This window comes from Pedobacter quisquiliarum (genome assembly GCF_014642175.1).
GTDB lineage: Bacteria > Bacteroidota > Bacteroidia > Sphingobacteriales > Sphingobacteriaceae > Pedobacter > Pedobacter quisquiliarum.
Genome location: NZ_BMIL01000002.1, coordinates 1 through 57,671 on the forward strand (window position 1 = coordinate 1; position 57,671 = coordinate 57,671).

The window sequence follows — 57,671 nt, forward strand, 5'->3', positions numbered from 1 at the left end:
CTTCTTTGAAATACAAAAATACTTTTTTGTCTTAAATGTTTGGAATTTAAAACAGTACCTTTTTTATGTAATTGGGTTATGGGGATGATTATTTACTAAAATATTTTAAACTTTATTTGCTTAACTAAGTTGTTAGTTATATATTGTACTAAGAATTTAGTTATACAGTAAATCAGATGCCTTAATTTGGTTTACAAACACCCAGCTCAGGCGGTTCACCGGACACATACAAATAAGCTATATAATGGAAATTAAAGATTTAACAAAAGCGGAAGAGCAGATCATGCAGATTCTATGGCAGATAGAAAAAGGGTTTGTGAAAGATGTGATGGACCACATTCCTGAACCGAAGCCAGCATATAACACGGTTTCAACGATCATCAGGATTCTAGAAACCAAGGGTTTTATCGGCCATGAGGCCTTCGGCAAAGCACACCAGTACCACCCGCTGATCAGCAAGGAAGACTACAAGCGCCATGCGACAGAAAAACTCTTGGGCAACTATTTCGAGAACTCTGTGGAAAGCATGTTCTCCTTCTTCGTAAAAGAGGAAAAAGTGGATCTGAGTGATGTTGATGAAATCCTTAAAATGATTCAAAAACTTAAAAACAAAGCAAAATGACCTGGGCATATTACCTTCTGCAAGCCAACATCTACCTGGTGGTATTTTACGGCTTCTACAAGCTCCTTCTGGAAAAGGAAACTTACTTCCAATGGAACCGCATTTACCTCCTCGGATCAGGGCTGTTGGCTTTAGGCATCCCGTTTATACGGCTCGATTGGCTTACGCAGCAACCGGTTAGTCAGCAGTTGTCTGTAACCGTTGGCCAGCTTGACATGATGGTGCTGCCGGAACGCAGTGCAGATGCAGGCATGATGGCGATCGGTGACGTGGTGGCCCTGCTATATACCGCAGGACTCCTACTGTTCTTCCTCCGCTTCTGCATGCTGCTCTGGCGGCTGACAAGCAGGTTGTACGGAGGCGCAAATAGTGCCGTGCAGCATGGTGCAGCATACTCGTTTTTAACCCGTAAAGCTGTTGATGTAAGCCTGGAGGGGCACGAGGTGATCAATCACCATGAGGACATCCATTTAAAGCAATTCCATAGCCTGGATGTGCTGCTGATGGAGCTGGTGGCCATTGTGAACTGGTTCAACCCGGTGGTGTACCTCTATAAGAAGGCGCTGAAAGACAATCACGAGTTTCTCGCGGATGAAGCCGCTGCAAACTATCAGGGCGACAAGGAGAAATACTCCATGCTGCTGCTTAGTGCAGCCTTCAAAGTGAGTCCTCAGCTACTTGCAAACAGCTTCTTCAGTAAACAATCATTAATTAAAAAAAGGATCTATATGCTACACAAGGAAAAATCAAGAAAGACAGCTGTACTGAAGTACGGGCTGTACCTGCCGCTGTTTTCGGGCATGTTACTACTCTCCTCTGCGAGCTTGCGCGAGAATCAGGCGGTTAATGAAGCGGTGGAAAGCATCCCCTTCAGCAACCCTATAGCGGTGGTACAAAGTACGCTACCAAGCTCGGTTGCTGCAAATGAACCGACCACGCCGATCGTAGGAAATGAAGCTGCAACCTTGCTTGCGCAGGACTGGGCACCCTTCTACAAGTTCCTGGCGAGGAACATCAAATATCCGGATGTTGCACGGAAAGCGCAGCTACAGGGCAATACGCAGCTCAAATTCACGATTGAAGGTGGTGATGTGAAAGGGTTAGATGCACTAACCAAACTTGGGGCAGGCTTAGATACAGAAGTCATGAAGGCGATTTTGGGTTACAACGGCTTCAAGGATGTAACTGATGGCAATTACGTGTTGGCGGTTGCTTTCCGGTTAGAAGGTGCAAATACACCCATCAAGAATGAAGGCCTTAAACAGGTGGAGGGCTTTACAAACCTGCAGGAGGTGAACATTGTTGGATTTGCGCATCCGAATGCGTTAGCAACTACTAAATCGGGTGTGATGGACTTCGTTTCAGTTGATACCCCACCAAGCTTTCCAGGTGGATTAAATAAGTTTTACAGTTTCATTGGGGAATCGATCAAATATCCCGAAGAGGCAGTTAAAAATAAGGTACAAGGCAAGGTATTCCTCTCGTTTGTTGTAGAAAAAGATGGTACCCTTTCCGACATACAACTTGCCGGCAGAATGCTGGGTTCCGGCACCGACGAGGAAGCTATGCGGGTGCTAAAGTCTTCACCAAAGTGGAATCCAGGACTAGTTGATGGCAAGCCCGTGGCTGTTAAATACCATATTCCAATTGATTTCTCATTATCAAAAAAAGATGAGCCGGGTACCGCTGCTAAGGATGCCAGTTTACCAGAAACTAAAGGCAAGGTAAGCAATGTGGTCGTGACCGTTAATGGAAAGCAGATGAATGGGGAGTTCAAAACGGCAACTACAACCAACGGCAAAGAGCCTAAATACATTATTGATGGTGTACCGGCAACCAAGCAGGACCTTGAAAAAATCAATTCTAATGACATTGAAAGCGTTCACGTGGAAAAAGCTAAAGACGCTAACAGTGAATCGGGCGGCACGATAAGCATTACCATGAAGAAACCCACGAAATAATTAATGTATCCGGGTGATGTATCTGATCACCAGATAAGTACAAGACAAAAGAAAACCCCGGCCAGAATACTGGTCGGGGTTTTTTATGTTAACCTTGTCTCGATGACTAAATTTACTAAACTTCCTCTTCAGAAACAAATTTAGCATGGTAAAAGTCTCTGTTCATTCTAGCGATGTTTTCCAGAGAGATTCCTTTCGGGCATTCCGCCTCACATGCACCTGTATTGGTACAGTTACCGAAACCTTCAGCATCCATCTGTGCAACCATGCTCTGTGCTCTTCTGTAGCGCTCTGGCTGACCTTGAGGTAACAAGGCAAGCTGAGAGATCTTCGCTGAGGTGAACAACATCGCAGATGCGTTCTTACAAGTTGCTACGCAAGCGCCACAGGCGATACAAGCAGCAGCTTCGAAAGCAGCATCAGATTGAGATTTTGGAATAGGAATCGCATTCGCATCCTGTGCATTTCCAGTGTTTACAGAGATGAAACCACCTGCTGCAATGATTCTGTCGAAAGCAGTACGGTCTACCGCTAAATCTTTGATTACCGGGAAAGCTTTTGCTCTCCATGGCTCTACAACGATGGTATCACCATCTTTGAAAGAACGCATGTGCAACTGGCAGGTTGTTACAAGCTCTTTTGGTCCGTGCGGACGGCCATTGATGTACATGGAACAAGCACCGCAAATACCCTCACGGCAGTCATGATCAAATACAATCGGGTCATCACCTTTGGTAATTAAATCTTCATTCAATACATCGAACATCTCCAGGAAAGACATGTCTGGTGATACATCCGACACTTTGTAGTCTACCAAGTTACCTTGGGCTTTATTATCTGTTTGACGCCATACTTTCAGCGTTAAATTCATATTTTCTGTACTCATGATATCGAGATTTTGTACTTAGCAGTTATTTATAACTTCTTTGAGCAACTTTAATGTTCTCAAACTTCAGTTCTTCCTTATGTAGCTTGAACTGGGTATCTCCGAAATACTCCCATGCTGCTACATATGAAAAATTCTCGTCGTCTCTCAAAGCTTCACCCTCTGGCGTCTGGTACTCTTCTCTGAAGTGACCACCGCAAGACTCATTACGGTTCAATGCATCAATACACATCAATTCACCAAGCTCGATGAAGTCGGCAACACGACCAGCTTTCTCCAGTTCCGGGTTAAATGATCCGGTTGTACCAGGAACGCGTACGTCGCTCCAGAACTCCTTACGCAGTGTACGAATCTCTTCGATCGCGTCTGTAAGGCCTTGTGCATTTCTAGCCATACCACATTTCTCCCACATGATCTTGCCTAATTTCTTATGGAAGTAATCCACAGATTTCGTACCGTTGATCGATAAGAACTTGTCGATCGTTGCTTTGGCAGCATTCTCTGCTTCAACGAAAGCCGGGTGATCTGTAGAAATCGGCTTAGTCGCTAGTTCTTTTGAAAGGTAAGAACCGATGGTGTAAGGAATTACAAAGTAACCATCTGCAAGACCCTGCATTAAGGCAGAAGCACCAAGGCGGTTTGCACCGTGATCAGAGAAGTTAGCCTCTCCCAATGCATATAAACCAGGTACTGTGGTCATCAGGTTGTAGTCAACCCACAGACCACCCATGGTGTAGTGCACTGCAGGATATATACGCATTGGCAATTCATATGGATCTTCTCCGGTGATTTGCTTGTACATATCGAACAGGTTACCATATTTTTCCTTGATAACCTCACGGCCTAAGCGCATGCAGGTTGCTTTATCAGGATTGTGTATGTTGTGCTTGTTTGCCTCGATACGACCGTAACGTTCAGTGTTGGCGGTGAAGTCTAAATATACCGCTAGTTTCGATTTACCTACACCATAACCCGCATCACAACGTTCTTTAGCAGCTCTTGAAGCCACGTCACGTGGTACAAGGTTACCGAAAGCAGGGTAACGGCGCTCTAAGTAATAATCTCTTTCATCTTCAGGGATCTCACTAGGCTTACGGGTATCGTCTTTTTTCTTAGGCACCCAGATACGTCCATCATTACGTAATGACTCAGACATCAGGGTTAATTTAGATTGGTGCTCACCTGAAACCGGGATACAGGTTGGGTGAATTTGGGTATAGCAAGGGTTACCGAAGAATGCACCTTTCTTGTGTGCTTTCCAGGCTGCAGTAACGTTACTACCCATTGCGTTTGTAGAAAGGTAGAATACGTTTCCGTAACCACCACTAGCAATCAATACGGCATGGCCGAAGTGTCTTTCCAGCTCACCGGTGATCAGGTTACGGGCGATGATACCACGAGCCTTTCCATCAATGATTACCACATCAAGCATTTCATGGCGGGTATACATTTCAACCTTACCCATTCCAATCTGACGCTCAAGGGAGCTGTATGCACCTAATAGCAACTGCTGACCGGTTTGTCCGGCAGCATAGAATGTACGCTGAACCTGGGTACCACCAAAAGAACGGTTGTCTAGAAGACCGCCATATTCTCTTGCCAAAGGCACACCCTGTGCAACACACTGGTCAATAATATTTGAACTCACTTCAGCTAAACGGTGAACGTTAGCCTCACGAGCGCGGTAGTCACCGCCTTTTATCGTATCATAGAATAAACGGTAAGTACTGTCACCATCATTCTGGTAGTTTTTTGCAGCATTAATTCCCCCTTGTGCGGCGATAGAGTGCGCGCGGCGAGGCGAATCCTGGAAACAAAAGCATTTAACTTTATAACCCATTTCAGCGAGCGTAGCCGCAGCCGACGCTCCAGCCAATCCAGAACCCACAACGATGATCTCGATGCTTCTTTTATTTGACGGATTTACCAAAGGCATAGAGGAACGAAGTTTCGTCCACTTCTCTGTTAAATCACCCTCTGGTATATTAGCATTCAATTCTGCCATTTTGTTAAGCTTAAACGTTCTAAAATTATTTAATTATACCTGTATAGATTGCCACAGGCATTAATGCGAAAAGCACAGAGATGATGATGGAATACCAAAATCCAAATGCTCTAATGATAGGCGAATACTTCTTGTGATTCCAGCCTAAGGTTTGAAATGCAGATGCAAATCCGTGCAGCAAGTGATATGCAAGTGAAACCATTGCAAGTACATAAAGGATCACGATTCCAAGGTTTTGGAATTTGTCAACCATTACAGCAAAAAGGTCTTCTTTACCTAGAGCATCCTCCGTAGGGATACCGGTAAAACGAGATACAACCCAGAAATCAGACAAGTGCACGATCAGGAAGATCAGGAGTAAAGTTCCCAATAGTCCCATTGAACGAGAATACCATTTACTGTTTGCTGATCCGTTGTAAGCAGCGTATTTTACCGGACGGGCAGCCCTGTTTTCAAACACTAACCTTAATCCCTGGTAAATATGTGCCAGTAAACCAACAAATAAAACGATCTCACCTGCTCTGATAATCCAGTTGTGTGCCATAAACTCCGCACCCTGGTTAAATGTCTGTCCACCATCATTGAAAAAGATCAATGAATTTATGAACACATGCACAATTAAAAATAAGATTAGAAACAGGCCGGTAATACCCATTATTAGTTTTTTTCCAATAGAAGAGGAAAAAGCGTTTCCGAAACTAGCCATTTGATATTGTTTTTGTTTTTTGTTAGGCAAAAGTATTTAATAAAAGAATTAATTCGGTAGCAGGCCTTATAAAACTCCGCTTAAACCTTAATTTAGAAACGTTCTAAGTTTAGCAAAAAAAAATGGGAGACAGTTTTCACTGCCTCCCATCATCGAATTAAAAAAACCTGTTAAAATTTGAAAGTGTAGTTTCCATTTGGTCCTACTGCTGTCACGGTTGTCATTCCGGTTTTCGATGTAGGCAATGCCGCTTTCACATCAGCACTGCTGTTAACCGGTCTGCCATTTACCGTTGTGATGATGATGCCTTCTGGCAGATCCAATGAATCAAACAGTTTACCTGGTGCCACAGAGCTTACAACCACACCACTCTTCACGCCATATTTAGCTTTCAGTGCAGTTGATGCTGGTGCAAATGAAGCACCCAGTTGCTCAATAGAAGTTCCAGTTGCTTTACCAGCAGCAGCTGTTTTCGGCTGTTCCAGGCTTTCATCACCCTTCAGGGTTACGGTTACATCTCTGGTCTTACCATCTCTCAAAATAGTCAGTTCCACTTTATCGCCAGGACTCATACGTCCGATTCTTTCTTGTAGATCCGGTGAATCGAAAATCTCAATACCTTGTACCTTTTTGATGATATCACCTGCTTTAATTCCAGCAGCGGCACCACCACCATTGGCAACAACGTCACTCACATAAAGTCCGCTGATGTCTTTTACACCAAGTTCTTTTGCATAATCTGCATCAAGTTCTCGGAAGGAAACCCCAATATAGCCGCGTTTCACTTTACCGTATTTCTTAAAGTCTTCTAAGATTTTCTTAGCAAGGTTAATTGGAATCGCAAAACCATAACCTTCATTTCGGCCGGATTGCGATGCAATCGCAGCGTTGATACCAATCAGCTCACCACTTGCGTTTACCAAAGCACCACCGCTGTTTCCAGGGTTGATGGCAGCATCCGTTTGAATGTAAGATTCAATGCTTCTGCTTCCGGCACGTTCAGGCAGCTTTCCTGTCCTTCTGTACTCTTCATATTCTTCACGGGTTGGCTGTTGTGCCTGGTCCAGAATACCAATTTTTCGGGCTTTCGCACTAACAATACCTGCGGTCACGGTTGTTTGAAGATCCAATGGGAAACCCACGGCCAACACCCACTCACCTACCTGCACATCATCGGAGTTACCCATTTTAACCACAGGTAAATTCGAACCGTCCACTTTAATTAGAGCAAGGTCAGTATTCGGGTCACGCCCAACAACAGTAGCTTCAACCTTTCTTCTGTCGGAAAGGATCACCTCGATCTTAGATGAATTTTCAACCACGTGGTTGTTGGTTACAATATAACCGTCTGGTGTAAGGATTACCCCAGAACCAGATGCCGCACGAGGTGCACTACGCATGCCACCGCCGCCACCGAAAAACTCCTCCATCATATCAAATGGCGACTCTGCTCTTCGACCAGAACTGGTGAAGGTGGTCCGGATATGGACTACAGCCGGAGAAACCGCTGAAGCCGCTTGTATAAAATCTACAGAACCTGCTGATGATATTTTCAATGGGTTGTTCGCAAACAGCACTTTTTGCCTTTCAGCCAACGTCATTCCCTCCGAATTGCGCTCTAAAAGTTTATAGGCGCCAATTGCTGAAGCACCACCAACAAGCGCAGCGATCAGTATTAATCCTATTTTTTTCATATATGTGTTTTAGTTAATTTTTATTATCTAACCTGACAGTTCAAATTTAATACCATATAAACGATATTTGTGGCATCATAACCTGTTTCGTTATGTTAAAAAATGTTAAAGGAAAATATCCCTATGAGCAATATACCCTTTTTTAAATACCAGGGCGCTGGTAACGACTTCATTTTGATCGACAACAGAGGTCTGGAATATTCAAATCTAACAGAGAAACAGGTAAACTTTCTGTGTAACAGGCGCTTTGGCGTCGGCGCCGATGGTTTGATGCTACTCCAGAACCACACCGCTTATGATTTTGAGATGCACTATTATAATGCCGATGGACGCCTTGGCAGCATGTGCGGAAATGGTGGTCGCTGCATTGTTGCATTCGCAAAGGCGATTGGCATCATCAACAGGGAGACGAACTTTCTGGCAGTTGACGGCGCACATTATGCCAAAATTTCAGAAGCTGGCAATTGGGTAGACCTTCAAATGATTGATGTTCAGGATATCCAGCAAGATGAAGAAGCATTTGTGCTGAATACAGGCTCCCCACATTATGTGCTGGAAGTAAGCAACCTGGAAGCGCTTGATGTTTTCGCAGAAGGAAAACGAATCCGCAACAACAATACCTATAAAGAAAAAGGGATTAATGTGAATTTTATAGAAGATAAGGGCGATCATTTTTTCATCCGCACCTTCGAGCGGGGCGTGGAGGATGAAACTTATGCTTGTGGTACCGGGGTAACAGCTGTAGCACTTGCCAAAGCGAAGCAGGCTAAGACAACGGGGCACTTTTCTAAAGCCATAAAGGTGTTAGGGGGCGATATGCGGGTGGAGTACAACTACGACGGACAGACTTTTACAGAAATTTTTCTTTGTGGGCCAGCCGAGCTCGTGTTCTCGGGATCAATTGAGATTTAGTTTTAGCAGCACCAATGTTTGGGTGTAAGCACTATACACAACGCCTACTCAGACTCCGCCAAATGCGCGGCTAAGCCGATCTTAATCTCACCAAAGCTGTAATCCCGGCCCAAATGCTCCCTTATTGGATTAAGCTGCATGGTCTTCAACTCGCGGATGGCATTGATGATTTTACGCAGCTTCCGCTTGTCCATTAGCCCAGTGGCCGGAATCTCCTGGGTCGCTACAAAATGTGCCAAATGCGCTTCAACCGTGCTCGCAACAAGCTTTCGTTCCTTTGCAATCTCGGCAACCGACAGGCCCTGCTTATGCAGCTGCAAGGTAAGATCCTTCGTATCCACCTTTGGTGCTTTATCTTTTGGCTCCGCCTTTTTCCTGGTAGACTTGCTTTTGGGCTTCGCTTTAACCTCGTTGAAGTCGAGCGTATTGTTCGGCATGTTAAACACCTTCTGCAGCTGAAAAGCACGGTCCGCCTCATTCAAAAGCTTGCTCACATCATCTTTGGTAAACTCCTGCTGCTGCATGGTAGCTTTTAGTAAAGCCGTAGCCTTGCGGATGGACTTAAACTTTTCATAAAACAAAGCTTCCATTTCGAGCAGTTCCGTCAAAAACGCAACCACCTGTTTATCCTGCTTCACCAGTTCCATGCGGTCAAAGATGTTCTTCGACATTTGCTGCAGCTGAGGGTTGAAGTAGTTTTCTGCGGCAATCGCACGTTCCAGCAGCAACGCCATCCCGTCATCCGTACGGTCCTGATACAAACGCAGAATCTGCGACATAAACTTGCTGGCATGCTGCTTCAGGGCGGTAAGCTCTTTCAACAGCGCCTGTGCCCATTTATGATGCTTCTGCTTGGCGGATTTACTCATGTCCTTCGTGTACGAATGCACGTGCTCATACACATAGTTGTCCAGCGGCGAAAGATCAAAACACTTCAGCAGGTAATTCCGCAGGAAATGTTCGCTTTCCGCCTTCACCTGCTCGCCCAAAGCCTCTACCTGTTGTTTCCTGCGTGAAAACAAGTCAACATTAGGGTCCTGACGGATACCCGAACCCGCAAGCAGGGAAGTCAAAATCAAACCATCAAGCGATCGTAACCTGGACAGCGCCACATAGATCTGGCCTGGCGCGAAAGCCCCACCGATATCAATAATCGCCTTATCAAAGGTTAAACCCTGACTCTTATGTATCGTAATCGCCCAGGCTAACTTAATCGGGTACTGGGTAAACTTTCCGATAACCTCTTCCTTGATTTCGTTAGTCACTTTGTCTGTAGTGTACCGGATGTTCTTCCAGGTATACTTCTCCAGCACGATCGTTTCATTTACGCCTTCCGTTTGCACCGTAATGGAGTCTTTCTGCAAGGCCGTAACCGTGGCAATTTTACCATTGAAATACCGCTTTTCAGGGGTTGGATCATTTTTAATGAACATCACCTGGGCACCGACTTTAAGCTCCAGTACATGTTCTGCCGGGTAAGAAGATTCGGTAAATTCATCTTCCACTTCCGACCGGTAAAACCAGCTTTGGGCCTTTAAAGCTTCCAGGCTGCTCCTGTTCATCAGGTCTGCCTTCTGATTGTGGGTGGTCAGCGTGATGTATTTATCATTTAGATCAGGCACAAAGTTCTCCCGGTAATAGGACTTCAACAGTGCCATATCCTTTTCAGTGACTGCATTATTCCGCAGGTTATTCAACAAGCTGATGAACACTTCATCTGCCTGGCGGTAGATCTTCTCCAGCTCAATGTAAACCGGCGGATTTTGCTGCAGCGCCAGCGCATCAAAGAAAAAAGCGCTCTTATAAAACTCTCCCAGCAGGTTCCATTCCGTAGATTTCACCACGGGTGGAAGCTGGTGCAGGTCGCCAATAAAAAGCACTTGTACCCCACCAAAACTCTCATTGCTTTTCCGCACATAGCGGAGCACCATCTCAATGGCATCCAGCAAGTCTGCCCGCAGCATACTCACCTCATCAATGATCAAAAGCTCCAGATCAAGAAAGATCTTCCGCTTGGTGGCATTCATCTGCAGGTGCCGCGTGATGGTTTTAGGGGTGTTGTATTGTTGATTATAGTGACTGTCCCCCGTAGCGGGTTGTTTAGGCAGGTAAGTCCCGAAGGGCAGTTGGAATAGCGAGTGAATCGTTACCCCCGCAGCATTAATGGCCGCAATACCCGTAGGCGCCACAATAACCGCTTTTTTATGCGTTACCTGAATTAAGTTCCGGAGGAAAGTAGTCTTACCCGTTCCCGCCTTTCCTGTTAGAAAAATATGCCTTGAGGTGTAGTTGATAAATTTGGCAGCCAGTTCAGCAGGATTCGAATCAGTCATGCACAAATTTACAAAACTAAATCGTCAACCTGCCGGAATTAAGAAAACGTAAATCAATATTAACCTTTACAGCAGCCTTACTTCTGAATTATTTAGTGGTTTTCGAACGCAGCAAAAAGCAACCATCAAAGCGCCTGGTAGAAGGCTCATTACCATCATTTACAAAAACATAAGTCAAGCGGAACACACCGGCCACCTTACTGGTTTCCAAAGCAATATCCTTAACATTTCCTGGCAGTTTATAGACTACTTCACTATCCTCAAGCAATTTTAACTTACCTGCTTTAAAGTCCGCTGTCACCGTACTAAGGCTTGAAGCAACATCAATAAGCTTAACCTCATCATCAATGCTGATCTTAACTTTCGTATCGCCAACACGAACAATCTTGATCTGGTGGCCAGCCACTTCAAACTGCTCCTCACCCGTATAATCAGGCAATGGCCGATAGTATTCGAAGCCCTTAACATTAATCGTCTCTCCGGCTGAGACTGCAACGTCCCGATCCAGGGCTTTTTTATCAACGTACTTAGGCACATTCAATATAACCATCGCAGTATCTACCTGCTGTAAGCGCACAGCATATTCATTTTCAACCTTACCAATACGCTGCTCATACCGCTCCTGCAAGGGCTTAAGGTCCCGCTCTGTAAAATCCTGCAAGGCCAAAATCCCATGATACGTAACCAGATACTTAATGATCTCTGCTTTCTCCTTTTTTGCAAAGTCAGTTTGCTGCTTCATCATTCGCTCTAGTCGCTTTGTTTGGGAGTATTTTGATACTGAAAAGGCGCTTTGGGGCCCATAGACTGCGAGCAGCGCCAGGATACACAAGCTTATCGGTATCAACCGGATGTTCTGCTTTTTACTAAAAAGGCTATATACCGTGATTATCGTTAGCCATAGTGCAAGTAAGATCAGGACATACCTGGCTTCCGTGATACCGTAAATTGAAACACGCCTCCAAACGGCCAGCAACAGCAAAGCCACCAATGGCACCATCATCACATAAAAAAAGCGCGAGAAGATGCTCATCCAGCCATTCCCTTCACGGTTCCGGATTGGATAGACGAGCAGCAGCGACAATATCCCGGCCACGGCATAACCCAGAATCAGCATCGAGACATAGCCTTTCGGCAGCTGCCAGGCAATGAGAATCTTTGCCTCATAAACCAGCAGAATAAGCAGATAAACACTTAGCAAAGGTATCAGCACATACTGTGTGAAGATTTTCAGCCATTTAGGATATTCCTGAGGCACTTCATCAAGTTCCTTGAAGTCTTTCGGTATTCCGGATAAAAAGAAAATGGTCATGAACCCAACCATCGTTACGGAAACAATGTAACCATAAACATGGCCGGATGATTTTAAATCAAACAGGGCGTCTGTAGATGCAAAAGCGATATATAATCCAATCGTCAGCACGAAAGAAAAAATGCCGGCAGTGACAATCTGCAGGAACAAACGCTCATTATAAACCCAAAAGCCGGTTACGGTTCCCCGTCCGATGAATGGGGCGAAGGACACCAGTAAATGGAAAGCAAATCCCAGCAGGAGAATCCGAAACAGGTCGGCTTCATACAGATTAGGATCTAGCACCGCATACAACAATCCGCAAAAAACCAAGACTATGATCCGCAGTCCCCATTTCTTTGCCTCGGACCATAAATGGGTTTCCGCAAAAAGATCCGCAGTAAGCAACAGCGTCAACGAGAAGTTGCAACATGCCAGGAGTTTATCGAGGTAAGTCAGCGAGGGGTTTTCAATCTTCAGAATACAGACCGCTACCGCAATCAACGTAACCAGAACCTGTAATGGAAAGCGGCGGAATACCGCCATCGTTTCTGCCCAGAGGGAAAGCAGCGAAGGTAATTTCATGCTAAAGATTTGCAATAAATGTACTTCTTCGCCTGTTAATTAACCAATAATTTATAACCCTTACCGTGAACATTCAATATTTCTACATTCGGATCTTCCTTCAAATACTTACGTAGTTTACTTAAAAACACGTCCATACTCCGACCGTTGAAGTAATTGTCATCATGCCAGATGCTTAAAAGCGCTTCTTCGCGGGTCAATACCGAGTTCTTATTCAAACACAGCAACTGCAACAATGCCGCTTCCTTGGTCGACAGTTTCTGCTGCTGACCGTTGAAATAAATCATTTGTGTGGTAAAGTCGAAGGTGTACTTACCAATTTCAAACTGGGTCTGCAATGGGCCGCGCTGTTCCGGCTCTTTTGCAGCAACCCTTTTCAGCAATGCATTTATCCGCAGCAACAACTCTTCAATCCGGAAAGGTTTGGTAATGTAATCATCGCCGCCCAGGTTGTAGGCCGATGCTTTATCCTCCATCATGGCCTTTGCAGTGGCAAAAATGATCGGCACATGCTCATCTATCGCCCGAATCTCCTTGCCCAATGTAAAACCATCCTTTTTAGGCATCATCACATCCAGGATGCACAGGTCGAACTTATGTTTGTTAAACGCCCTAAGTCCTTCATCACCATCCGTGGTCAGTACCACATCAAATTTACCCTTCAGCTGCAGGTATTCCTGCAGTAAAATACCAAGGTTCGGATCGTCTTCTACTAATAAGATTTTTTTCATCGGACAGTTTATATTGGAGTGATATCGCTCAAAGCGATCTGCTAAATTAACAAATACGCAAGCTTGTGCTGGTTTTCCGTTATTTGATCAGCGGCAAAGTAATGATAAACACCGTGCCCTTGTCTTTCTCGCTCTGTACTTTAATTGTACCACTCAGTTGTTTCACAATATCTTGAACGTAGTTCAGGCCAAGACCAAAGCCTTTTACATCATGCAAATTCCCTGTCGGCACGCGGTAAAACTGATCGAAGATCCGCTTGGAATGTTCTTTCGTAATCCCGATGCCCTGGTCAGCCACCTCTATAATCAGGTTCCTTTCCGTATTGCGTGTGCTACAGGTAATCTGTGGCGCATCGGCGCTGTACTTAATCGCATTGTCGATCAGGTTGTACAGCACGTTCGACAAATGCAGTTCATCGCCAATGATGGTCGATTGCGCTGCATCCAGGTTCAGCGTTAAGGTTGCGCCATGTTTCTGAAGTTGCAGGTGCATACTTTCGGTAACCGCTACAATGAGTTCGTTCATGTCTACTGCATCTCTTTGCAGCTGCAGCTCGTTTTTCTCCAGCCTGGCGATGCTTAGCACCCGTTCAATATGATTGCCCAGGCGAACGTTTTCATCGTAGATGATGCCGGCAAGTCTGTTAATGCGATTCGTATCTTCCACCACTTCCGGATCTTTCAAGGCCTCACTGGCAATCATGATGGTCGCTACCGGCGTTTTAAACTCGTGCGTCATGTTGTTAATGAAATCGTTCTTCATTTCAGAGACCTTCTTTTGCCGCAGTATGGTATATAAGGTGTAGGAGAAAATAAACAACAGTACCAGCAGCAGGATGCCTGAAGAGGCCATCGTCACGCGCATGGTATTAAATATGGCGACATTCTTATCCGGGAAGCTGAGGTATAACATGCCCGGGTCGCGGATGATGTCGTTGAATAAAGTTGTCTTAAATGTATTCGCCGGCACCACCTCATCAATTGGGTTGGAGGCTTTACTATAAAGCACAGAGTCACGCTTCGCCAGCTTTACCCAAAAATCATAATCCAGCGTAATGTTTTTGTTGAGCAGTTCCTTAAGGATTAAGGTATCCAGCACATCCTTGGAGATCCGCTGTGTCAGCGGTTCGTTCACATTGTGCATTTCCTTGGCCGCCTCTTCCACCACATCTACATCATCCGTATTGTAGAGCCAGGAGGTGTCAGATTCTAATTGCTTTAAACTTTCCTGATAACGTCTTTCCGCTATCGCTTCCTCACTTCTGAACTTTGCTGCTAGGCCTGCGTCAACACTTGGCAGGGAGATCTTGTATGGTCGCCCATCCACTTTACTGTATGCAAGGTAGCGGATACTATCTGGCAACTTACTCAGCCCCATGGTAAAGGTTTTTGCCGTCTCCTGTTTAAAGGTGTTCCGCATTTTACCGTTAATCATGTTGAAGTTCTCATCCAGACCAATACTGACGTCGAAGTTCAGCGGTGTTTTCTCCTGATCGCCGAGGGCGACGAATTCAGCTTCAGAGACGATGGTCGGATAAAGGAATTCTGCACGGATCACACTATCCTGAAAGTTCAGGTCGGCAAGTACCCGCTTCTGCTGATTGAACCGGCGCTCGCGCTCGTCTTTCAGCTGCTGTTCTTTAAGTTCAGCAATGGCTTTAATCTGGTTGGCGCGGTCCGTGCGGCGTTTGCTGCGCCATTCTACATCTTTCTTGTTGTAGTGCTTGTAAGCATAACGGCGTTGCACTTTGCTCACCACCTGACTAAGGGCCTGGTTTACATTCTGCTCAAACAGTTGAGAATTGAGACTATACGCCTGCTTGATGTAATACAATTGCATTACAACAACCCCCAGCAAGGCTACTGTCATCAGTCCGGTGATAAACCAAAAATTCCTTTTCTTCATTATGCTCAGGTAAAATTAAGGAAGCCACAACGGAATGCATTTAATTTAACATTTTTTAACGCATAAAAAAAGCCGGGACCCGCCCGGCTTTCGCACTAAAATTGTTTCCTTAAAAAGGTCTTAGAAAGGCAAATCATCGTCGTCGCCTGGCTTGCTGCTCAGGTCAATCGGCGGTGCATAGTCAGGTGTAGCACCTGCGCCTGCATTATTGCTAATTGTATTGATTCTCCAAACGATCATACTGTTAAAGTAAGATGTCTTTCCTGTCTTATCTGTCCAGGCACGTCCGCGCAGGTTGAAAGATACTTCAACTTCATCTCCAACTTTTAAGCCGTCAAACAAAGAGGTTTTATCCTGCATGGCTTCAAATCTTAAATATTCCGGATAGGTCGGATTTTCTGCATACTCTACAATCAGGTCACGTTTTTTAAACGTTTCACTGATTTGCTGTACCGCTCCGATCTCGTGCACTCTTCCTTTAATTTCCATAACAAATACGCTTTTATTCTTCTTGCAAGTTCAAATGTCTATAATTTTATTGATAACTTCGCGCAATAATTATGCAAGTTTTCCACACCAAAAGTAAGGTTATCATAACCTGTAACAAGCGGCTTTCGAGCTACCTTGCCGATGAGGTTTCCGCATTGGGTTTCACCATTATCCGGTCTTTCCCAACAGGCGTAGAGCTCAACATCACCCTCACCGAGTGTATAAAGCTCAATTTAAACCTTCGCTGCGCCAGTCAGATCCTGTATCACCTGAGAAGTTTCAAGATCAACAGCCCGGAAGAACTTTATCGTGAAGTGGTGGATATGCCATGGGAAGAGCTTATCGATTTCTCCGGCTATTTCTCGGTTACTTCAAATGTGGATAACGAAACCATCACCACCCCACTGTTTACCAACCTGAAAGTTAAAGACGCTATTGTCGATCGCATCAAGGAGAAAAAGGGTATTCGCCCGAATTCCGGTGCCGACGCCAATAAGACCGTCATACACCTTTACTGGAAAGATGAAAATGCAGACATCTTCATCGACACTTCCGGAGAAACGCTAGCTAAACACGGCTACCGTAAAATCCCTGGAAAAGCGCCAATGCTGGAAGCGCTTGCTGCCGGTGTAGTCATGAGCACCAAATGGGACCAGAAATCGCCCTTCATCAATCCGATGTGTGGTTCCGGAACCTTAGCCATCGAAGCTGCATTACTTGCAACCAACCGTCGCCCGGGCTTGTACCGCATGAACTACGGTTTCATGCACATCATGGGTTACGACGAACAGGAATTTTTCGCGGAACGCCGGATTCTTAAAGATCAGGTCATCAAAAACCTGGACCTGAAGATTGTCGCTTCCGATATCTCTGAAGATGCCGTGGAAGTTACACGCAGAAATGCGAAGACCGCTGGTGTAGATACCCTGATCACTTTTGAAGTTTGCGATTTCGCAGATACGCCTGTTCCGCAGGAAGAAAATGGCGTTGTGGTATTCAACCCGGAATATGGCGAGCGATTGGGCGTGCATTCGCAACTGGAGCTCACCTACAAACGTATTGGTGATTTCATGAAGAAAGAATGTAAAGGTTATACCGGTTACATCTTTACTGGAAACCCTGACTTAGCCAAAAAGATCGGCCTAAAGGCGGCTCGCAAACTTGAATTCTATAATGGAAAGCTAGATTGCCGCATGCTGGAGTATGAATTGTACAGCGGTAGCCGCAGACCAGAAGGCGAACGTCCGGTAAAGGATCTTTAAACCGAAGCCAATCGCATGCAAGAACAAGAAATCATTCAGCAGACCATCGCTTTTGTAAAACAGACTTTAGCAGGCGCAGAAGCCGGGCACGACTGGTTTCATATCGAGCGCGTCTATAAAACTGCTTTAACCATAAATGCATCTGAAAAGGCCGACAACCTGATTGTATCGCTTGCGGCCTTGTTGCACGACATTGCCGACAGCAAGTTCAACAATGGCGACGAAACCATCGGGCCGCGCATTGCAGGCGAATTCATGCAAAGCCTGAACCTTGCGCCCGAGATCATTGAACATGTACAGCAAATCATCCTGAACATGAGCTACAAGGCCAGTTTAGGTACGGTGACCTTCCACTCCCACGAGCTGGAGGTGGTGCAGGATGCCGACCGCCTGGATGCCATTGGCGCCATAGGCATTGCCCGTGCTTTCACCTACGGTGGATTCAAAAACCGGGTGCTCTATGATCCAGCCATCCCATTCGTGGAAAACATGAGCAAGGAAGCTTACAAAAACACCACGGCGCCTACCATAAACCACTTCTACGAGAAACTGCTGCTATTAAAAGACCTGATGAAGACCGCAGCAGGTAAGGCAATGGCACAACAAAGACACGATTTCATGCTTAACTATCTGGACCAATTCTACAAAGAGTGGGACGGAAAATCATAACACACTAATATTCTTAGCTTTTATTGCTATCTTTGTTAGCAAATAGTTAAGCTATGTCTGAACGTATAAGAGAAAAGCTGAATATTCTTGCTGATGCAGCAAAGTATGATGTTTCCTGTTCCTCCAGTGGCGGAACCCGTAAGAATGACAACAAAGGCCTTGGCAACAGCCATGCTTCCGGCATCTGCCACACCTACACAGAAGATGGCCGCTGTGTATCCCTCCTGAAGATTCTACTTACCAATCACTGTATTTTCGATTGCGCATACTGCGTTTCACGTAAAAGCAACGACATTCAGCGTGCCGCTTTCACCGTTGAAGAGGTGGTAGAACTGACCATGAACTTCTATCGCAGGAACTTCATTGAGGGTTTGTTTCTAAGCTCCGGCATCTTTAAGAATGCAGACTTTACCATGGAACGGCTACTACGCGTCGTGAAGAAACTGCGGCTGGAGGAGCGGTTTAACGGCTACATACACCTGAAAACCATTCCTGGCGCAAGTGAAGACTTAATCCGCGAAGCGGGCATGTATGCCGATCGTATGAGTATCAATCTGGAAATGCCAACTGAAAGTGGCTTGAAACTCCTTGCCCCCGATAAGTCACACCAGGAGGTTATTGATCCGTTGGGAATGGTGCAAAGGCAGATCGTGCAGTTCAAAGAAGAAAAGAAGCTGATCAAGAGTGTTCCCAAGTTCGTACCTGCAGGGCAAAGCACGCAGATGGTCATCGGTGCGACACCAGAGACCGACAAGGACATCATGCAAACGGCGGATACCTTTTACAAGAACTTTTCCCTGAAGCGCGTTTACTATTCCGGCTACATCCCCATCAGCAATGATAACCGGCTGCCCATGTTAGGCAGTCAGCCGCCACTCATCCGGGAAAACAGACTATATCAGACCGACTGGCTTATGCGCTTCTACGGCTTCAACGTCAATGAACTGCTTAACGATGCTAATCCCCACCTGGACATCGATATAGACCCCAAGCTAAGCTGGGCACTACGCAACATGCATTACTTTCCCATTGACATCAATGTTGCCAATTATAAGATGATCCTGCGGGTGCCAGGCATTGGCGTCAACTCCGCCAAGAAAATTGTACAAGCACGGAAGTTCGGGAAGTTAAGGATCGACCAGCTTAAAAAGATCGGTGTAGCTTATAATCGCGCTCGGCACTTCATCAAATGTGCGGACAGCCCTTACCAGCTGAAGGATTATCAGAGTACGCAAATCAAGTCTTTCATCCTTGCAGAGAGCCAAAGCAAATACCTGAAGCACGACACCAACCAGCTGATCCTTTTCTAATGCAGACCTACCTTTTTGATGGCAGTATGGAAGGCCTGCTTACGGCCGTATTCGAGTGGTTCGAACGCAAACCGGGTGCAGTCGTATTACGGAACCAAGCCTTACATCAGCCAGATGCATTTGAGCAATGCAGGGCCATCATTTCCAGCGAGCAGCAAGCCGCAAGAGTTTGGAAGGGGCTTCAGCAAAGACTGGAGAAAGGCTGGATCCGGCGCCTCACCTGCGCATACCTGTCCGAAAAGCCGGAAGTACATGAACACCTTTTTCAACTGATCTGCTACCTGTTCCAAAATCCACCGGGCGCAGAAATGAACTATGGCAATGAACACGTGCTGGAGGTGGCACAAACAGCCCGTAAAGTAGAGCGTGAGAAGCACCGTATGGAAGCCTTTATCCGCTTCCAACATGCAGCTGATGGCATCTTCTACTGTGGCATTGATCCCGATTTCAATGTACTACCCCTCCTTGGAAAGCACTTCCGCAACCGGTACCAGGATCAGCAATGGATCATTTACGATTTAAAGCGTCACTATGGCTTGTTCTTCGATTTGAATACGCTGGAAGAGATCACCATGCAAAGAGAAGAAGAAAGCAATTTGATGAACAGCAAACCCGACGTGCTTTCGGAGAAGGAAAACCTGTATGCGCTGCTTTGGAAAGATTACTTTAAAAGCACCAACATTCCGGCACGCAAAAACACCAAGCTTCACGTGCAGCATGTACCCAAACGATACTGGAAATACCTCACTGAAAAACAGGTAGAAATTTGATGTAAACATCATTTGCACTTCATCTGAAATCTAAATAATACTCGTAGCTTTCAGGCATGAAGTTGAGCGTCCTCGTATTAATTACGGCCACTGTAGTAGCCATCTCTATCGCCCTTGTGAATTTCCACTTTCAGGGCAGTCTTTATTATATGCTTGTCTCCTTTGGCATATCTTTCATCACCAGCTTTGTCGTTTTCTATTACTTACTGGAGAAGTACATTTATTCTAAAATTAAGCTCATCTATAAGCTTATCCACAACTTGAAGCTGGGTAAGGACCTTAAAGATGCGCTTGGAGAATACGTAAGTGGCGACCCCATCAATGATGTGGAATACGAAGTAAAAGAATGGGCAAGGGAGAAAAAGAAAGAGATCGACTTACTGAAAAAGCAGGAGCAATTTAGACGGGAGTTCCTATCTAACGTATCTCATGAGTTTAAAACACCATTATTTGCCATTCAGGGCTATGTAGAAACCGCATGTGACTGCCTGCACGATGATCCGGAAACGGCGAAGAACTTTCTTACGAAAGCCGGCAAGAACGTAGAACGCCTGAGTTACCTGATCAACGATCTAGATTCCATCTCTAAGCTGGAAAGCGGAGAAATTCCAATCAACTATGAGAAGTTTGACTTTGTACACCTTGCAAGGGAAATCATGGATGGCATGGAAGATAAGGCAAAAGCGAAAGGAATTGTCCTATCCTTCAAAGAAAAATACACCACACCTGCAATGGTATGGGCAGATCGGGAAAAAATCCGTCAGGTCATGATCAACCTGATTCAGAATTCCCTGAAGTATGGAAAAGAACATGGCTCAACCGCCATAAAGATTTTCGAACTACACGATCAATATCTAATTGAAGTTACCGACGATGGCATTGGGATTGATGAAAAACACCTGCCCCGCCTGTTTGAACGCTTTTACCGGGTAGACTCGCACCGTGCCCGGGAAGTTGGCGGCACCGGTCTGGGCCTTGCCATCGTAAAACATATCCTGGAAGCCCATCAGCAAATCATTTCCGTTAGAAGCACTTTGCAAATCGGGACAACCTTTGCCTTTACCTTAGAAAAAAAGAGCTAGCAATTTCTCCTACATTGCTTATTTACACCCCGGCAGCCATGCTAATACTTGTAAGCTGCAATGCTACTGATATGCTTTTTTTATGGAATTGACCCGCAATTGCATCATAGTGGAAAGAACATTTAAAATATGAATCGAGCATGCCTAGCCCTTTTAATCGTTATTTCTACACTTCTTAGCTGCGACTGATGACATGAACTAATAACCCACCCCTATTGTACAACCAGCGTCATCTTGCCATTTTCACTCCAGTATTCTCCTACTCAAATTACATTATTGTGTAGTGTTAACATTAACTTAACATTGAGCGCCTACTTTTGCATTGTATTTTAAGTTTTTAAAAACACATACAATGAACAACCTTTTTAAGTTCTTTACTCCAAAAGACAAAAAATTCCAGCCACTATTCGAGCAGGCAGGAAGTAACATCCTAAGGATCTCTGAAGCTTTACTACTTGCACTAAGCACCACAGACCTGGAAAAAAGAAAAGAACACATCAAAGAAATTGAGCGCCTGGAACATGTTGGCGACGACATTACACACTCCATATTTCTTGAGCTGAGTAAAAACTTCATCACGCCATTTGACCGTGAAGATATTCACGCACTGGCGAGCGCAGTAGATGATATCGCAGATTATATCCATGCTTCTGCAAGCAACATTGAGTTATATGCCATCACCAACATCGGCGATGCGATGATCAAACTTGCGGAACTGCTGGTAGAAATGTGTACCGACCTTGAAAAAGCAATCAAAGAATTGAGAAGCTTTAAAAACATCAGGGTTATCGCTGATGCCTGTGTAAGGATCAACAGCGGCGAAAACCAAGCAGATTATGTATGTAACCTTGCCATTGCACGTTTATTTGAATTTGAAACCAACGCCATCGAACTGATCAAGCAAAAAGAAGTGCTACAGACCCTGGAAATGGCCACAGATAAATGTGAGGATGCAGCGAATGTGCTGGAATCCATTTTGGTTAAAAACGCTTAAAACAAAGTAAAATGATAACTACCTTATTGGTTGTAGTAATTGTACTTGCAATTGCGTTTGACTATATCAACGGATTTCACGATGCAGCAAACTCGATCGCAACCATTGTATCTACCAAGGTACTCTCCCCTTTTCAGGCCGTATTGTGGGCTGCCGCCTTCAACATGGCTGCCTACTTTGTATTTACAGATCACAAAGTTGCCAACACCATTGCTAAAACCGTATTTGAAGAGTTCATTACCCTTGAGGTGATATTATCCGGCCTCCTTGCTGCAATTGCATGGAACCTTTTCACCTGGTGGTTTGGTGTGCCTTCAAGTTCATCACATACCCTGATTGGCGGTTTTGCCGGTGCCGGTATGGCCAAAGCCTTAACCATGGGCACCAGTGCCTTCGCAGCAGTTAACTTTGCACCAATCTTAAAAGTTGTTGCCTTTATCGTGCTTGCTCCGGTAATCGGTATGATCATCTCCGTGTTGATCTCCATCATCATCATGCACATCTCCAAAAATGCCAGACCTTCTACCGCAGAAAAATGGTTTAAACGCCTTCAGCTGATCTCCTCTGCAGCATTAAGCTTTACACATGGCGGTAACGATGCACAGAAAGTTATGGGTATCATTTATGTAGCCATGATCTCTGCAAAAGTGCTGAGCCCTGGTGATGTAATGCCGGAATGGATTCCAATCAGTTGCTACGCCGCAATCGGCCTAGGTACCATGAGCGGTGGCTGGAAAATCGTTAAAACAATGGGTTCTAAAATCACCAAAGTGAATGCCTTTGAAGGTGTTGCTGCTGAATCTGCAGGTGCAGTAACCCTGGGTATCACAGAACACTTCGGTATCCCAGTTTCTACCACCCACACCATCACAGGTTCAATTGTCGGTGTAGGTCTCCTGAAAAGGGTGTCTGCTGTTCGCTGGGGTGTAACGGTAAGTCTTTTATGGGCATGGGTATTAACCATCCCAGTATCGGCTACCCTTGCAGGTCTAACTTACGCCTTCGTACACTACGTAATCTTATAATGAAAAAACCTGCTTATGCAGGTTTAAAAATCGATACTCAACTTTATCTTATGAGCCGGATCAGTAGGGACCTCCCAAGCTGGTCCGGCTTTTATTAGTCTTAGGGCTTCCGCATCGTAAGCACCGCCCAGGCTCTTATCTATCATTATATTCGCTGGCAAACCATCTTTGCCGATCGTGAATGACACGCCCACCGTTTTACCCAATTGCTCCTTCTTCGTGAGCTGATTATTTTCCTTCAGGTAAGTGAAATATGCGGGCCAGCCAACCTGAGGCTTCATGCGATCAAGCACATGTGCCAGGTCTAAATTCACTTCTACAACGGCCGGCGCTTTGGCCTGCTGACTATTGTTATACTTCATCCAAAAGATAATCCCACCCAAAATGAAAATCAGCGCTGCCGTAGCGGCAATACTCAGGCGCTGCCCGGTAATCACGGATTTCTTTTTATCGTCTTCCAGACCGGCAACACGGGTTTCCAGCTGCTTTTGCAGCAGCGATAAGGATTGTCGGGAACGTCTTGGCGACTCGCTCAAACCGGCCAGCGCTTGCGCAACAAAAGGATCTTCCAGGGCTTCACGTTCCACCCGGTACATCATCTTATCGTCGAGCTTACCGTCCAGGTAATCTTCAAGCACATCAATATCTAACCAGTTGTTATCCTCCACTATTTCTTTCAATACAAATCTTTAAATTTCGCTTCCCATTCTGGATATAGCTCTTAACCTTCAGCAAATCATATCCGGTAATTGCAGCCACTTCCTTGTAGTTCTTCTCTTGCAGGTAAAACAGGTCTACGCTGATCCGCTGCTCTTCGGGAAGGCTTTCCATGCACTTTTCCATGGTACTTAGCTGCGTTTCCTTAGCATTGTCCATATCAAGATGCACAAAATCACTGTTTTCCACAAGTCCTTCCTCTAAAGAAACAACATTATTCCTGGATGCCTTTCGCAGTGCCATTAAACAGTGGTTGCGGGTAAGCACATGCAGCCAGCTTTTGAAATTCTGAATCTGGTGCACCTTTACTTTTACCACCAGTTCTTCAAAAATCTGCATCACTGCATCCTTACTCTGCTCTTCATCCTTGAAGTAGTTCAGGCAAACCCCAAACACCAGGTGCATATACCGATTATAAAGCACACCCAGAAGCTCCAGATTACCCGTTTGCTGGTATCTGGCAATCAGCTCCGCATCTTCAAGCTGCTTTAATCTGGTGTTGTCTTTTATAAACTTCAAGGCGTTATCTCTAAAATATCAAGTATAGATATAATTTTCTAATCCTTTTACGAGAATCACCGATAAAGAAGCGCAAAAAATTACTGGCTGGAATTTTGCAATTTTGCACACATGACAAAATCATCTTTAAGAAATGTAGTGATGCTGACCATTGCATCATGCTTTCTATTCATCAGCAGCTGCGATGTACAATCCCAGGCGCAGCTTGGCAATATTCTGAAACAAGCGGGTGCTACTGGTACACCTACAACGCTTGAAATTGCTTCAGGCATAAAGCAAGCACTTGAAATCGGCACGTCTAATGGTGCAGATAAGCTATCGGCGAAGGATGGCTTCCTGGGCAATATGGCCGTGAAGATTCTTTTCCCACCAGAGGCACAAAAGGTGGAAAATGCATTGCGTGGCATAGGACTGGGCAGCGTTGCTGATAACGTAATCACCAGCTTAAACCGGGCTGCAGAAGATGCTGCGCAGGAAGCAAAGCCAATCTTTATTGCTGCGGTTAGACAAATGACCATTACGGATGCCACAAACATCCTGATGGGTAAGCAGGATGCCGCTACGGAATACTTCAAAAGAGTAACCACAGCGCAGCTGATGAGCAAGTTCAGCCCAATCATTGGCAACAGCCTGAATAAAGTTGGCGCAACGAAATACTGGACAGAAGCCGCCAATAGCTACAATAAAATCCCTCTGGTAAAACCGGTAACTGCTGATCTTAATGCCTATGTGACCCAAAAGGCAATTGACGGCATGTTCAAACAAGTTGCACAGGAAGAACTACAGATCCGCGAAAACATCAATGCAAGGTCAACCACCCTGCTGAAAAAGGTGTTCGGCTATGCCGATAAAAACAAGAAGTAGTTTCAACCCAACCATACAATATCGACGGATCCGACAAGCAGCAATTTCGCATATTAGCCGCCTCTTGTTCGCCTTTCGTTCGCCTTTCCTTCGCCTATGCTTCGGTTCCAGCCGAACGAAAGGCGAACAATACCCGTACTAGAGCAGAACCACTGCACAAGCTGTCCTGCAAACAAAGAAGGCCAGGTATGTCTTACCTGGCCTTCTTTGTTTGTGTATTTTCTTCTATATTTAAAAGAAAATTACCGCTGTTATGCTGTTAACGTTTATTAATCTCACCGGAACTGAAGTCGGTATAGTGTTTTTTCTAATATTCTCTACCGTTGTTTTTGCCGGCTATAAAGCCCTTAAAGCGGAACAAGGCTTCACCCAAATCTTATGGATTGCCACAATCTTCATGTTTCCACCAGTAGTGGCCATCCTGTATCTGGTTAAGACCTACGTATTCGACCAAAGAAAATTAGCTTAGCTTAAGTGCGTCTGGATCTTGGAAACCAGATCATCTACGTCAAATGGTTTTGCGATAAAAGCCGTGGCACCGGCATCCTGTGCTATTTTACTGCCGTCAGTGCTTGCAGAAATCACAATTACGGGTAAGCCTTTGGTCCTGGTGTTCTGCCTTAGCACTTTCAACACCTGATCACCTGAAAGTACCGGCATCCAAAGGTCCAGCAGCACCAGATCGGGTTGTTTCTTCTCGATCAGGTTGTAGATGTTGAGGCTATTCTGTTCAGGAATGACATCAAATCCGGCATCTTCCAGTATCAAACCAAGCATGTCCAGGATACCTTCATTATCATCGCACACTAATATTGTTTTATTCGTCATTTCCCTCTTTGTTTAATGGCAACGTAAAGCTAAACGTTGAACCCTTTCCTTTTTCGCTGTCTACCCATAATGTCCCTCCATGGTTTTTAACAATCTGGTCACATAAGTATAATCCGATACCCATGCCGGGGTAGCGCTGCTGAATCTCACCCACGCGGAAGAAGCGTTCAAAAATGCGTTTCTGATCCTCATAGCTGATCCCCATGCCCGCATCCATAACAGACACTTTGATGTAATCACTTACCAATGATAAATGGATCACAATTTCTCTGGAATCAGGTGCGTATTTAATAGCGTTGGAGAGCAAATTGGTAACCACCTGCACAATGTGCGATTCGTCCCCATAATAGTCCATGCCAATCGAGCCCCGGATAACAATTTTCGGACCTACTGACGCCAGCTCCATAGCTTCTACCGTCTCGGCAACCATCTTGTCAAAGTTGAAGTTTGATTTATGTACCTCAATATTACCGGTTTGGATCTTGGAAACATCAAGCAATTCTGCGATTAAGTTATTTAAGCGATCAATGTGATTGGCCGTTTTCGTCATTACAGACTTGTATTTATCGCTCGCATTTTCGGGCACCAGGCGTTCTAATACCTGTACATAGCCTTTGATGGTTGTCAATGGTGTTTTTAGCTCGTGACTGGCAATGGAAAGAAAATCATCTTTTCTTCTTTCTATTTCCCTGCGGTCGGTGATGTCTTCAATCGCCAGCAATATGCGGTCCTTATAATGCCCCTGCAGCTCTATTCGATGTGCATTGAGCAGCATCAATTTACGGCCGATATAAGGAAAGTCATGTTCCACTTCAAAGTTCTCCACGGGATTGTTTGTTGGAAGGATACTTACCAGCAGCTCTTTCAACTTTGGAATGTTCCACTGTCCATTACCAAGTTCATAGAGGTGTTTTCCGACAGTGTCCTCCATATTTACCTTGAATGTTCTTAAGAAATGGTCGTTGGTACTTAAAACGTTGAATTTTGGATCGAGCACGATTAAGCTTTCACGCACAGTCTGGATGATGCTGGAGAGATAGTCTTCGCTATCCTTTAAGATTTGCGTACGCTCTTCAATACGCTTCTCCATAACGTCCTGCTGCATTTTGAGCTCCTGCTCAGCCTTTTTACGTCGCGTAACATCGTTCTGCACACCAACAAAATGGGTGATGACACCATTTTCATCTTTAATGGCCGACATATACAGTTCGTTCCAGAAAAGCTCCCCATTCTTACGGTAGTTTCGGATCTCCACGCAGCAATCCTGTCCATTGCGAATTGCTTCCTTTAATATAAAACGCATCTCCTGGTTGCGATCATCACGTTGCAGAAATCTGCAGTTGTGACCTATAATTTCAGGACGACTATAGCCGGTCATTCTTTCAAATGCGGCATTACAATAGACAATTGGATTGTCGGGCTGAAGGTTGTCTGTCAGGATAACCCCGGAAATTGAGGCATCTAACGCTTTGGAGAGGAGTTCAAATTCCTTGTTCGAGTGTTGGTGAGTAGACGTAAACTCACTTTGATTGATATTGCTCAATGATTTGGTACTGAAGTTAGGGTGTCAAAGTAAAAAAATATTTCAATAACAAAAAAGCCGCCAAGGATTTCCCTGGACGGCTTAACACGCAATCAATTTTGCTTAAGGCAGTAATGTGTCTTTAATATTATCAATAATACCTTTGTCCATACCAGTCATCTGCTGCTCCTGGGCAAAGCCTTTCACATCTGGCGGGCCTAGTTTTGGTTCATCACCAAACGGTTCTGCAGGCACATATCTGAACTGGCCTTTTCCATCGATTGATGGTCCGCTTGCCCAGCGTGCATCAGGTGCAACCGTTGGTTTCTCAATATTGGTTGATACGAAAGCATAGTCAAACGCTTCTACATGATCTGCCATTGGGAAGGTATTTGGAATCGGCAGGTTGGCACTTACACCACCCAAATCTTCCAGCACGGCGAGCCACTGGTTCTGGTGCATCGCATCCCGGGTGATCAGGAAGGAAAGCATGTCTTTCATCCCTGGATCATCTGTTAAACCGTACAAACGGGTGGCAAGTACACGACCCGTAGATTCGGCCATAACGTTCGCGTACATATCCGCAGCGATGTTGCCGCTACCCACAACCCATGATCCGTTAAATGGAACACCGTTCGCATCAACAGCCATTGCAGACAGGCCGGATGAGATCACATGTCGGGGATCCATACCACCGAGTATGTTGCTCACAATCGGGTTCTCCCCTGCTATTTTATCTTTTAGTTCATGTGTTGCACCTTCAAGGTTTAGCGCAACCGCAGTACATAACATCTCAATATGCGCCATCTCCTCCGTCCCGGTGTCAAGCAACATATCACGGTATTTACTTGGACCACGGTTTCCCCATGCCTGGAAAAGATACTGTAAACATACTCTGATCTCTCCCTCAATACCGCCAATGGCCTGTTGCAGGAGTTTAGCAAATGCGGGATTCGGTTTTTCTACGCGTACCTTGTACTGTAGCTTGTTGTCATGATAGAACATAGTTAATTTTTTGGTTGTTTGTTTATAAATAGGTTGACGGAAAATTCAACAAGCGACTTAGAATCTTGGTTTCCAAAACATTAACAACAGGTAGTAAGGCAGGAGGTTGTGGGTATTTCTAATCGTATAAAGAGCAAATAATTAAGGAGAATACCCATGAAGTAAATTGCAGGTTACTTCTGTGTAAATTCATAATATTGTCTTAACACCCACATAATAGGTTGTTGATAGTTTTGCCTCATCAAACAACAATCTATGATGAGAAAGCTACTCTTGCTGATTCTACTTTCAAGCCTCGGACTTCATGCGCTGGCGCAAAAAACCGGTGTAATCTCCGGTAAGGTGACCAGCGCTGAAGGCAATATTTCAATGCCTGGCGCATCCATCAGGCTGCTAAATGCCGGTAACCGGTACACCGTTTCCGACCAGATCGGCGATTTTGAGTTTCTTAATGTACCGGCGGGGAGCTACCAGATAGAAGTAATGTATATTGGCTATACGGCTCAGCAAAAGCTTGTAACCGTTGAAGCCGGCAAGAATACCATCGTAAACCTTACCTTGGGTAGTAGTGCTGAAAACCTGCAGAATGTCGTGATCCGTGGTGATCGTGCCCTTGGTCAGGCAAGAGCGCTGAACCAGCAGAAGACCAATCGCAACATCTCCAACGTCATTTCTTCAGATCAGGTTGGACGTTTCCCCGACGCCAACATTGGCGACGCATTGAAACGTGTTCCCGGCATCACCATGCAGAACGACCAGGGCGAAGCACGTAACATCATCATCCGTGGACTGGCACCAGCATTAAACTCCGTAACCTTGAACGGTGACCGTATACCATCCGCCGAAGGCGACAACAGGAACGTACAGATGGACCTTATTCCATCTGACATGATTGCTACCATAGAGGTGAATAAAACCTTAACACCAGACATGGATGCAGATGCTATTGGAGGTTCTGTAAACCTGATTACCCGTGCCACACCTAACGGTGAAAGAATTTCTGCAACACTTGCCGGCGGCTATGGCCCGATACGCAAGAGCGGAAACAGCACTGCAGGTCTGGTTTATGGAAATCGTTTTCTGAACAGCCGCCTTGGTGTAGTGGCCAGTGGTTCTTACAACAACAATGACTTCGGTTCTGACAACATTGAGGCCGTTTGGGCGAAAGATGAATTTAACAACACCTACGTTCAGGAATCGGACATCCGGAAGTATGACGTACAACGAATTCGCAGAAGTGCCGCTCTGGCATTCGACTATAAATTTGACAACAACAACTCCATTTTTGCTAATGCCATGTACAACTGGCGTGATGACCGCGAGAATAGGTTCAGAACGACTTACGACAACCTTGAACCGACCTATAGTGGAGAAACCATTACTGGCTTTACCGGAGATATAAAAAGGGAGACAAAAGGTGGTATTGCGAACAACCGTAATAAAAGTCGCAGGCTTGAAGACCAGCGTGTACAGAACTATGCTTTGCGTGGTGAGCACCTTCTGAATGCCAAGCTTGATCTGGACTGGTCGTTTAACTACGCCACGGCCAGAGAATTCCGGCCGAATGAACGCTATATTGAATTTCAACAGGAAGGCGTCGCATTATCCGAAGATTTAACGAACATGCGGAAACCTTTGATTTCAAGTACGCCTACTTCCTTAAACCAGTTTGAACTTTCTGAACTTACAGAAAATAGAGACAATACAGAAGAAAGCGAGTTTGGTGCAAGGCTGAACATCAGGATTCCATTTTCAGTCGTTAATGGTCAGAAAGGGCGCCTAAGAACGGGTTTGCGCAGCCGTATTAAAGATAAATCCAGGAACAACATCTTCTATTCCTATGATGCAGCAGAGGGTATGAACCTTGCTGAAGTACCTGGAAGCTTCTATGGCGGCAATGGCTTTAATCCAGGAAACCAGTTTGTACCGGGTGCTTTTGCTTCGGCAGACTACCTTGGCAACCTCAACCTGAACAACGCTGCACAGTACACTGCGGAGTTGGATCCAAGTGAGTTTCTCTCTGCAAACTACCGCGCTAAGGAGCAAATCTATGCTGGTTACCTGCGCTGGGATCAGGATTTCAGCAATAAGCTGTCTATGATTGTTGGTGCAAGGCTTGAGAACACCCACATCGACTATACCGGTAACCGCGTATTGGATGAAGCAGAACTGGAAGGTGAGATAAACACCAGGAACAGCTATACGAACGTAATGCCCAGCATTTCCTTTAAGTACGATGCCACTACCGATATGGTCTTAAGGGCTGCATTTACAACTGCGCTGGCCCGCCCGGACTATTATGCACTTGCGCCATTTGTGAACAACAATGCCGCAGATGCGGAAATCTCAGCCGGTAACCCCGCACTTAAAGCCACCTATGCGTACAACTTTGACCTTATGGCCGAGAACTACTTTAAATCGGTAGGTTTAGTATCGGCAGGTGTGTTTTATAAAAACCTGAACAATTTCATTTACACCTACAGCAATAACCAATACAATTCGGCCAATTTTAGCGGAGACTTCCCGGAACAAGCCAACCCAATTCCTGCAGATGAAACATGGACCTTTATCCAGTCGAGAAATGGCGACAATGTAGCTGTTTATGGGTTTGAATTTGCCTTTCAAAGGCAATTGGATTTTCTTCCAGGCAAGTTCTTAAAAGGCTTCGGCATCTATGCCAACTATACTTATACCAAATCAAAAGCTAAAGGCATTGCTGATGAAGAAGGGACAGAACGGTTGAACGTTGTTTTGCCAGGTACGGCACCGCACATGCTTAACGGCTCTCTGTTCTGGGAAAACAAGAAGTTCTCTGCCAGGGTATCCGCGAATTTCACGTCCAGCTATCTGGATGAACTCGGCGCATCTGAATTCAATGACAGCTATTATGACAAGCAATTTTTCCTTGATCTAAATGCTTCATACAAAATACAGAAACACATCCGCATTTTTGCTGAGGCTAACAATGTAACCAACCAGCCTTTACGTTACTATCAAGGTACTTCCGCGTTAACCAAGCAACTGGAATACTACCAAGCAAGGTATAACCTGGGACTAAAGTTTGATTTCTAAGATAACCTGATTAACCATTCAATGCACGCGTTGGATGTACATGCGCTATAAAGCACAAAATATGCAAAAGAGAATACTTCTTCTGACTTTAGCCGCGGCACTAAGTGCCTGCAGCACGAGCAAACTGGCTAAACTTCAACCAGGCGCTTTAAAGCCCAATGTGGTGACACAGCCTACACCACATGATACGGACGATCCTGCGATCTGGATTAACCCAGAGGATGCCACACAGAGTTTGGTTGTAGGCACAGACAAAGACAGTGATGGAGGGCTCTACCTGTATAACCTTAAGGGCGAGATCATCCGGAAATCTGAATCGTTGAAGCGACCAAATAATGTTGATATCGCCTACCAGTTTAAAGTCGGCGACCGTCTGGTAGACCTTGCGATCACGACAGAGAGAGAAACAAATAAGATCCGGATCTTCTCACTTCCGGATTTGAAACCAATAGACAATGGCGGTATTACTGTTTTTGATGGTGAAACCGAACGTGATCCAATGGGGGTATCCATTTACACCAGGCCTTCAGATCGGGAAATGTTCGTTGTCGTAGGCCGGAAAACGGGTCCTACGGGCAGCTACCTTTGGCAGTATAAACTGGAGGCCGCCAATGGGGCAATTACAGCTAAGGTCGTTAGGAAGTTTGGAACCTTTAGTGGTAAAAAAGAGATTGAAGCCATTGCGGTAGATAATGAACTTGGCTTTATCTACTATGCCGATGAACAGTCGGGCATCCGGAAGTATTACGCTGATCCGCAGCGGAATGACAATACAGAACTGGCTTTCTTTGGACAGAATGACTTTAAAGCCGATCATGAAGGTATCGCCATCTATAAGAAAACTGCAACTACAGGCTACCTGCTGATCTCCAATCAACAGAAAAACACATTTATGGTCTATGCCCGTGAAGGCAGCGCTTCAGAAGCGAATAAGCATACGCTGCTTGCAGAAATACCAGTTTCTACAATAGAGTGTGATGGTGCTGATGTCACCAATGTGAACCTGGGTCCGCAGTTTCCAAACGGCATGTTTGTGGCCATGAGCAACGGCATGACCTTTCATATGTACGACTGGAATAAGATTCAGGCATTGATTGATCAGGCATCAAAATAGGCTATTGCTACTGGGTAACTAGTTTAAGATACATCTGGATTTTAAATTAATAAAGGTTACTTTTATAGGAGTAATAACAAATAAGTATATTGGATTTTAAAGATTTTAATTTTAACCCGGATCTATTAGAGGGTTTATTGGCGATGGGCTTCCGTAATGCCACGCCTATACAGGAACAAGCCATTCCTTTAATTCTGGCAGACAAAGACCTGATTGCCTGCGCGCAAACGGGTACAGGTAAAACCGGCGCCTATTTACTGCCGGTAATGAACAAGATCAGTCTTCAGGAAAACCGTCATAACAACACCTTGATTCTGGCGCCTACAAGGGAGCTCGCCCAGCAGATAGACCTTCAGGTGGAGGCGCTATCCTACTTCACGAACATCAGCTCGCTGACCGTTTATGGTGGTGGTGATGGCATTGCCTACGAGCAACAAAAGCGCTCGATGCGTGAAGGTGTAGACATTATCATTGCAACACCCGGCCGCCTGATCTCGCACCTGTCTTCAGGTTTACTGAAGCTGGACCAGTTGCAACACCTGATTCTGGATGAAGCTGACCGGATGCTGGATATGGGTTTTTATGATGACATCATGAAGATCATCAGCTTCCTGCCTGAGAAACGACAAACCGTGCTTTTCTCGGCCACCATGCCGCCAAAGATCAGGACCCTGGCAGCGAAACTACTGCAGAACCCGGAACAGATCAGCATTGCAATCTCTCAGCCCGCAGCGGGTATCAATCAACAGGCTTACTTCATTCATGACAGCCAGAAGGTAAAACTTTTGACAGAGATCATGAACCCGGAAGTTTACCCGAGTGTGCTCATTTTCGCTTCGACGAAGGAGAAGGTGAAGAACCTGGGTAAGGTACTACGTGGATTGAAGTTTAAAGCGGAAGCTTTCCATTCTGATCTGGATCAGAAGGAACGTGAAGCCATATTATCTGAGTTTAAGAACAAACGTGTGCCGGTACTGATCGGAACCGACGTGCTGTCGAGGGGCATTGATGTGGAAGGTATTTCACTGGTGATTAACTTCGACGTACCGCATGATCCGGAAGATTATGTCCACAGGATTGGTCGTACGGCCCGTGCAGCAACAACCGGAACAGCAATCACGCTGGTTAATGAGAAGGACAAACGCAAGTTTGCGAACATTGAGAAGCTGATTGACAAAGCCATTAACCGCATTCCGGTGCCCGAGCATTTTGGTCCGGTAACGGCAAGCGATACGCCCGAGAAACCAGCGAACAACAAGCCAAGGCGTAAATTCTTTAAGAAGAAACCGCAAGCGAAATAAACTATGCCGAACCTAGCTCCTTTAGCAGAGCGCATGCGCCCCCAGAACCTGGACGAATATGTAGGTCAGCAACACCTGGTGGGCCCCGATGCGGTGCTGAGAAAAGCAATCCAAAGCGGACAACTGCCCTCCATGATCTTTTGGGGCCCGCCAGGGGTTGGTAAAACGACCCTGGCATATATCATTTCGCAAACTTTAGACCGCCCTTTTTTTAACCTGAGTGCCATTAACTCAGGTGTAAAAGACATCCGGGAGGTCATCGATAAAGCCACAGCGCTGAAAGGCAGTATGCTGGGTTTACCCATCTTATTTATTGACGAGATTCACCGCTTCAGCAAGTCGCAGCAGGATAGCCTGCTTGGCGCTGTTGAGCGTGGATTGGTGACGCTGATTGGCGCCACAACGGAGAACCCCTCCTTTGAAGTCATCTCCGCATTGCTTTCACGAAGTCAGGTGTATATTCTGAAGTCGCTTGATGAAGCGGAACTGAAAGGATTACTGGAAACGGCTATCCGCGAGGATGTGGTGCTTAAGCAAAAGAACATTACCTTGAAGGAGCATGAAGCCTTAATCAGGCTTTCTGGTGGGGATGCGAGGAAGCTGCTGAACGTGCTGGAGATCGCGATTAATGGGATTGGTGGCGACACGATCGCGCTGACGAATGAAAGCGTGCTGGCACATGCTCAGCAGAACCTGGCCATGTACGACAAGGCTGGTGAGCAGCACTACGACATCATTTCTGCTTTCATCAAATCCATCAGGGGCTCGGATCCGAATGCGGCCGTTTACTGGCTTGCCCGGATGATTGAAGGTGGTGAAGATCCACTTTTTATTGCCCGGAGACTGGTTATTCTGGCTGCTGAAGATATCGGCAATGCCAATCCGAATGCACTGCTGCTGGCGAACAACTGCTTTCAGGCGGTGAATGTGATTGGGTTCCCGGAATCCAGGATCATCCTGTCGCAAGCGGTGACCTACATGGCTTCATCTGCGAAAAGCAATGCGGCCTATGAGGCGATCAACAAAGCACAGCAGCTGGTGCGGGAAACCGGTGATTTACCGGTACCGCTGCATATCCGTAACGCACCCACCAAGCTGATGAAGAACATCGGCTATGGCAAGGATTACCAGTATTCACATGGCTATGAAGGCAACTTCTCTGAGCAGGAGTATCTGCCCGAGCAGATCAGCGGCACCAAGCTGTATGACCCTGGTAAAAATCCGGCGGAGGAAAAGCTGCGCGAGAAACTACGACAGAATTGGAAGAAAAAATATAACTACTAAATATGCTGAACACATTCTTAGGTCACCAGTGGAAAGGCTTCTTCAGAGCCCGGGGTAAAGGTACAAGCATAGCCGTGCAGATCATTATGGGTTTGCTTATCGTCTACCTTCTGGGTTGTGCGCTTTTCTTTGGCATTTTCATGGACAATCTGATCCAGCATTTCATGCCAGGCCGCCCGGTGATGGAAGTTTTTAATGGCTTGATCCTGTACTATTTCGCACTGGAGTTTCTTTCCAGAATGCAGATCCAGGAGTTACCTACGCTGGCCATTGTACCCTACCTGCACCTGCGGATTCCAAAGCGTAAGCTAGTAAACTTTCTGAATATCCGTGCGCTGTTTTCGGCTTTTAACATCTTTCCGCTGGTCCTGTTTTTTCCGTTCATCTTTATGAATGTAATGGAAACTTACGGCAGTTTTGCCGGGTGGATGTATCTGCTTGCGGTGGTTTCACTTTCTGTTTTCAATAACTACCTGGCGCTTTATGTAAAGCGACTTTCCATATCGAATACGCGGTTTGTCATTGCCGGCTTCCTGGTGCTTATTGGACTTGGCTTGCTGGAGTACTTCAAGGTTTTCTCCATTGCGGCAGTGTCTAACCAGGTATTTTCTGCAATAGCGCAGCAGCCGTTAATTTCACTGGTGTTTACCGTGGCGGCAGTTGCTGTATTCGTTTTGAATGCGAGTTACCTGCGCAAAAACCTGTACATGGAAGAATTGCATGCTGGTGAAGCGCGGAAAACAAGCACCGACTACCCCTTTCTGGATCGCTTTGGCGCTGCGGGGCAGCTTGCAGCATTGGAAATCAAGCTTATTCTTCGGAACAAGCGAAGCAAGTCGACCGTCTCTAAAGGATTGATCTTTATCTTCTACGGATTGCTGTTTTACAAGCAGAAAGAGCTTGATGAGAACAGCTTCGGCATGATGCTTTTTGCTGCGGTATTCATGACGGGCAATATGGTGCTACTGTATGGGCAGTTTATGTTCGGGTGGCAAAGCTCGGAATTCGATGGGCTGCTCAGCAATAAGGTGAGTGTGCGGAACTTCATTAAAGCGAAGCTGCTCCTGTTTAACATTGCTTCTACGGTGTTGACGCTGGTGGTGAGCCTTTATGGTTTGATCAGCTGGAAGATTCTGGCGGTGCAGTTTGCCGCTTATTTCTTCAGCCTTGGTATTGCGCCAATTCTGGTGATGTACATGGCGACCTTCAACTACAAGGCCATCGACATGACGAGCGGGTCCAGTTTCAACTGGCAGGGTGTAGGTGCCACCTCCATGCTGATGAGTTTACCGATATTTTTACTGCCTTACCTGTTCTATGTACCTTTCAAGATGATTGGCGGACCGTTCTGGGGATTGGCAGCATTGGGCATTGTGGGCTTAATCGGCTTCCTGACTCAAAGTTTCTGGGTAGAGGTGCTGGTTAAAGCATTTAATAAAAGGAAATATAAAATCGCCGAAGGCTTCAGAGAAAAATAATGATTGTAGAAATTAAAGACTTAAAGAAGGTTTACGCCGGACGTACCGTGGTAAACATTCCTGAACTGCAGATTAATGAAGGGGAAACCATCGGTTTGGTGGGCAACAATGGCGCAGGTAAGACCACGCTGTTCCGTATGCTGCTCGACCTGATCCGGCCGGATGCGGGTGGTATATTTTCTAAAAATGAGAATGTGGCCAGCACAGACGAATGGAAGAACTACACGGCATCCTTCCTTGATGAGAACTTCCTGATCGATTATCTGACACCGGAAGAGTATTTCATCTTCATTGGCAGTCTGCACAACATGACAAGAACGGACGTAGAACAATATTTACAGCGCTATCTGGAGTTCTTTAATGGTGAAATTCTGAACAGCGGGAAGTACATTCGTGACTTCTCTAAGGGAAATCAGAACAAGGTGGGTATTGCCGCAGCGCTGATGCAGAACCCAGAACTGCTGATCCTGGATGAACCCTTCGCCAACCTCGACCCGACAACGCAGATCAGACTGAAGTCGCTGGTAAGAAGCTTAAGGACAACGCATCAGGTAACCACGATCATCTCCAGCCACGACCTGAACCACGTCACAGACGTTTGCGGCAGGATCATCCTGCTGGAAAAAGGACAGGTGATTAAGGATATTCAAACCACAGAAAACACGCTGACGGAGCTTGAAGCTTACTTTTCAGCATAAAGTGTTCAGAAATTAGGGCAACTTGCACAGTTCTTCTACACAGGTTTTCTCACATTAATTCTCAATACTGCAATATTCTTGTTAGTTAACAATAAAAACTAATAAGCATATCTTGGCATTAGGTTTGATTTAGCCCATGTCAAAACATACATTATGATTATCTCAAAATTTAAAACAGCAACATTAAGTATAGCACTGGCTATTGGTGCAATGTCATTCCAAGCATGCGACAGTTTAACTAAAACTCAAAAAGGTGCAGGTATTGGTGCAGCTACAGGTGGTGTAATTGGAGCCATTATTGGTAAAAAAGCAGGTAATACCGCTGTTGGTGCTGTATTAGGTGGTGCTATTGGTGGTACTGCTGGTGGTTTCATTGGTAAAAGAATGGATAAACAGGCTGCAGAGATTGAGCAGACACTACCAAATGCAGAGGTTATTCGTGAAGGTGAAGGTATCATCGTGAAATTCGACAGCGGTATTTTGTTCGACTTTGATAGCAGCAACCTGAAAGAAGCTTCTAAAGATAACATCAAGAAGCTTGCAGCTTCCTTAAATCAATATCCAGGTACAGACATTAAAGTAATTGGTCATACGGACAGCCGTGGTGCGGAAACTTACAACATGAGCTTATCTGAGCGAAGAGCAGCAGCTGTAAAAGCTTATGCAGTGTCTCAGGGTGTACCTTCTGCAAGGTTATCAACTGTAGGTAAAGGTTTTTCTGAGCCTATCGGAGATAACGCTACGGAAGCAGGAAGAGCAACCAACCGTAGGGTTGAGATTGTTATTGTTGCAAATGACGACTTGAAGAAAGAAGCTAAAGCACAAAGCTAATTTGTGAATAGGGTTTATTATTAAGCCTGCTTGGTCTTTAAGGAACGTGTTTGTTCCATATAGAGATCTAAAATATGAAAGGCCCCGGGACGATTGTTCCGGGGCTTTTTCTATGCGTTGAATTCTTCGCCGTATATATCTTCGAAGTAGGCTACGGCCAGTGATTTCAGGAGTAACTCCTGTTCCATCATGGCGAATGCCGGCACGGGTTTGATGAGCTTCCAGTGTGGCCAACCATCCTGATCTAGTCCTTCAAGCTCGTAAAAGCCCATCTCGCTCAACAGCCTGCAAGTAGCGATGTGCATCAGCTCCTCTTTTTGTCGCTTGCTATATTTTCCGGGGCCTTTACCAAGCTCCTGAACACCAATCAGAAACAGGATTACCTTCAAATCCGGCTGATCATTATCGAATTCAGTAGCGATCTTTTGCTGCAAAATCTTCCATTTTGCATGAATTTCTGAAGGTTTCATGCCACAAAGATACGCTTATATGCTTACTTTTAAACTATGGAGAAGATCATCAACACTGGCCTGCTGGCTTATGGAATGTCCGGAAAGCTGTTTCACGCACCTTTCCTGTCCGTACATCCGGGCTTTAACCTAAGTGCAGTTACCGAACGCAATGAGCAGAAAGCACCCAAGGATTACCCTGGCATTACCAGCTACAACAGCATTGATGAACTGATGGACGACCCTGCGATTGACCTGGTCGTGGTGAATACCCCCAATTACAGCCATTACGATTACACCCGGCAGGCACTGCTGAAAGGCAAACACGTGCTTGTGGAAAAGCCTTTTGCCGCAACTGCTGAAGAAGCACAGGCGCTCTTTGACCTCGCACGTGAAGTGGGGAAACAGGTGTTCGTGTACCAGAACAGACGTTGGGACAGCGATTACCTCGCCGTGAAGCAGGTGATAGACAGCGGGGTGCTGGGTAAACTGGCGGAAGTGCATATCCGGTTCGACCGCTACCGCAATACCATCGGGCCAAAGACCTTCAAGGAGGAGCTAGTGCCGGCTACTGGCCTGCAGTACGATCTTGGCGCCCACCTGCTGGATCAGGCCATAAACCTCTTCGGAAAACCTCTTAATTTCTATAAAATTCTTGGCCTGAACCGCCAGAGTACCAAAGTAGATGATTACTTCCATTTTCACCTGGAGTACCCGGATAGTCTGCAGGTGTTTGTATGCTCAAGCATGCTGGTTCCGGATCCGCAGGCGGCCTTTGTGGTGCACGGAGAGCAGGGAAGCCTGGTGAAATACCGTGCGGATATCCAGGAGGCGCAGCTGCTGAAGAACATTCGTCCAGGCAGCGAGGGCTACGGCGTAGAGCCTGTGGAGCTCGCCGCAACTTTGACGCGCATGAACCCAGACGGCAGTAAAAGGCAGGAACAGCTGGTTTCGGAGACCGGCAGCTACATGCCGCTGTTTGACGGGGTGTACCAGGGGATTGTGAACAACGTGCCTTACGCCGTGACGGAGGAGCAGGTGCTTACGCAGCTGCAGATTTTAGAGGCACCTGTGGGTTTTCACAAGTTCTAACTGCGGCTCTTGATATCCCCTGCGTCTATCTATAAGATCTAACTATTGGGCCATTGAGCACCACTGTACGTTTCTACAAGTTTCAGTTGTTAGAAGCCTCAAGGTTGCCAAGCAGCGCAGCTGCAAATACCTTAGGGATCTCCATATGCGGGATGTGCCCGCAGTTCTCGAATTCTACCAGCTTTGCGCCAGGGATCTGATTGGCGGTAAGCTTACCCAACAGCTTATACTGTCCATGTAGCGCCTGCTGTTCCGGCGTCAGACTTGCCTTACCTACAATCGTCTTATCTTCAAGGCCAATAAAGAGTACGGTTGGCACTTTGAGGTTCCTAAACTCGTAAACCACTGGCTGTTCAATAATCATTGTATAGGTCATGGCAGCGACTTTCGCATACCGTGGGAACTCCTTGCTGTAACTCACCCCACCAGCGATCCGTACGAGCTCATCATACTCCGGCTTCCATTTGGTGAAATAAGAACCTTCGTAGTACTTGCGTACACTTTCAGGCGTAGCCTTTAACTCTGTCTGATACTGCTTTTCCGTATTGCTGTAGGGGATAAACGTGCGGTAATCTTCTAATCCGATCGGATCTTCCAGCAGTAGCTTCTCGGTACGTTCCGGAAACATCAATGCATAGCGGGTGGCCAGCATCCCGCCCATGGAATGTCCAAGCATCACAGCCTTTGAGATGTTCAGGCTTTCCAAGAGGTCCCTGTTCCAGCTGGCCAACTGATGGAAGCTGTAGTGAATGTATGCTTTAGAAGACTTTCCGAAGCCAATCTGGTCGGGCACCACAACGCGAAAGCCAGCCTCCGTAAGCGTCTTGATGACGTTGGTCCAGTAATACCCAGCAAAGTTCTTCCCGTGAAACAACACTACCGTTCTGCCGTTTGCCTTCCTCGCAGGCTGCACATCCATATAAGCCATCTTCAATTGCTGCCCTTCGGCTGAAATTGGAAAGAACTTCACCAGATAGGCATAGTTTACGTTGTCAAGGTTAATGGATATGGAATCCGTTTTTGTAGCAGAAGTGTTGAAGGTTTGCTGCGCAAACGTATTGATGTAGGCTAAAGTCAGCAAAGAAAGGGTTAGCAGTTTTTTGTACATACGGGTTGCAGTTTGGGGCAAGTACTATTTAATATATCGCTACAAAATCTGTACCTGCAACAGAAAGCCCCTCCGGTTTATACCGAAAGGGCTTATAAATTATATGAATGTTCCTGATCAAGTACCTGCTTCCTAGTGGTTTCCCTACTTCCCTGTGGTCACGTTAAATGGAAGTCTGAAACCAAAAGTGATGTTTCTACCCGCATTATAAATCCCGAAAGTGGGATCTTCCTCGCTTAACCGCCCTGGTTTAAAGCGGCTCAAATGATCATAATAAGCTTTATTCAACAGGTTTCTTCCGGCAACATAGATCGTCAGATCTTGCTTTTTGCCAATTCTGAGCGTGGTGCCCACAGCGGCATTCAACAAAGTATACCCCGAGGTTGTCGTTTCAAAAGCATCCACTTTAGACTGCTTAAAGAAGTTATCCAAACCTATGGAAATGTACGAATGTGACGTGCCAGGAACCTTTGGCTCATACCGGAATTCATTACGCAAAGTTGCTGCAGGAATAAAAGGCAGCGACTGCTTCGTGCTGCGATTTGTTGCCCGCGTAAAGGCAAAGGCATTTTCAAAATGGATGAAGCTTACCGGGTGTAAGGTCAGGGAGGCCTCAATACCTCTCAAAAGCGCGTCATTCTGCACAAAGTTGAACACCGGATAAGCTGTGCCGTCCACATCTATGAACTCGCCATTCGAATTGTAGTAGATGTAGTTGTTAATGGAATTCAGGAAGCCACCTACACTTGCACTAAAGTATTCATCACCATACTCAAAAGAAGCGTCAAACTGGTTGCTACGCTCCTGCTTAAGGTTCGGATTACCGACCTCAAACCGGAATGCACCTTCATGCACCCCATTGGATGACAGCTCCGCGATGTTCGGGCCGCGGAAAGCGGTTCCCGCATTGGCTTTTAAACTCAAAGCCTCATTGAATTCATGCGTATAACCCAATGCCGCACTCAGATTGGTAAATTCGTTATTAATGCGCGCAAAAGATACTTCTTCACCCTCAAACGCGTAAGAGTTCAGCTTCCTGTAATCCAGACGGGCGCCAATGTTAAACGTATTCTTCTCCCAGGTTTTTTTCAAAAAGGCAAAGCCGCCGTAAGCCTGACTGTCGAAGTCCGGTATCAACTGTTCTTCTGCACTGGTATTCAAGCTATGGATAAATTCACCGGAAATCCCGAATACGGAAGCCCAGCCATTGGTCTCTTTCAACGTGTATTTAAAATCATAGCTGTATGCGTAGTTGTTCAGGTACAGCGCGGCACCTTCCCCAGCGCTTTCCAACTCCCGACGCTGGTTCTGCTGGTAGCCTATGGTGGAGCGCAGGCTCCCGCTGTTGAACAATATGTTACTATTTAAAGCAAGCTTGTAGTGCCTAACGTCCTGCTTAGGGAAAGCGATGGTGCGGTCACGGTTCTGCGCGTCTGTCGGCACCAGGCCATTTTCATTCACGAGCAGCCCGGCATCGTTACGCCCAGGCTCATAGAAGCCGATGTTGTTTCTGAAGCTGGAGGCATCCAAATGCGCATAACCCCAGTTCTTATTCAGGCCAATCTGCCCCTCAAAGCTGGTTTCGTTAAACCCGGAGTTCGGTACATACTCCGTCGCCGTTTTATAAGAATAAGCATTACGGTAAGAGCCTCTGGCACGGTAAACCAGCCCCTTGTTGTTCCCTTGAAGCATCAGGGAAGTACCACTAAGACCATTATTGGTCGCATAGTTACTCAAAAACTCCCCTCTGATGGTGCCATCTGGTGCAGGTAAAGCATCCAGAATATTGATTACCCCTCCAAGTGCATCCGAGCCATACATCAAACTCGCCGGTCCACGGAGGATCTCGATCCGCTCTGCGCTGTACTGGTCAATTTCAATCCCATGCTCATCGCCCCACTGCTGGCCCTGCTGCTTCACGCCGTTACTCAAGGTCACTACCCGGTTTGCACTTAAACCACGAATCACAGGCTTGGAAATAGCCGGACCAGTAGTAATCTGTGAAACCCCAGGCACCTTAGACAAGGCGTCAATAATATTGGTTGATGGGTTATATAGCAGGTCTTCTTTCGTCACAGTGGCGATGGAAGTACTGTTCTGGCGATTGTCGGAGCTGAAGGCAGAGCCCGTAATCACGATCTCCTTACCCTCAATCACACTTTCTTCCAGCTCAAAGACCAGTGTCGCTGATTTACTAAAGTCAACGGTCCTGGTTAAAGTCTTGTATCCAATGTACCGCACCTGGATCAGGAAGCTGCCCCTTGATGGTGCGGAGCTGATGTTGAATTCCCCATTGGCATCCGTAATCACCGACACCCGGAGATCCGGAATGGAAATGCTCGCCCCGGGCAAGCCAGTCTGGCTATGGGCATCAAGAACTCTACCGGTAAAGTTGATGGTTTCTGCTGCAAAAAGGGTAGTCGCGCTCAAGGATAGCAAGAGCACAACAATATAAAGTTGTATACGCTTAATCATGTTTTTTGAATTGAATTAATGGCCAGCATGGCCCTGAAACTTAAATGGAGGTATTAAGCAGCAGGCGGACCTCTTAGGGAGGTACGGATTAATTCCGCATATAGCGTGGATTCAACAGGTTGATTCTTTAGGTACAACACCGGGCTTTCGTGAAAGCTGAAGAAGTGATGTGAAAGGGTGTAGGTCTTTTCGAAATGCGCAGAACAAACCAGACATTGCTCCGCATGCGAACTGATGTGGACTTTATGATTATCAACAGCTTCATTATCGCAGGTGTAAGTAATCTGCTGGTGGTGGTGAAAAGACGACCATGGCGTAAGCGCAAGAAAAAACACCCACAGCATTGCTGTAGCCAACATTCTCTCGATATGTATGCCTTTCTGGTTCACCTACATGCAAAATTAAACAATTTACCTTTTAAGACGTCCTGATAACGTAACATTCACGATAAGTTAGACACCCACACCATATATCTTAAACAAAGCTGCCACATTATTACGCCAGTATGATGAAGCACAGGGAATTAAACCCAACTTGATAAACCAAGATGCCTAATTTTACGTTTATAAAAATAAAATCCCTATGGTTACAGCGGAGCAAATCAGAAAGGCTTATATCGACTATGTACTTACACATGGTGAAAAGCCGAAGTCCATATACAGTTTTGTTAAAAGCCTCGACATCCAGGAGTCTGAATTTTACGACCACTATGCTTCATTTGAAAGTATAGAGAAAAATACCTGGGCGGAGCTTGTGGCAGAGACCATCGATGCCGTGCAGCAGCAGGCCGTTTGGGTGGAATATTCCTCCAGGGATAAGATCCTCTCCTTTTTCTACAGCTTTACCGAATTGCTGAAAGGTCAACGCAGCTTCATTGTGTACAGCCTGAAAGACAACGGCACAAAGCACTACACCCCTGCCCCACTTTCTGCAGCAAGGGAGCTGTTCGAGCAGTTTGCAGAAACCGTGCTAAGCGAAGGGCTGGAAACCGGCGAGCTTGCCGAGCGGAAGTTCTTCACCAAGCGCTACAAAGATGCGCTATGGGCGCAGTTCGTCTTCATCACCAAGTTCTGGATCAATGACGACAGCACCGGCTTTGAAAAGACCGATGAAGCCATTGAGAAAGGCGTAAATGTGACGTTCGACCTGTTCCAGCGCTCGCCAATCGACAACCTGTTCGAATACGGAAAGTTCCTTTCCCGCAATGGCGCCTTCAAAGAAAAAATGAGATTCTAAAAAACCTGATGAGAGAACAAGATAGTATTCCAACCACCAAAACACAACGTTCTGCTAAATTCGTTAAAACAGGCTTCCAGATTGGCGGCAACTACATCAAACACTACTCTAAAAAGCTGTTTAACCCCGATCTGGACCGTGAGGAACTGAACGAGGACAACGCTACCGATATATACAAATCTCTAAGTGAGCTTAAAGGCAGTGCCTTAAAAATTGCACAAATGCTCAGCATGGACAAAAACGTGCTGCCACGCTCCTACGTGGATAAATTCACACAGTCGCAGTACAATGCGCCACCGCTATCCGGACCGCTGATTGTACGTACCTTCACCAAACAGCTTGGTAAAGCACCGGAAAAGATCTTCGACAAGTTCAACACCAGCTCTACGCATGCCGCATCCATTGGACAGGTCCACGAAGCCATGCTCAACGGTAAAAAGCTGGCCATAAAAATCCAATACCCAGGCGTGGCCGACAGCATCTCTTCAGACCTCAAGCTGGTAAAGCCATTTGCCTTCCGCCTGCTGGGCATGAGCGAAAAGGAGCTGAACATCTATGTTGCAGAAGTTGAAGAGCGACTGCTCGAAGAAACAGACTACGAACTCGAAGTCCGCAGGTCCATACAGTTTTCCGAAGCCTGTAAGAACCTCGACAACATCGTTTTCCCAACCTATTACCCGGAATATTCTGGAAAAAGGATCATCACGATGGACTGGATCGAGGGTAAACACCTGAAAGAATTCCTTAGAACTAACCCCTCCCAGGAGCTTAAAAACAAAATCGGGCAAGCCCTGTGGGACTTCTATAACTTCCAGCAGCACGAACTTCGTGCAGTACATGCAGACCCCCATCCAGGAAACTTCCTGATCACCGAAGATGAAAAGCTCGGCGTCATCGACTTTGGCTGCATCAAAGAACTGCCGGATGATTTCTATGAACCTTTCTTCTCACTGGTTTCCGCCGGGATACTCGATGATAAACAAAAAACTATAGATGCGTTCCGTAAGCTGGACATGATCTTCAAAACAGATACACCTGCACAAGTCGAGTTTTATTATAAAGCTTACCGGGAAATGATCAGTTTATTTGCACGCCCATACCTGGACGATGTCTTTGACTTCAGTCAGCCGGAGTTCTTTGATCAGCTGTATGCTTATGGAGAGAAAATCGCGAAGATGCCCGAGTTTAAGCAGCCACGTGGAGTGAAACACTTCATCTATGTGAACCGCACCAACTTCGGACTGTACACCATACTACAAGAACTGAAGGCCGTAGTGAATACTGGCACATACAAACCGCATGTAAAATAAAAGGTACAATCGCCACAATTGTACCTTTTATTAAACCTAAAAACTATTATTAAGACAGGATTCAGCAGAAAAGGTTTCATTTTACCTGAAATATTAATTTCAGGTATTTTTTTTGTAACCTACTTAGCTTTACCTTGATATATATTTGCAATAAACATCTACGCTGCCTTGAAGAAAACCGATACAAAGTACAAGAACATATTAGTTATTGAAGATAATCATGCCATCCTGGACGTGATTACGCTGATTCTGCAAAGTGAGGCATACAAGGTAAATGGCCTCAGTAAGAGTGCAAATTTCATGGAACATATCGATGCGTTCAACCCAGATCTGATGATCCTGGACATCATGCTCCCGGATGCAGATGGTAGGGTGCTTTTACAGGAATTGCGATTGAATGAAAAAACCAGGCACATCCCGGTACTGATGATCTCTGCGCGCTACACCAAGGAAAACCTGCAGAACGTAGAATTTAAACCAGATGCTTTTGTAGCGAAACCTTTTGATATCGACGACTTACTAGACCGCATCGAAGGCCTGCTCGCAGGGAAAAACTACATGTAAGCCTTAAAAACAGCTAAGCCTTCTTAGACAAACTCTGCATCAGCTGGCTGTACAGGTCTGAACCAGACTCCTCCCTTGGCTTCAGCTTTTTCACCGTCGCACGTTTCCCCTTTGCTTTCGCTTTAATGATGCGCAGCAATTCCTGCGTGTACTCATCTTTAAACGCTTCAATGTTAAACGGAGAGGTGTACTGCTTTATAAGCGCCAGGCCGACGTCCAATTCCTTTTTATTGATCGTATCAAGCGCAGGCACTTTAATCTCCTCAGAAGAGCGGATTTCCTCTGCAAAACGAATCTTGGTTACGGTAAGTACATTGTTCAACGGATGGATCACACACAGGTTCTCCGTATTGCGGAGTACAAAGCGTGCAACGCCTGCTTTCCCCGATTTCTGAAGTGCTTTCAGCAGCAGCGCATAAGCCTTTTTACCCTGGGTTTCAGGCTCTGCAAAATAGGAAGTTTCGTAATAGATGGGATTAATCTCTTCAATGCCGACGAAGTTCTCCAGCTCGATCATCTTGGTCTTCTCCGGACTGGCCTCTTCAAAGTCGTGCTTATCCAGTATGATGTACTTATCATCCAGCTTGTACCCCTTCACGATCTTATCGAACTCCACCACCTTCTGCGTGTTCTCATTAATCCGCTGAAACTTGATGTGTGATTGATCCTTGGCATCAAGCATATCCAGATCAAGACCGCTGTTTTGCACGGCAGAGTAAAGCTTGATCGGTATGTTTACCAATCCAAACCCAATCGAACCTTTCCATATTGATCTCATTGCTTCCTGCTTTTTGTAGCATGATAACAATGCGGGCAAAGAAATTGTTTATGGCGCGCCCAGCTTGCAAGTGTACAGCAGGCTTAAAGCCAGATACTACCTACAATGCGCTTTCGGTAAGCATGTCGATGATGGCATCAATGCCAAGCTTCTCCTGCACCCCGCTCTTCATATCCTTCAGGGTCAGCAGTCCGCTTTCCATTTCGTCACTACCGATCAGAATTACATAAGGGATGTGCTTATCATCCGCATAGGACATCTGTTTCTTCAGCTTTGCCGAAGCCGGGTACAGCTCTGCAGAAATCTCTGCCTGGCGCAAAGCCTGCAGCAAAGGCAAGGCATAAGCTTCAGCCGTAGCATCAAAATTGCTGATCAACACCTTAGTGCCTGCAGATGCAGATTCCGGGAATAAGTCAAGCTCCAATAAAACATCATAGATGCGGTCCGCACCGAAAGAAACACCAACACCAGTCAGCCCCTTCAGGCCGAACATGCCAGTCAGGTCGTCGTAACGGCCACCGCCGCCAATGCTGCCCATGGCAACCTCATTGGTCTTCACCTCGAAGATACAGCCGGTATAATAATTTAAGCCTCTGGCCAAAGTAATATCAAGCTCCAGTTGCATTGCAGCACGAAGCTCTGAACCTGCTAACGAAGCAACATAGTTAAACACGGTTTCAATCTCTGAGATCCCTTTCAAGCCAGCTTCAGAACTCGCCAGCACCTGCTTCAGCTGTGCAAGCTTTTCTTCATTGCTGCCTTCCAATAAGATTACCGGTTTAAGCACCTCAATGTCCGCGTCGGTAAATCCTTTTGAAAGTAGTTCTTTGGTCACCCCCTCAAAGCCGATCTTGTCCAGCTTATCAATGGCAACGGTCATATCAATGATCAACTCCGGCTTGCCGATGATCTCCGCAATACCGGTCAGGATTTTACGGTTGTTGATCTTAATGCTGAAATCGCTAAGTCCGAGATTGCTCAGCGCCTCCTGATAGATCAATACAAACTCCGCTTCATTCAGCAGGCTTTCTGACCCAACCACATCCACATCACACTGGTAAAACTCGCGATAGCGACCTTTCTGCGGCCGGTCTGCGCGCCATACCGGCTGCACCTGAAAACGCTTAAATGGCAGTGTAATCTCATTCTGGTGCATCACCACGTAACGTGCGAAGGGCACGGTAAGATCATAACGCAGGGCCTTCTCACTAATCGACGCGATCATGCCATTGGAGTTCCTGCTTTCCAGAAGTTCTGGGTTAACCTTCGACAGGTAATCCCCGCTGTTCAGGATTTTAAAGATCAGCTTGTCGCCCTCATCGCCGTACTTGCCGGTCAGCGTGCTCAGGTTCTCCATTGATGGTGTCTGGATTTCTGCGTAACCATACTTCCTGAACACCTTTTTAATCGTGTCATAGATATAATTACGCTTCACCATTTCAATCGGAGAGAAGTCGCGGGTACCTTTAGCTAAAGAGGGCTTGATGTTTGACATAGCCGCAAAAGTACAAAAACTAAAAGGCATAAAAAAAGCTGCCGAAGCAGCTTTTAAGTATTTAGTATGCTGGTTAAACCAATAAACGAACTGGTTCTTCCAATAAAGCTTTAACTGTTTGAAGGAATGCAGCACCTGTAGCGCCATCCACAACGCGGTGGTCACAGCTTAACGTTACTTTCATCACGTTTCCTGGAACAACTGCACCGTTTTTAACAACAGGCACCTGAGAGATACCACCAATTGCAAGGATACATGCATCAGGTGGGTTGATGATTGCAGTAAACTCATCAATACCAAACATACCTAAGTTAGAAATGGTAAATGTAGAGCCTTCCCAATCCGATGGCTGTAGTTTCTTCGCTTTTGCACGTTGTGCGAAATCTTTAACCTCTGCAGAGATGCGGGATAGAGATTTACCATCAGCAAAACGAACTACTGGTACCAGTAACCCATCTTCAACAGCCACAGCAACACCAATATTTACATGCTCATTGTAACGGATCTTATCACCTAACCATGAAGAGTTAACTGCAGGGTGTTGTTTTAAAGCAACTGCAACTGCTTTTAATACCAGGTCATTGAAAGATACTTTCGCAGCAGCAAACTCATTGATTTTCGTACGCGCAGCAATTGCACTGTCCATATCGATAGACATGGTTAAGTAGAAATGCGGTGCGGTGAACAAGCTTTCAGAAAGACGTTTGGCAATAACCTTACGCATCTGTGTAACTGGTTTCTCCGTGAATTTCTCTTCGCCAGTGTACTGAGGAAGTGGAGCAGCAGCTTTTTCGGTCTCTTTAGCCGGTGCAGACGCATCTGTAGATGCAGCGGCAGCTGGTTTAAAGTTCTCGATATCTTTTTTAATGATCCTTCCACCGTCTGCAGAACCTGCAACTTGTGAAAGGTCAATGCCTTTTTCTTTAGCAATGCGTTTTGCCAGTGGTGAAGCTTTCACGCGGCCACCTTCTGAGGAAGCACTTTCGGTACTTGCCGCAGCAGGAGTCTCTTCTGCTTTTGATTCAGCTGGTGCAGCAGCTTCCTGCGCCGGAGCAGCAGGTGCGTCACCCTGATTAAGGATGCCACTGATGTCGGTACCTTCAGGACCAACAATCGCGATGATGCCGTTTACCTTTGCAGCTGCGCCTTTTTCTACACCGATGTGCAGTAAGGTACCAGATGCATAACCCATAACTTCCATTGTTGCCTTATCGGTTTCAACATCAGCAAGGATATCATCATCTTTTACTTTATCACCAACTTTTTTATGCCATTCAGCGATAACGCCTTCAGTCATGGTATCGCTTAACAATGGCATTCTTACCACCGTTACGCCCATTTTCTCCAGGTCAGCATCTGTAACTGCAGGTGCCGAAGCCGCTGCAGGCGCAGCATCAGATTTACTTTCCGCAGCCGGAGCAGCAGGTGCCGATGCAGGTGCAGCGTCAGCTTCTAGCAAAGCTTTGTAGTCTTCACCTTCTTTTCCTACTACTGCGATTACCGCATCAACAGGAACAGCTTTACCTTCTTCAACACCAATATATAAAACAGTTCCGTCCCAATATGATTCAAGATCCATGGTCGCCTTATCGGTTTCCACTTCGGCCATAACATCGCCGCTTTTAATTTTATCGCCAACTTTTACATGCCACTTCGCCATCACCCCTTCGGTCATGGTATCGCTCATTTTGGGCATTTTAACTACTTCAGCCATTCTATATTATAAATTGAAAACTGTTTAACTTAATCTACTACGTAAGGATAGTCGGTCTGAACATAAACGTCAGTGAATAGCTCAGAAGCTTCAGGCCATGGCGACTCTTCAGCGAATTTTACTGAATCATCAACAATCTCTTTCACTTTCTCTTCAATGCTTTCAATCCAAGCCTGATCAGCATATTTCTCTTTCAGGATCACCTCACGTACGATCTCAATTGGATCTTTAGCTTTGTAATCTTCTAATTCCTCTTTAGTACGGTATTTAGCCGGGTCGGACATCGAGTGACCACGGTAGCGGTAAGTACGCATTTCAAGGAAAGTCGGACCTTCACCGTTACGTGCACGTTGCGCAGCTTCATCCATTGCATTGTGAACCGCAACAGGATCCATACCATCTACGGGTGCACATGGCATGTCAAATCCTAAACCGATTTTATAGATATCTGTCATGTTTGTGGTCCGTTGTACGGAAGTACCCATGGCGTAACCATTGTTTTCGCAAACGAAGATTACAGGTAATTTCCACAACATGGCCATGTTAAATGCTTCGTTTAAAGCACCCTGACGAACCGCGCCGTCACCCATGTAGCAAACATTAACATTTTTAGTTCCTTTATATTTTTCTGCAAACGCAATACCGGCACCTAGTGGAATCTGACCACCAACGATACCGTGTCCGCCATAAAAGTTATGTTCTTTACTGAACATGTGCATGGAACCACCTTTTCCTTTAGAGCAACCAGTAGCTTTACCATACATTTCAGCCATGATACTTCTTGCACTTACACCTTTGGCCAACGCATGTGCGTGGTCGCGGTAAGCAGTAATCATAGAATCTTCAGGTTGTAAGGCAGAAATAGCACCCGCAACAACGGCTTCCTGTCCAATATATAGGTGGCAGAATCCACGGATTTTTTGTTGTCCGTAAAGTTGCCCTGTTTTTTCTTCGAATTTGCGCATCAGCAACATCGACTCAAACCACTTCAGATAGGTATCTTTATTAATTTCTACTGCACTCATTTTTGGGGTCTTGATTGTTTTTTACGAGAGCAAATCTACTTTTTTATTGTAATATATCGAAAGAATTGATGTAAATTACACAGTAAGGTTACAAGACGAAGGCCCTTAAATGGAGTTTTATTTAATGACATTTGGATTAACTAAGTTTAATCCCTAGTTTTGGATGTCGAACAATAAGCCATATAACTGGTGTACGTTTAAGTGTAAGTACCTTTTACCCAAACTTATAGTATAACATGATTAAAAAGTTTTTGTTTTCTACGCTGATTGCGCTGTGCAGCATCTCCGCCGTAAATGCCCAATCTAAAGTAAAAGAAACCAACAAATTAGAAGACCCGGACAACCTTGCTTCACAGTACTTTTCGCAGGTTATGGGCGTTGCCGTTGATGCAACTTCGAACTTAAAACTATACAAATTTATATATGAATGGATTGGAACACCTTACCGTTTTGGTGGTAACACACAAAAAGGTATAGACTGCTCCGCTTTCACCAAAGCCATATATGATAAAGTATTCAATACCACCATCCTCCGCAATTCAAGAGACATCTTCAGCATGGTTAATCCTTTGCCTAAAGACGAACTTAAAGAAGGAGACCTGGTATTCTTCAAAATCAAAAGCAGAAGCATTACCCACATCGGGATCTATCTTGGCGATAACCGCTTCGCACATGCTTCATCATCCAGAGGTGTTGTAATCAGTAACCTGAACGAACCTTATTATTCCCGCTACTTCTATAAAGGCGGCCGGATACTGGACTCTGTTAAAGATGAGCTGATCGAAGAATAAGAACCTCAAAAGCATTTTAAAGCCGATTGTTTACACAATCGGCTTTTTTTATGTCCTTATGCCTCGTCCTTCGTGTTCTTTACCAGGCCAATACCCGAGAAGAAGAAAATGATACCAATGATACCATAAACGATCAACTGGCGTGTCGCCGGATCTTTCTGGGTATAGCCATAACCCGCATAGATTAAACCAATAATACCAAGGATAGTGAGGACAGTTCCAAAAGTGCGTTTTACGTTCATAACATATATTTTACAGTAATATGCAATATCTATGCCGTATATATCCCAGACTTGTTACATAGCTTCAAGGTTTACCGCAGTGTATACCGCGCTTACATCCGTTAACGGTTTACATACTTAAGCTTTAGGGACAAACCCATACAAAGGCCAGATCAAACGCACAGCAAACCCACGTTTTCGTGGGTCTTGTGTGCGTGTGGTGTGCGTTTGCTGTGCGTGTGCTGTGCGCTTGACCCGAACGCATGCCGGGCACAAAAAAACGGCTTTACCTGTTCAGGTAAAGCCGTCGTTTTAAAGTTTTATGTACTTGCCTAAGCTTTCTTCATTTCAATCATATCTACAATCACCTTCAGGCTCTCGTCTTCAATGAAATCGTAGGTCTCTTCTTTCTTCACCTTCTCGCCTTTTTTAAGCGGCGCTAAGCCTCTTGAAGTTCTGATCAGGTTGGTACGCTCCAGCGACTTCGCCTCCAGGCTGTCTCTTTCTGCTTTAAGCTTCGCCTGATTCAGGATAATGGAAGTTTCCTTATCACGTTTCTGCATGTCTTCGATATCCTGTACAAGAAGCTTGTAATCCGTTGATTTCTCCATGCGTGCTTTGTGACGGTTAACCAGCTCCGTTTTCAATGGCGATAGGTCCGCAACAGGGTTGAAGTTAGAACGTGGAATAACATCCCATGGCAATGCAGATTTTTCGGTGTCCTCACCAATCTTATCCAGTGGATAGATGGATGGGAAAACGATATCCGGCATTACACCTTTGTGCTGTGTACTGCTACCATTCACCCGGTAGAACTTCGCCATGGTCAGGTTAATCTGACCAAGTTGTGGCGCTTCCGGCGCTGTCTCACCTTTAACCACTGCCGTCTTGTTGATCAGGCTGGCCAAACGTTGCAGCATAGAAGGATTTAACAGCTTGTTCAGGTCTATGGATGATTGTACCGTACCCTTACCATAAGTCTGGGTGCCTAAGATGATACCGCGGCCGTAGTCTTGAATGGCACCTGCAAAGATCTCCGATGCAGAAGCACTTAAACGATCTACCATTACTGCGAATGGTCCATCCCATGAAACACCTGGATTGGTATCCTGTGAAACGTCTATACGGCCTCTCATATCTTTAACCTGCACCACTGGGCCACGGTCAATGAAGAGACCAGTAAGGTCAATCGCTTCTACCAATGAACCACCGCCATTTGAACGCAGGTCCATCATGATGGCATCTACTTTATCTCTGCTTTTCAGACTGTCGATTAGCAAGCGTACATCACGGGTGGTGCTTTTGTAGTTCTTGTCACCAGCACTTGCCGCTTTAAAATCCGCATAGAAAGCAGGAACGGTGATGATCCCGATTTTGTATGCTTTTCCATTCGACTGTATGGTCTTAACGGACTTTTTAGCCGACTGTTCTTCCATCACGATCTTCTCCCTTACAAGGGCAATGATAACCGGTTTAGAAGAAAGGTCCTGACCTGCAGGGATAACTTTCAGCCTTACTGTTGTACCTCTCGGGCCTTTGATCTTAGAAACAGAGTTGTCTATTCTCCAGCCGATAATGTCTTCAAACTCCTTGTTGCCTTGTGCAACAGCTACGATACGGTCGCCTGCATTCAGCTGTTTGCTTTTGAAAGCCGGACCGCCGGGGATAACTTCTGAAATCTTAACCACTTCATTTTCGACCATCAGTCTTGCACCGATCCCGTCGAAAGATCTCGCCATGTCTTCATTGAAGGCTGTAGCATTGGTTGGGTTGAAGTAGTTGGTATGTGGGTCGATGCTTTCGGTAAAGGCGTCCATTAGCGTTTGGAACACATCCTGGTTGTTTACCTTGGCAACTTGCGACTTCTGGCTCTGGTACCTTTTGGTAAGTGTTTCAATGTTCTTGGCTTCTGAAGTACCTGCGATCTGCAGGTTGATCATCTCATATTTCAGACGCTTCTGCCAAATCTCGTTCAATGACGTACGGGAAGCCGCCCAAGGTAGCTTTTCGCGGTCATACACATATTTGTCGTTGGTATTTAAATCGAATTTGGTCTTTACATTCTGAAGTGAAAATGCGATCCACTCATTGTATCTTTTCAAATAAACATTAAAGATGTAGAAAGGCGCACTCAGGTCACCGTTTCTTAAATCGTCATCCAGGCTGTTTCTGAACTGCTCAAATTCCTTGATATCCGATGCCAGGAAGTAGTACTTAGAAGGATCCAACGCTTTGATGTAGCGATCCAGGATCACGGAAGAAATGGAATCGTTAAGTTGGATTTTCTTATAGTTGTAATTTTCGATGAGCGTAACAACCTCTTTGGCAACCAGGCTCTGCTGCTCATCAGGCTTTATATTGGCAATCCCATCTACCAGCTGTTGCGGCTTGGGGGCGGCACTACAGGCCAGCACTGCAGCGGTAAAAGTGACCAGTAATATTCTTCTAAGCATCTGTTTAAATAATTTAAATTCCATTTGTGTTTACAGGTATCCAATATGATACCAATTTATTTAATAAACAAAAAAGAGACAGTAATAATACGTCTCTTTTCTGTAAAGATTGTTTAAGTAAATGGAAGCTTATTTTTTGAGGTTCTGCCCGTCAGCAATGGCTTTTCTGGCGTCGCTGATCTGGGTAGAAAAGTCGGTGTAGTTGTTGGACCTCGCCAGTGTTTCTGCACGGTTAAGGTCATAGTTCGCGAGGTTGAATTCCTGCTTTTTAATCTTCACCCTGGCTACGCCAAGCAGTGAGGAGATGTATGCGTTCTGATTGCTGAGACGTTGTGCAAGAATCCCCTGCTGTGTAGAAAACCAAAGCGCTTCTGTAAGCTTATCTGCTGCAAGATAGATCTTGGCCAGCTGCTGGTAGGCGTTCATCTCTCCGGTGATGTTTCCCGCTTTGGAATAGTTCATCAGTGCACCCTGCAGCACGAGCTTTTCGGCTACAGAGAAGTTATTCATCAGCATGTGCACGTTACTTAAGCGAAGCAAGGCGGCGCTGTATTGTGCGTTTCTGCGGGAAAGGTTAAAGCCATTAGCGGCTTTGTCGTACAAAGCCAGGGCGACTTTAAGATCGCCTTTGCGTTCATTCTGATCGGCTTCGTAGAAGTAATCGTCCGCATTCAGCGCCAAAGGATTGTAATAGGTAATGGTAATGGGGCCACCAGGTACCGGGCGGGACATGGTGATATCAGGTATCTGTGCCTTTACATTAACAGCAAGGAACAGCAAAATAACCAGGGAGAGTTTTTGCATGGTACAAAGATAGCAACAATTTAGTTAAACACCTGTAAACGACCATCAAATGACGCCCATACCATATAAGGATGAGAATCGGTGTGGTACATTTCACCGGTGCTGCTGATGGCGATTACGCCGGCAAAACCATCAAATTGCTTCAGCTCCTGAAAGGACTTGTCTGTTGCCTGCTGCAGTGTCATGCCATCTGTTACGCGGGTTACGATCTTCAGGGCGAGGCCAACATTCACGATATCTTCACCTACGCCGGTACAGGATACGCCTGCATCCGCATTGGCATAGTTGCCCGCAACGGTTGCAGAATCGCTGACGCGGCAGGGTATCTCGAAGCCTTTACCACCAGTTGATGTAGCGGCGGCGATGTTACCATCGGCATCCATGGCCACGCAGCCGACGGTACCTTTATTGTTTTGCTGGTTGCGTTTTTCTTCAAACTCCTGCTGCCGTTCGGTCGTGATGGGGTTATAAGCCTCAAAGCCATGTTTACGCGCATAACCCAATGCACCTGGTCCGCTTAATACCCTGTCCTCTTCTTCCAGCAGTTTTACGGCAACCATGATCGGGTTGCGGACATCCTCGATGTTGATGACCCCACTGAACTTAAGCGATTTGCCATCCATCAGGGATGCGCTCATACGCAGCTTGCCATCGCTCTGGATCTGACCGCCTGTGCCTGCATTAAAAAGGGTATTGTCTTCAAGCAAGCTAACGACGTAGCTTGCGGTTTGTAGCGCCGTATGGGTTTTCAGGTAGTCATAACCCGCGGTTACAATGTCTGATAAAGCCTGTTGTTTGGCTTTTTTGGTTTCTTCACTTGAACTCGACTCACTAAAGAAGCCGCCATGTATAATCAGTTTCATGCGCTGGAAAGATGTTTTATGTTAAAGGAAGAGGATACGAAGCACCCTGACGCTTTTCGACCTGGCTGTTAACCAATAATGCCTTAAAATCCGGATTCCGGAATGGATTTAAGGTGATGGATTTTAAGCTGGTGTGATTTCAAATCATACACATCACCGTCGCACATCACATGCACGATCATGTTGTTGATGGAAACCGGTTGCCCCATCTGCACATCCGTTAAATTGGTGTCCGACATCTTCCGGCCATCCACCAGAATTACCATGCCAGATCCGATCGCTTCCATGCGGGTACCCTTACTAATGAATAATCCAGTATCTTCCCCCAGTCCGATACCGAGAATACCGGGGTTACTTGCCGCAGCATATAGTAAGCGGCCGATGCGGCCACGTTGTACGAAATGGGTATCTACGATGACGCCATCGATAAAACCCAGTCCGCCGGTAATTTTTACTTCACCCTTCAGCAGCGCGTCTTTACTGCTGCCCTGGTATATCATATTTTTGGAACTTGCAGCAGCACCGGCTGATGTACCGGCAATGACCACCTGCTCCTGCTGGTATTTTTCTAACAACACATCATGGAACATCGTTCCCCCGAAGATGGAGGATAAGCGCAGCTGATCACCACCCGTGAAGATGATCACTTCAGCAGCGCGAAGTCGATCGACAAACTCCACATCATTTGCCTGCTCACGACTGGAGATGTTTAGTACGCCAACATTGAGTACGTCCAGGTGTGCAAAAGCTTTAACGTACTCTTCACCAACGCGATCCGGAATTAAAGAAGCTGTGGTTATGATCTCAAATCTGGAAAGATTATCTTT

The 57,671-nt window shown here is 45.8% G+C and carries 51 protein-coding genes (1 of these 51 running past the window's edge); 24 read left to right on the plus strand and 27 right to left on the minus strand.

The genetic code is table 11. The annotated features are described in order from the left end of the window. The first annotated feature begins 244 nt into the window (after nt 1–244). Nucleotides 245–622: a BlaI/MecI/CopY family transcriptional regulator gene (locus IEW69_RS02430; protein WP_188625242.1), complete on the plus strand. Its 378-nt coding sequence runs from the start codon at nt 245–247 to the stop codon at nt 620–622. After that, the gene (locus IEW69_RS02435; protein WP_188625243.1) at nt 619–2,583 is read left to right on the plus strand and encodes a M56 family metallopeptidase; all 1,965 of its coding nucleotides are present in this window, start codon (nt 619–621) and stop codon (nt 2,581–2,583) included. The genes IEW69_RS02430 and IEW69_RS02435 overlap by 4 nt, the downstream gene beginning before the upstream one ends. Nucleotides 2,584–2,698: 115 nt before the next feature. On the opposite strand, the gene IEW69_RS02440 is transcribed toward IEW69_RS02435, so the two are convergent. The 4 genes from IEW69_RS02440 to IEW69_RS02455 form a co-directional block, all read right to left on the minus strand. Continuing rightward, nucleotides 2,699–3,469 carry a succinate dehydrogenase/fumarate reductase iron-sulfur subunit gene (locus tag IEW69_RS02440; protein WP_188625244.1) on the minus strand — a complete coding sequence of 257 codons (771 nt, stop codon included), beginning with the start codon at nt 3,467–3,469 and terminating at the stop codon, nt 2,699–2,701. A gap of 25 nt (nt 3,470–3,494) precedes the next feature. Further along, on the minus strand, nt 3,495–5,474 hold the full coding sequence (locus tag IEW69_RS02445; protein ID WP_188625245.1) for a fumarate reductase/succinate dehydrogenase flavoprotein subunit: 1,980 nt from the start codon (nt 5,472–5,474) through the stop codon (nt 3,495–3,497). Between the two features lie 25 nt (nt 5,475–5,499). After that, nucleotides 5,500–6,180, minus strand: coding sequence for a succinate dehydrogenase cytochrome b subunit (locus IEW69_RS02450; protein WP_188625246.1), 681 nt, complete (start codon nt 6,178–6,180; stop codon nt 5,500–5,502). Between the two features lie 170 nt (nt 6,181–6,350). Continuing rightward, nucleotides 6,351–7,874 (minus strand): S1C family serine protease, encoded by a 1,524-nt coding sequence (locus IEW69_RS02455; RefSeq protein ID WP_188625247.1) that lies wholly within the window; start codon nt 7,872–7,874, stop codon nt 6,351–6,353. Between the two features lie 123 nt (nt 7,875–7,997). Between IEW69_RS02455 and dapF the strand changes: the two genes are divergently transcribed. Beyond that, nucleotides 7,998–8,786 (plus strand): diaminopimelate epimerase, encoded by a 789-nt coding sequence (gene dapF, locus IEW69_RS02460; protein WP_188625248.1) that lies wholly within the window; start codon nt 7,998–8,000, stop codon nt 8,784–8,786. A 44-nt stretch (nt 8,787–8,830) separates the two neighbouring features. Here dapF and IEW69_RS17015 read toward each other — a convergent pair whose 3' ends face one another. From IEW69_RS17015 to IEW69_RS02485, 5 genes are all read right to left on the minus strand, one after another. Further along, a complete protein-coding gene (locus IEW69_RS17015; RefSeq protein WP_188625249.1) occupies nt 8,831–11,119 on the minus strand; it encodes a helix-turn-helix domain-containing protein in 2,289 nt (762 codons plus the stop codon). A gap of 88 nt (nt 11,120–11,207) precedes the next feature. Next, nucleotides 11,208–12,995 carry a DUF4153 domain-containing protein gene (locus IEW69_RS02470; RefSeq protein WP_188625250.1) on the minus strand — a complete coding sequence of 596 codons (1,788 nt, stop codon included), beginning with the start codon at nt 12,993–12,995 and terminating at the stop codon, nt 11,208–11,210. A 35-nt stretch (nt 12,996–13,030) separates the two neighbouring features. Next, nucleotides 13,031–13,726: a response regulator transcription factor gene (locus tag IEW69_RS02475; RefSeq protein ID WP_188625251.1), complete on the minus strand. Its 696-nt coding sequence runs from the start codon at nt 13,724–13,726 to the stop codon at nt 13,031–13,033. Between the two features lie 79 nt (nt 13,727–13,805). Continuing rightward, nucleotides 13,806–15,632 (minus strand): sensor histidine kinase, encoded by a 1,827-nt coding sequence (locus IEW69_RS02480; RefSeq protein WP_188625252.1) that lies wholly within the window; start codon nt 15,630–15,632, stop codon nt 13,806–13,808. A 120-nt stretch (nt 15,633–15,752) separates the two neighbouring features. Then, nucleotides 15,753–16,121 (minus strand): DUF3127 domain-containing protein, encoded by a 369-nt coding sequence (locus tag IEW69_RS02485; RefSeq protein ID WP_188625253.1) that lies wholly within the window; start codon nt 16,119–16,121, stop codon nt 15,753–15,755. A 71-nt stretch (nt 16,122–16,192) separates the two neighbouring features. Here IEW69_RS02485 and IEW69_RS02490 point away from each other — a divergent pair, with 71 nt between their 5' ends. From IEW69_RS02490 to IEW69_RS02520, 7 genes are all read left to right on the plus strand, one after another. Further along, the gene (locus IEW69_RS02490; protein ID WP_188625254.1) at nt 16,193–17,383 is read left to right on the plus strand and encodes a THUMP domain-containing class I SAM-dependent RNA methyltransferase; all 1,191 of its coding nucleotides are present in this window, start codon (nt 16,193–16,195) and stop codon (nt 17,381–17,383) included. A gap of 15 nt (nt 17,384–17,398) precedes the next feature. Then, entirely contained in the window at nt 17,399–18,052 is a 654-nt protein-coding gene (locus IEW69_RS02495) for an HD domain-containing protein (RefSeq protein ID WP_188625255.1), read from the plus strand. A gap of 53 nt (nt 18,053–18,105) precedes the next feature. Continuing rightward, on the plus strand, nt 18,106–19,362 hold the full coding sequence (locus IEW69_RS02500; protein WP_188625256.1) for a putative DNA modification/repair radical SAM protein: 1,257 nt from the start codon (nt 18,106–18,108) through the stop codon (nt 19,360–19,362). Next, nucleotides 19,362–20,132 (plus strand): TIGR03915 family putative DNA repair protein, encoded by a 771-nt coding sequence (locus IEW69_RS02505; RefSeq protein ID WP_188625257.1) that lies wholly within the window; start codon nt 19,362–19,364, stop codon nt 20,130–20,132. The genes IEW69_RS02500 and IEW69_RS02505 overlap by 1 nt, the downstream gene beginning before the upstream one ends. 56 nt (nt 20,133–20,188) lie before the next feature. After that, nucleotides 20,189–21,214, plus strand: coding sequence for a sensor histidine kinase (locus IEW69_RS02510; RefSeq protein WP_188625258.1), 1,026 nt, complete (start codon nt 20,189–20,191; stop codon nt 21,212–21,214). 352 nt (nt 21,215–21,566) lie between these two features. Continuing rightward, nucleotides 21,567–22,208, plus strand: a complete 642-nt coding sequence (locus tag IEW69_RS02515) for a DUF47 domain-containing protein (RefSeq protein ID WP_188625259.1) — start codon at nt 21,567–21,569, stop codon at nt 22,206–22,208. A gap of 11 nt (nt 22,209–22,219) precedes the next feature. Then, a complete protein-coding gene (locus IEW69_RS02520) occupies nt 22,220–23,233 on the plus strand; it encodes an inorganic phosphate transporter (RefSeq protein ID WP_188625260.1) in 1,014 nt (337 codons plus the stop codon). Nucleotides 23,234–23,256: 23 nt separating this feature from the next. On the opposite strand, the gene IEW69_RS02525 is transcribed toward IEW69_RS02520, so the two are convergent. Both IEW69_RS02525 and IEW69_RS02530 read right to left on the minus strand, forming a co-directional pair. Further along, nucleotides 23,257–23,913, minus strand: coding sequence for an energy transducer TonB (locus tag IEW69_RS02525; protein WP_188625261.1), 657 nt, complete (start codon nt 23,911–23,913; stop codon nt 23,257–23,259). Next, nucleotides 23,891–24,469, minus strand: coding sequence for an RNA polymerase sigma factor (locus IEW69_RS02530; protein WP_188625262.1), 579 nt, complete (start codon nt 24,467–24,469; stop codon nt 23,891–23,893). The genes IEW69_RS02525 and IEW69_RS02530 overlap by 23 nt, the downstream gene beginning before the upstream one ends. Nucleotides 24,470–24,580: 111 nt before the next feature. Between IEW69_RS02530 and IEW69_RS02535 the strand changes: the two genes are divergently transcribed. Then, a complete protein-coding gene (locus IEW69_RS02535; protein ID WP_188625263.1) occupies nt 24,581–25,333 on the plus strand; it encodes a DUF4197 domain-containing protein in 753 nt (250 codons plus the stop codon). 253 nt (nt 25,334–25,586) lie between these two features. Next, nucleotides 25,587–25,802: a hypothetical protein gene (locus IEW69_RS02540; RefSeq protein ID WP_188625264.1), complete on the plus strand. Its 216-nt coding sequence runs from the start codon at nt 25,587–25,589 to the stop codon at nt 25,800–25,802. Here the strand turns inward: IEW69_RS02540 and IEW69_RS02545 are convergent. The 3 genes from IEW69_RS02545 to IEW69_RS02555 all read right to left on the minus strand — a co-directional run bounded on the left by IEW69_RS02545 (nt 25,799) and on the right by IEW69_RS02555 (nt 28,688). Further along, entirely contained in the window at nt 25,799–26,161 is a 363-nt protein-coding gene (locus tag IEW69_RS02545) for a response regulator (protein ID WP_188625265.1), read from the minus strand. The genes IEW69_RS02540 and IEW69_RS02545 overlap by 4 nt on opposite strands. Further along, on the minus strand, nt 26,151–27,704 hold the full coding sequence (locus IEW69_RS02550; RefSeq protein ID WP_229663487.1) for a PAS domain-containing sensor histidine kinase: 1,554 nt from the start codon (nt 27,702–27,704) through the stop codon (nt 26,151–26,153). Before IEW69_RS02550 ends, IEW69_RS02545 begins: the two co-directional genes overlap by 11 nt. A 102-nt stretch (nt 27,705–27,806) precedes the next feature. Then, complete coding sequence (locus IEW69_RS02555) at nt 27,807–28,688, minus strand: manganese catalase family protein (protein WP_188625266.1); 882 nt, start codon at nt 28,686–28,688, stop codon at nt 27,807–27,809. A gap of 255 nt (nt 28,689–28,943) precedes the next feature. Here IEW69_RS02555 and IEW69_RS02560 point away from each other — a divergent pair, with 255 nt between their 5' ends. The 7 genes from IEW69_RS02560 to IEW69_RS02590 all read left to right on the plus strand — a co-directional run bounded on the left by IEW69_RS02560 (nt 28,944) and on the right by IEW69_RS02590 (nt 38,466). Next, nucleotides 28,944–31,760 carry a TonB-dependent receptor gene (locus IEW69_RS02560; RefSeq protein WP_229663488.1) on the plus strand — a complete coding sequence of 939 codons (2,817 nt, stop codon included), beginning with the start codon at nt 28,944–28,946 and terminating at the stop codon, nt 31,758–31,760. Nucleotides 31,761–31,821: 61 nt separating this feature from the next. Next, complete coding sequence (locus tag IEW69_RS02565) at nt 31,822–32,874, plus strand: phytase (RefSeq protein WP_188625267.1); 1,053 nt, start codon at nt 31,822–31,824, stop codon at nt 32,872–32,874. Between the two features lie 89 nt (nt 32,875–32,963). Beyond that, the gene (locus IEW69_RS02570; RefSeq protein WP_188625268.1) at nt 32,964–34,175 is read left to right on the plus strand and encodes a DEAD/DEAH box helicase; all 1,212 of its coding nucleotides are present in this window, start codon (nt 32,964–32,966) and stop codon (nt 34,173–34,175) included. A 3-nt stretch (nt 34,176–34,178) separates the two neighbouring features. Then, on the plus strand, nt 34,179–35,459 hold the full coding sequence (locus IEW69_RS02575; RefSeq protein WP_188625269.1) for a replication-associated recombination protein A: 1,281 nt from the start codon (nt 34,179–34,181) through the stop codon (nt 35,457–35,459). A 2-nt stretch (nt 35,460–35,461) separates the two neighbouring features. Beyond that, nucleotides 35,462–36,937 carry a DUF5687 family protein gene (locus IEW69_RS02580; protein WP_188625270.1) on the plus strand — a complete coding sequence of 492 codons (1,476 nt, stop codon included), beginning with the start codon at nt 35,462–35,464 and terminating at the stop codon, nt 36,935–36,937. Further along, nucleotides 36,937–37,635, plus strand: a complete 699-nt coding sequence (locus IEW69_RS02585) for an ABC transporter ATP-binding protein (RefSeq protein ID WP_188625271.1) — start codon at nt 36,937–36,939, stop codon at nt 37,633–37,635. The genes IEW69_RS02580 and IEW69_RS02585 overlap by 1 nt, the downstream gene beginning before the upstream one ends. A gap of 153 nt (nt 37,636–37,788) precedes the next feature. Then, entirely contained in the window at nt 37,789–38,466 is a 678-nt protein-coding gene (locus tag IEW69_RS02590) for a YiaD family glycine zipper/OmpA-like lipoprotein (RefSeq protein ID WP_188625272.1), read from the plus strand. Between the two features lie 110 nt (nt 38,467–38,576). Here IEW69_RS02590 and IEW69_RS02595 read toward each other — a convergent pair whose 3' ends face one another. Then, nucleotides 38,577–38,936: a hypothetical protein gene (locus IEW69_RS02595; RefSeq protein ID WP_188625273.1), complete on the minus strand. Its 360-nt coding sequence runs from the start codon at nt 38,934–38,936 to the stop codon at nt 38,577–38,579. 36 nt (nt 38,937–38,972) lie between these two features. On the opposite strand from IEW69_RS02595, the gene IEW69_RS02600 reads away from it, so the two are divergent. After that, on the plus strand, nt 38,973–40,007 hold the full coding sequence (locus IEW69_RS02600; RefSeq protein WP_188625274.1) for a Gfo/Idh/MocA family oxidoreductase: 1,035 nt from the start codon (nt 38,973–38,975) through the stop codon (nt 40,005–40,007). A gap of 82 nt (nt 40,008–40,089) precedes the next feature. Here the strand turns inward: IEW69_RS02600 and IEW69_RS02605 are convergent, their stop codons facing one another. From IEW69_RS02605 to IEW69_RS02615, 3 genes are all read right to left on the minus strand, one after another. Continuing rightward, entirely contained in the window at nt 40,090–41,115 is a 1,026-nt protein-coding gene (locus IEW69_RS02605) for an alpha/beta fold hydrolase (RefSeq protein WP_188625275.1), read from the minus strand. Nucleotides 41,116–41,259: 144 nt separating this feature from the next. Further along, entirely contained in the window at nt 41,260–43,590 is a 2,331-nt protein-coding gene (locus tag IEW69_RS02610) for a TonB-dependent receptor (RefSeq protein ID WP_229663489.1), read from the minus strand. A 53-nt stretch (nt 43,591–43,643) separates the two neighbouring features. Next, the gene (locus IEW69_RS02615; protein WP_188625276.1) at nt 43,644–43,949 is read right to left on the minus strand and encodes a hypothetical protein; all 306 of its coding nucleotides are present in this window, start codon (nt 43,947–43,949) and stop codon (nt 43,644–43,646) included. Nucleotides 43,950–44,172: 223 nt separating this feature from the next. On the opposite strand from IEW69_RS02615, the gene IEW69_RS02620 reads away from it, so the two are divergent. The 3 genes from IEW69_RS02620 to IEW69_RS02630 all read left to right on the plus strand — a co-directional run bounded on the left by IEW69_RS02620 (nt 44,173) and on the right by IEW69_RS02630 (nt 46,700). Next, entirely contained in the window at nt 44,173–44,826 is a 654-nt protein-coding gene (locus IEW69_RS02620; RefSeq protein ID WP_188625277.1) for a TetR family transcriptional regulator C-terminal domain-containing protein, read from the plus strand. A gap of 8 nt (nt 44,827–44,834) precedes the next feature. Continuing rightward, complete coding sequence (locus IEW69_RS02625; RefSeq protein WP_188625278.1) at nt 44,835–46,136, plus strand: ABC1 kinase family protein; 1,302 nt, start codon at nt 44,835–44,837, stop codon at nt 46,134–46,136. Between the two features lie 168 nt (nt 46,137–46,304). Continuing rightward, on the plus strand, nt 46,305–46,700 hold the full coding sequence (locus IEW69_RS02630; protein ID WP_188625279.1) for a response regulator transcription factor: 396 nt from the start codon (nt 46,305–46,307) through the stop codon (nt 46,698–46,700). A gap of 13 nt (nt 46,701–46,713) precedes the next feature. On the opposite strand, the gene ku is transcribed toward IEW69_RS02630, so the two are convergent. From ku to pdhA, 4 genes are all read right to left on the minus strand, one after another. Further along, the gene (gene ku / locus IEW69_RS02635) at nt 46,714–47,478 is read right to left on the minus strand and encodes a non-homologous end joining protein Ku (protein ID WP_188625280.1); all 765 of its coding nucleotides are present in this window, start codon (nt 47,476–47,478) and stop codon (nt 46,714–46,716) included. Nucleotides 47,479–47,578: 100 nt separating this feature from the next. Continuing rightward, nucleotides 47,579–48,973, minus strand: a complete 1,395-nt coding sequence (gene hisS, locus IEW69_RS02640) for a histidine--tRNA ligase (protein ID WP_188625281.1) — start codon at nt 48,971–48,973, stop codon at nt 47,579–47,581. Nucleotides 48,974–49,046: 73 nt separating this feature from the next. Beyond that, nucleotides 49,047–50,687 (minus strand): pyruvate dehydrogenase complex dihydrolipoamide acetyltransferase, encoded by a 1,641-nt coding sequence (locus IEW69_RS02645; RefSeq protein WP_188625282.1) that lies wholly within the window; start codon nt 50,685–50,687, stop codon nt 49,047–49,049. 29 nt (nt 50,688–50,716) lie between these two features. Continuing rightward, nucleotides 50,717–51,712 carry a pyruvate dehydrogenase (acetyl-transferring) E1 component subunit alpha gene (gene pdhA / locus IEW69_RS02650; RefSeq protein ID WP_188625283.1) on the minus strand — a complete coding sequence of 332 codons (996 nt, stop codon included), beginning with the start codon at nt 51,710–51,712 and terminating at the stop codon, nt 50,717–50,719. Between the two features lie 236 nt (nt 51,713–51,948). On the opposite strand from pdhA, the gene IEW69_RS02655 reads away from it, so the two are divergent. Beyond that, nucleotides 51,949–52,503 carry a C40 family peptidase gene (locus IEW69_RS02655; RefSeq protein ID WP_188625284.1) on the plus strand — a complete coding sequence of 185 codons (555 nt, stop codon included), beginning with the start codon at nt 51,949–51,951 and terminating at the stop codon, nt 52,501–52,503. 56 nt (nt 52,504–52,559) lie between these two features. On the opposite strand, the gene IEW69_RS02660 is transcribed toward IEW69_RS02655, so the two are convergent. The 5 genes from IEW69_RS02660 to IEW69_RS02680 form a co-directional block, all read right to left on the minus strand. Continuing rightward, nucleotides 52,560–52,745, minus strand: a complete 186-nt coding sequence (locus IEW69_RS02660; protein ID WP_188625285.1) for a hypothetical protein — start codon at nt 52,743–52,745, stop codon at nt 52,560–52,562. A gap of 311 nt (nt 52,746–53,056) precedes the next feature. Next, on the minus strand, nt 53,057–55,201 hold the full coding sequence (locus IEW69_RS02665; RefSeq protein WP_188625286.1) for a carboxy terminal-processing peptidase: 2,145 nt from the start codon (nt 55,199–55,201) through the stop codon (nt 53,057–53,059). A gap of 105 nt (nt 55,202–55,306) precedes the next feature. After that, nucleotides 55,307–55,981 (minus strand): hypothetical protein, encoded by a 675-nt coding sequence (locus IEW69_RS02670; RefSeq protein WP_188625287.1) that lies wholly within the window; start codon nt 55,979–55,981, stop codon nt 55,307–55,309. 20 nt (nt 55,982–56,001) lie between these two features. Beyond that, entirely contained in the window at nt 56,002–56,844 is an 843-nt protein-coding gene (locus tag IEW69_RS02675; RefSeq protein ID WP_188625288.1) for an isoaspartyl peptidase/L-asparaginase, read from the minus strand. Nucleotides 56,845–56,927: 83 nt separating this feature from the next. Next, nucleotides 56,928–57,671, minus strand: the 3' portion of a protein-coding gene (locus tag IEW69_RS02680; RefSeq protein WP_188625289.1) for a cyanophycinase. 138 nt of this gene lie beyond the right edge of the window; the window shows 744 of its 882 coding nt (coding positions 139–882); its start codon lies off the right edge, out of view; its stop codon occupies nt 56,928–56,930.

Coding starts and splice junctions, on each gene's coding strand:
- IEW69_RS02600 (WP_188625274.1), top strand. CDS start 38,973: ATGGAGAAGATCATCAACACTGGCCTGCTGGCTTATGGAATGTCCGGA.
- IEW69_RS02645 (WP_188625282.1), bottom strand. CDS start 50,687: ATGGCTGAAGTAGTTAAAATGCCCAAAATGAGCGATACCATGACCGAA.
- IEW69_RS17015 (WP_188625249.1), bottom strand. CDS start 11,119: ATGACTGATTCGAATCCTGCTGAACTGGCTGCCAAATTTATCAACTAC.
- IEW69_RS02590 (WP_188625272.1), top strand. CDS start 37,789: ATGATTATCTCAAAATTTAAAACAGCAACATTAAGTATAGCACTGGCT.
- IEW69_RS02670 (WP_188625287.1), bottom strand. CDS start 55,981: ATGCAAAAACTCTCCCTGGTTATTTTGCTGTTCCTTGCTGTTAATGTA.
- IEW69_RS02585 (WP_188625271.1), top strand. CDS start 36,937: ATGATTGTAGAAATTAAAGACTTAAAGAAGGTTTACGCCGGACGTACC.
- IEW69_RS02475 (WP_188625251.1), bottom strand. CDS start 13,726: ATGAAAAAAATCTTATTAGTAGAAGACGATCCGAACCTTGGTATTTTA.
- IEW69_RS02500 (WP_188625256.1), top strand. CDS start 18,106: ATGTCTGAACGTATAAGAGAAAAGCTGAATATTCTTGCTGATGCAGCA.
- IEW69_RS02560 (WP_229663488.1), top strand. CDS start 28,944: ATGATGAGAAAGCTACTCTTGCTGATTCTACTTTCAAGCCTCGGACTT.
- IEW69_RS02470 (WP_188625250.1), bottom strand. CDS start 12,995: ATGAAATTACCTTCGCTGCTTTCCCTCTGGGCAGAAACGATGGCGGTA.
- IEW69_RS02605 (WP_188625275.1), bottom strand. CDS start 41,115: ATGTACAAAAAACTGCTAACCCTTTCTTTGCTGACTTTAGCCTACATC.
- IEW69_RS02665 (WP_188625286.1), bottom strand. CDS start 55,201: ATGGAATTTAAATTATTTAAACAGATGCTTAGAAGAATATTACTGGTC.
- IEW69_RS02435 (WP_188625243.1), top strand. CDS start 619: ATGACCTGGGCATATTACCTTCTGCAAGCCAACATCTACCTGGTGGTA.
- IEW69_RS02495 (WP_188625255.1), top strand. CDS start 17,399: ATGCAAGAACAAGAAATCATTCAGCAGACCATCGCTTTTGTAAAACAG.
- dapF (WP_188625248.1), top strand. CDS start 7,998: ATGAGCAATATACCCTTTTTTAAATACCAGGGCGCTGGTAACGACTTC.
- IEW69_RS02445 (WP_188625245.1), bottom strand. CDS start 5,474: ATGGCAGAATTGAATGCTAATATACCAGAGGGTGATTTAACAGAGAAG.
- ku (WP_188625280.1), bottom strand. CDS start 47,478: ATGAGATCAATATGGAAAGGTTCGATTGGGTTTGGATTGGTAAACATA.
- IEW69_RS02520 (WP_188625260.1), top strand. CDS start 22,220: ATGATAACTACCTTATTGGTTGTAGTAATTGTACTTGCAATTGCGTTT.
- IEW69_RS02610 (WP_229663489.1), bottom strand. CDS start 43,590: ATGATTAAGCGTATACAACTTTATATTGTTGTGCTCTTGCTATCCTTG.
- IEW69_RS02450 (WP_188625246.1), bottom strand. CDS start 6,180: ATGGCTAGTTTCGGAAACGCTTTTTCCTCTTCTATTGGAAAAAAACTA.
- IEW69_RS02440 (WP_188625244.1), bottom strand. CDS start 3,469: ATGAGTACAGAAAATATGAATTTAACGCTGAAAGTATGGCGTCAAACA.
- IEW69_RS02660 (WP_188625285.1), bottom strand. CDS start 52,745: ATGAACGTAAAACGCACTTTTGGAACTGTCCTCACTATCCTTGGTATT.
- IEW69_RS02540 (WP_188625264.1), top strand. CDS start 25,587: ATGCTGTTAACGTTTATTAATCTCACCGGAACTGAAGTCGGTATAGTG.
- IEW69_RS02510 (WP_188625258.1), top strand. CDS start 20,189: ATGAAGTTGAGCGTCCTCGTATTAATTACGGCCACTGTAGTAGCCATC.
- IEW69_RS02490 (WP_188625254.1), top strand. CDS start 16,193: ATGCAAGTTTTCCACACCAAAAGTAAGGTTATCATAACCTGTAACAAG.
- IEW69_RS02505 (WP_188625257.1), top strand. CDS start 19,362: ATGCAGACCTACCTTTTTGATGGCAGTATGGAAGGCCTGCTTACGGCC.
- IEW69_RS02535 (WP_188625263.1), top strand. CDS start 24,581: ATGACAAAATCATCTTTAAGAAATGTAGTGATGCTGACCATTGCATCA.
- IEW69_RS02595 (WP_188625273.1), bottom strand. CDS start 38,936: ATGAAACCTTCAGAAATTCATGCAAAATGGAAGATTTTGCAGCAAAAG.
- hisS (WP_188625281.1), bottom strand. CDS start 48,973: ATGTCAAACATCAAGCCCTCTTTAGCTAAAGGTACCCGCGACTTCTCT.
- IEW69_RS02655 (WP_188625284.1), top strand. CDS start 51,949: ATGATTAAAAAGTTTTTGTTTTCTACGCTGATTGCGCTGTGCAGCATC.
- IEW69_RS02480 (WP_188625252.1), bottom strand. CDS start 15,632: ATGAAGAAAAGGAATTTTTGGTTTATCACCGGACTGATGACAGTAGCC.
- IEW69_RS02615 (WP_188625276.1), bottom strand. CDS start 43,949: ATGTTGGCTACAGCAATGCTGTGGGTGTTTTTTCTTGCGCTTACGCCA.
- IEW69_RS02580 (WP_188625270.1), top strand. CDS start 35,462: ATGCTGAACACATTCTTAGGTCACCAGTGGAAAGGCTTCTTCAGAGCC.
- IEW69_RS02555 (WP_188625266.1), bottom strand. CDS start 28,688: ATGTTCTATCATGACAACAAGCTACAGTACAAGGTACGCGTAGAAAAA.
- IEW69_RS02545 (WP_188625265.1), bottom strand. CDS start 26,161: ATGACGAATAAAACAATATTAGTGTGCGATGATAATGAAGGTATCCTG.
- IEW69_RS02455 (WP_188625247.1), bottom strand. CDS start 7,874: ATGAAAAAAATAGGATTAATACTGATCGCTGCGCTTGTTGGTGGTGCT.
- IEW69_RS02625 (WP_188625278.1), top strand. CDS start 44,835: ATGAGAGAACAAGATAGTATTCCAACCACCAAAACACAACGTTCTGCT.
- IEW69_RS02565 (WP_188625267.1), top strand. CDS start 31,822: ATGCAAAAGAGAATACTTCTTCTGACTTTAGCCGCGGCACTAAGTGCC.
- IEW69_RS02485 (WP_188625253.1), bottom strand. CDS start 16,121: ATGGAAATTAAAGGAAGAGTGCACGAGATCGGAGCGGTACAGCAAATC.
- IEW69_RS02675 (WP_188625288.1), bottom strand. CDS start 56,844: ATGAAACTGATTATACATGGCGGCTTCTTTAGTGAGTCGAGTTCAAGT.
- IEW69_RS02620 (WP_188625277.1), top strand. CDS start 44,173: ATGGTTACAGCGGAGCAAATCAGAAAGGCTTATATCGACTATGTACTT.
- IEW69_RS02575 (WP_188625269.1), top strand. CDS start 34,179: ATGCCGAACCTAGCTCCTTTAGCAGAGCGCATGCGCCCCCAGAACCTG.
- pdhA (WP_188625283.1), bottom strand. CDS start 51,712: ATGAGTGCAGTAGAAATTAATAAAGATACCTATCTGAAGTGGTTTGAG.
- IEW69_RS02430 (WP_188625242.1), top strand. CDS start 245: ATGGAAATTAAAGATTTAACAAAAGCGGAAGAGCAGATCATGCAGATT.
- IEW69_RS02515 (WP_188625259.1), top strand. CDS start 21,567: ATGAACAACCTTTTTAAGTTCTTTACTCCAAAAGACAAAAAATTCCAG.